This is a genomic window from Paenibacillus sp. Y916 (assembly GCF_056786435.1).
In genome coordinates this window covers 146,404-204,074 of sequence record NZ_JBXCJA010000003.1, presented here as the reverse complement: position 1 = coordinate 204,074, position 57,671 = coordinate 146,404, and the positions used below count along the sequence as shown (strand labels likewise).

The 57,671-nt window shown below is 42.1% G+C and carries 40 protein-coding genes, 2 pseudogenes and 1 riboswitch (1 of these 43 running past the window's edge); of the genes and pseudogenes, 17 read left to right on the top strand and 25 right to left on the bottom strand.

Annotation, left to right across the window (positions count from 1 at the left end; all coding sequences use genetic code 11):
- From AC1TO9_RS08990 to AC1TO9_RS08980, 3 genes are all read right to left on the bottom strand, one after another.
- Positions 1-3,762, bottom strand: the 5' portion of a protein-coding gene (locus AC1TO9_RS08990) for a MucBP domain-containing protein (RefSeq protein ID WP_482058944.1). Its footprint begins 1,299 nt before the window's first position; the window shows 3,762 of its 5,061 coding nt (coding positions 1-3,762); its start codon is at positions 3,760-3,762; its stop codon lies beyond the left edge, outside the window.
- 70 nt (positions 3,763-3,832) lie between these two features.
- Positions 3,833-3,926, bottom strand: a riboswitch (cyclic di-GMP riboswitch).
- 178 nt (positions 3,927-4,104) lie between these two features.
- Positions 4,105-5,865, bottom strand: coding sequence for a dihydroxyacetone kinase subunit DhaK (gene dhaK, locus AC1TO9_RS08985; RefSeq protein WP_482058943.1), 1,761 nt, complete (start codon positions 5,863-5,865; stop codon positions 4,105-4,107).
- 1 nt (position 5,866) lies between these two features.
- Positions 5,867-7,003 carry a glycerol dehydrogenase gene (locus AC1TO9_RS08980; protein ID WP_482055822.1) on the bottom strand — a complete coding sequence of 379 codons (1,137 nt, stop codon included), beginning with the start codon at positions 7,001-7,003 and terminating at the stop codon, positions 5,867-5,869.
- Between the two features lie 244 nt (positions 7,004-7,247).
- Between AC1TO9_RS08980 and AC1TO9_RS08975 the strand changes: the two genes are divergently transcribed.
- The 3 genes from AC1TO9_RS08975 (at position 7,248) to AC1TO9_RS08965 (ending at position 12,158) form a co-directional block, all read left to right on the top strand.
- The gene (locus tag AC1TO9_RS08975) at positions 7,248-8,285 is read left to right on the top strand and encodes a PocR ligand-binding domain-containing protein (RefSeq protein WP_482058942.1); all 1,038 of its coding nucleotides are present in this window, start codon (positions 7,248-7,250) and stop codon (positions 8,283-8,285) included.
- Between the two features lie 230 nt (positions 8,286-8,515).
- On the top strand, positions 8,516-10,306 hold the full coding sequence (locus AC1TO9_RS08970; protein WP_482055820.1) for a putative bifunctional diguanylate cyclase/phosphodiesterase: 1,791 nt from the start codon (positions 8,516-8,518) through the stop codon (positions 10,304-10,306).
- 187 nt (positions 10,307-10,493) lie between these two features.
- Complete coding sequence (locus AC1TO9_RS08965) at positions 10,494-12,158, top strand: histidine kinase N-terminal 7TM domain-containing diguanylate cyclase (RefSeq protein ID WP_482058941.1); 1,665 nt, start codon at positions 10,494-10,496, stop codon at positions 12,156-12,158.
- 198 nt (positions 12,159-12,356) lie between these two features.
- On the opposite strand, the gene AC1TO9_RS08960 is transcribed toward AC1TO9_RS08965, so the two are convergent.
- The 3 genes from AC1TO9_RS08960 to AC1TO9_RS08950 form a co-directional block, all read right to left on the bottom strand.
- On the bottom strand, positions 12,357-12,698 hold the full coding sequence (locus AC1TO9_RS08960; protein WP_482058940.1) for a zinc ribbon domain-containing protein YjdM: 342 nt from the start codon (positions 12,696-12,698) through the stop codon (positions 12,357-12,359).
- Between the two features lie 278 nt (positions 12,699-12,976).
- Positions 12,977-18,793 (bottom strand): NPCBM/NEW2 domain-containing protein, encoded by a 5,817-nt coding sequence (locus AC1TO9_RS08955; RefSeq protein ID WP_482058939.1) that lies wholly within the window; start codon positions 18,791-18,793, stop codon positions 12,977-12,979.
- A gap of 313 nt (positions 18,794-19,106) precedes the next feature.
- On the bottom strand, positions 19,107-19,991 hold the full coding sequence (locus AC1TO9_RS08950; protein WP_482055816.1) for a LysR family transcriptional regulator: 885 nt from the start codon (positions 19,989-19,991) through the stop codon (positions 19,107-19,109).
- A gap of 157 nt (positions 19,992-20,148) precedes the next feature.
- Between AC1TO9_RS08950 and AC1TO9_RS08945 the strand changes: the two genes are divergently transcribed.
- The gene (locus AC1TO9_RS08945) at positions 20,149-21,339 is read left to right on the top strand and encodes a coenzyme F420-0:L-glutamate ligase (RefSeq protein WP_482058938.1); all 1,191 of its coding nucleotides are present in this window, start codon (positions 20,149-20,151) and stop codon (positions 21,337-21,339) included.
- 96 nt (positions 21,340-21,435) lie between these two features.
- On the opposite strand, the gene AC1TO9_RS08940 is transcribed toward AC1TO9_RS08945, so the two are convergent.
- Positions 21,436-23,145 carry an ABC transporter ATP-binding protein gene (locus AC1TO9_RS08940; protein WP_482058937.1) on the bottom strand — a complete coding sequence of 570 codons (1,710 nt, stop codon included), beginning with the start codon at positions 23,143-23,145 and terminating at the stop codon, positions 21,436-21,438.
- A gap of 446 nt (positions 23,146-23,591) precedes the next feature.
- Here AC1TO9_RS08940 and AC1TO9_RS08935 point away from each other — a divergent pair.
- A pseudogene (locus AC1TO9_RS08935) lies at positions 23,592-23,804 on the top strand (FAD-dependent oxidoreductase); the annotation flags it as partial.
- Between the two features lie 190 nt (positions 23,805-23,994).
- Complete coding sequence (locus tag AC1TO9_RS08930; RefSeq protein ID WP_482058936.1) at positions 23,995-24,711, top strand: Dph6-related ATP pyrophosphatase; 717 nt, start codon at positions 23,995-23,997, stop codon at positions 24,709-24,711.
- Positions 24,712-24,809: 98 nt separating this feature from the next.
- Here the strand turns inward: AC1TO9_RS08930 and AC1TO9_RS08925 are convergent, their stop codons facing one another.
- Positions 24,810-25,871: an endonuclease/exonuclease/phosphatase family protein gene (locus AC1TO9_RS08925; RefSeq protein ID WP_482058935.1), complete on the bottom strand. Its 1,062-nt coding sequence runs from the start codon at positions 25,869-25,871 to the stop codon at positions 24,810-24,812.
- 434 nt (positions 25,872-26,305) lie between these two features.
- Here AC1TO9_RS08925 and AC1TO9_RS08920 point away from each other — a divergent pair, with 434 nt between their 5' ends.
- Positions 26,306-26,644: a DUF4234 domain-containing protein gene (locus AC1TO9_RS08920; RefSeq protein WP_482058934.1), complete on the top strand. Its 339-nt coding sequence runs from the start codon at positions 26,306-26,308 to the stop codon at positions 26,642-26,644.
- Between the two features lie 55 nt (positions 26,645-26,699).
- Positions 26,700-27,035 (top strand): DUF2752 domain-containing protein, encoded by a 336-nt coding sequence (locus AC1TO9_RS08915; RefSeq protein WP_482058933.1) that lies wholly within the window; start codon positions 26,700-26,702, stop codon positions 27,033-27,035.
- 101 nt (positions 27,036-27,136) lie between these two features.
- Here the strand turns inward: AC1TO9_RS08915 and AC1TO9_RS08910 are convergent, their stop codons facing one another.
- The 4 genes from AC1TO9_RS08910 to AC1TO9_RS08895 all read right to left on the bottom strand — a co-directional run bounded on the left by AC1TO9_RS08910 (position 27,137) and on the right by AC1TO9_RS08895 (position 28,983).
- A complete protein-coding gene (locus tag AC1TO9_RS08910; protein ID WP_482058932.1) occupies positions 27,137-27,370 on the bottom strand; it encodes a hypothetical protein in 234 nt (77 codons plus the stop codon).
- 329 nt (positions 27,371-27,699) lie between these two features.
- Positions 27,700-27,813 (bottom strand): hypothetical protein, encoded by a 114-nt coding sequence (locus AC1TO9_RS08905; protein ID WP_482059142.1) that lies wholly within the window; start codon positions 27,811-27,813, stop codon positions 27,700-27,702.
- Between the two features lie 58 nt (positions 27,814-27,871).
- Positions 27,872-28,267 (bottom strand): HAMP domain-containing protein, encoded by a 396-nt coding sequence (locus AC1TO9_RS08900; protein ID WP_482058931.1) that lies wholly within the window; start codon positions 28,265-28,267, stop codon positions 27,872-27,874.
- Positions 28,268-28,434: 167 nt separating this feature from the next.
- Complete coding sequence (locus AC1TO9_RS08895; protein ID WP_482058930.1) at positions 28,435-28,983, bottom strand: hypothetical protein; 549 nt, start codon at positions 28,981-28,983, stop codon at positions 28,435-28,437.
- A 97-nt stretch (positions 28,984-29,080) separates the two neighbouring features.
- On the opposite strand from AC1TO9_RS08895, the gene AC1TO9_RS08890 reads away from it, so the two are divergent.
- Positions 29,081-29,995, top strand: a complete 915-nt coding sequence (locus AC1TO9_RS08890) for a phosphatidate cytidylyltransferase (RefSeq protein WP_482058929.1) — start codon at positions 29,081-29,083, stop codon at positions 29,993-29,995.
- Positions 29,996-30,028: 33 nt separating this feature from the next.
- On the opposite strand, the pseudogene AC1TO9_RS08885 reads toward AC1TO9_RS08890, so the two are convergent.
- From AC1TO9_RS08885 to AC1TO9_RS08845, 9 genes and pseudogenes are all read right to left on the bottom strand, one after another.
- Positions 30,029-30,175 (bottom strand): annotated as a pseudogene (locus AC1TO9_RS08885) (CAP domain-containing protein); the annotation flags it as partial.
- A 111-nt stretch (positions 30,176-30,286) separates the two neighbouring features.
- The gene (locus AC1TO9_RS08880; protein WP_482055811.1) at positions 30,287-30,571 is read right to left on the bottom strand and encodes an alpha/beta-type small acid-soluble spore protein; all 285 of its coding nucleotides are present in this window, start codon (positions 30,569-30,571) and stop codon (positions 30,287-30,289) included.
- A 76-nt stretch (positions 30,572-30,647) separates the two neighbouring features.
- Complete coding sequence (locus AC1TO9_RS08875) at positions 30,648-32,237, bottom strand: ABC transporter permease (protein WP_482058928.1); 1,590 nt, start codon at positions 32,235-32,237, stop codon at positions 30,648-30,650.
- The gene (locus tag AC1TO9_RS08870; protein ID WP_482055809.1) at positions 32,230-32,943 is read right to left on the bottom strand and encodes an ABC transporter ATP-binding protein; all 714 of its coding nucleotides are present in this window, start codon (positions 32,941-32,943) and stop codon (positions 32,230-32,232) included. The genes AC1TO9_RS08875 and AC1TO9_RS08870 overlap by 8 nt, the downstream gene beginning before the upstream one ends.
- Before the next feature lie 215 nt (positions 32,944-33,158).
- A complete protein-coding gene (locus AC1TO9_RS08865) occupies positions 33,159-34,643 on the bottom strand; it encodes a protein adenylyltransferase SelO (protein WP_482058927.1) in 1,485 nt (494 codons plus the stop codon).
- A gap of 182 nt (positions 34,644-34,825) precedes the next feature.
- On the bottom strand, positions 34,826-36,109 hold the full coding sequence (locus tag AC1TO9_RS08860) for an MBL fold metallo-hydrolase (protein ID WP_482058926.1): 1,284 nt from the start codon (positions 36,107-36,109) through the stop codon (positions 34,826-34,828).
- Positions 36,110-36,112: 3 nt separating this feature from the next.
- Positions 36,113-37,783 carry an ABC transporter permease gene (locus tag AC1TO9_RS08855; protein ID WP_482058925.1) on the bottom strand — a complete coding sequence of 557 codons (1,671 nt, stop codon included), beginning with the start codon at positions 37,781-37,783 and terminating at the stop codon, positions 36,113-36,115.
- Between the two features lie 43 nt (positions 37,784-37,826).
- A complete protein-coding gene (locus AC1TO9_RS08850; RefSeq protein WP_482058924.1) occupies positions 37,827-38,897 on the bottom strand; it encodes an ABC transporter substrate-binding protein in 1,071 nt (356 codons plus the stop codon).
- Between the two features lie 72 nt (positions 38,898-38,969).
- Entirely contained in the window at positions 38,970-39,944 is a 975-nt protein-coding gene (locus AC1TO9_RS08845; RefSeq protein WP_482058923.1) for an ABC transporter ATP-binding protein, read from the bottom strand.
- Positions 39,945-40,127: 183 nt separating this feature from the next.
- On the opposite strand from AC1TO9_RS08845, the gene AC1TO9_RS08840 reads away from it, so the two are divergent.
- The 3 genes from AC1TO9_RS08840 (at position 40,128) to AC1TO9_RS08830 (ending at position 43,094) form a co-directional block, all read left to right on the top strand.
- Positions 40,128-41,048: a LysR substrate-binding domain-containing protein gene (locus tag AC1TO9_RS08840; protein ID WP_482058922.1), complete on the top strand. Its 921-nt coding sequence runs from the start codon at positions 40,128-40,130 to the stop codon at positions 41,046-41,048.
- 291 nt (positions 41,049-41,339) lie between these two features.
- Positions 41,340-42,470, top strand: a complete 1,131-nt coding sequence (locus AC1TO9_RS08835) for an iron-containing alcohol dehydrogenase (RefSeq protein WP_482058921.1) — start codon at positions 41,340-41,342, stop codon at positions 42,468-42,470.
- Positions 42,471-42,608: 138 nt separating this feature from the next.
- Positions 42,609-43,094, top strand: coding sequence for a hypothetical protein (locus AC1TO9_RS08830; RefSeq protein WP_482055801.1), 486 nt, complete (start codon positions 42,609-42,611; stop codon positions 43,092-43,094).
- Between the two features lie 100 nt (positions 43,095-43,194).
- Here the strand turns inward: AC1TO9_RS08830 and AC1TO9_RS08825 are convergent, their stop codons facing one another.
- The 3 genes from AC1TO9_RS08825 to AC1TO9_RS08815 form a co-directional block, all read right to left on the bottom strand.
- The gene (locus AC1TO9_RS08825; RefSeq protein WP_482055961.1) at positions 43,195-44,313 is read right to left on the bottom strand and encodes a response regulator; all 1,119 of its coding nucleotides are present in this window, start codon (positions 44,311-44,313) and stop codon (positions 43,195-43,197) included.
- Entirely contained in the window at positions 44,313-46,043 is a 1,731-nt protein-coding gene (locus AC1TO9_RS08820) for a sensor histidine kinase (RefSeq protein ID WP_482055800.1), read from the bottom strand. The genes AC1TO9_RS08825 and AC1TO9_RS08820 overlap by 1 nt, the downstream gene beginning before the upstream one ends.
- 193 nt (positions 46,044-46,236) lie before the next feature.
- A complete protein-coding gene (locus AC1TO9_RS08815) occupies positions 46,237-50,619 on the bottom strand; it encodes an S-layer homology domain-containing protein (RefSeq protein WP_482055799.1) in 4,383 nt (1,460 codons plus the stop codon).
- A gap of 248 nt (positions 50,620-50,867) precedes the next feature.
- Between AC1TO9_RS08815 and AC1TO9_RS08810 the strand changes: the two genes are divergently transcribed.
- The 4 genes from AC1TO9_RS08810 (at position 50,868) to AC1TO9_RS08795 (ending at position 54,661) form a co-directional block, all read left to right on the top strand.
- A complete protein-coding gene (locus tag AC1TO9_RS08810; protein ID WP_482055798.1) occupies positions 50,868-51,221 on the top strand; it encodes a PadR family transcriptional regulator in 354 nt (117 codons plus the stop codon).
- Positions 51,208-52,218: an HAAS signaling domain-containing protein gene (locus AC1TO9_RS08805; protein ID WP_482055797.1), complete on the top strand. Its 1,011-nt coding sequence runs from the start codon at positions 51,208-51,210 to the stop codon at positions 52,216-52,218. Before AC1TO9_RS08810 ends, AC1TO9_RS08805 begins: the two co-directional genes overlap by 14 nt.
- Positions 52,219-52,356: 138 nt before the next feature.
- Positions 52,357-53,073 carry an ABC transporter ATP-binding protein gene (locus tag AC1TO9_RS08800; RefSeq protein ID WP_482055796.1) on the top strand — a complete coding sequence of 239 codons (717 nt, stop codon included), beginning with the start codon at positions 52,357-52,359 and terminating at the stop codon, positions 53,071-53,073.
- Entirely contained in the window at positions 53,060-54,661 is a 1,602-nt protein-coding gene (locus tag AC1TO9_RS08795) for a hypothetical protein (protein ID WP_482055795.1), read from the top strand. Before AC1TO9_RS08800 ends, AC1TO9_RS08795 begins: the two co-directional genes overlap by 14 nt.
- A 121-nt stretch (positions 54,662-54,782) precedes the next feature.
- Here AC1TO9_RS08795 and AC1TO9_RS08790 read toward each other — a convergent pair whose 3' ends face one another.
- Positions 54,783-56,303 (bottom strand): malate:quinone oxidoreductase, encoded by a 1,521-nt coding sequence (locus AC1TO9_RS08790; protein ID WP_482055960.1) that lies wholly within the window; start codon positions 56,301-56,303, stop codon positions 54,783-54,785.
- Positions 56,304-56,616: 313 nt separating this feature from the next.
- On the opposite strand from AC1TO9_RS08790, the gene AC1TO9_RS08785 reads away from it, so the two are divergent.
- A complete protein-coding gene (locus tag AC1TO9_RS08785; protein ID WP_482058920.1) occupies positions 56,617-57,645 on the top strand; it encodes a CdaR family transcriptional regulator in 1,029 nt (342 codons plus the stop codon).
- The last annotated feature ends 26 nt before the right edge of the window (positions 57,646-57,671 follow it).

The following is a 57,671-nucleotide window of genomic DNA, read 5'->3' as shown; positions in this document are numbered from 1 at the left end:
TAGATAGTCAAAGTTAGGATTAACCGGTGTATATACACCATCAGACAATACAATCGGCCCTGCCTGTAGTGGTAGCATACGTCCAATCTCACCACTATGCATAGTAGGATCTTGCAGAACTATTTCAGTTCCTTCTGAATCCACATATACATAATTCACTGTAACATAGCCTTCATTAACAATTGGAGCATCCTTTGTGTAATAGAAGATATGCTCTTGATTCAGGTCTGCAGTGAAAGTGTAAGTGTGACTTGGCACCTCGGCTGTGTAGCCAGTCACTGGAGCTGCTGTAAGTGTAACAGTCCCACCCAATACACCCGTTTCAGTTGTTGCAACAGATAATTCTGTATCCGTTCCTTCTTCCAAGTACTTCACAGTAACCGATTGTTCGTTTGCTGTGTAGTAGAAGGTATACTCTTGGCCTGCTATTGCTGTGAAAGTATAGCTGTGGCTTGCCGCTTCCGCAGTATAGCCAGGAATTGTTACCGCTGTAAGTGTAACGGTTTCTCCGGTTACACCCGTTTTAGTTGTTGCAACAGATAATTCTGCATCCGTTCCTTTTTCCAAGTACTTCACAGTAACCGTTTGTTCGTTTGCTGTGTAGTAGAAGGTATACTCTTGGCTTGCATCAGCTGCGAAGGTATAGCTGTGGCTTGCCTCTTTAGCTGTGTAGCCAGTCACTGCTGCCGCTGTAAGTGTAATGGTTCCCCCGGTTACACCTGGCTTAGTGATTGGAGCCTCCAATACATTGTTCGTTCCTTCTTCTAAATACTTCACAGTTACCGTTTGTTCGTTTGCTGTGTAATAGAAGATATACTCTTGGATTGCGTCAGCTGTAAAAGTATAGCTTTCGCTTGCCTTTTCTGCTGTGTAGCCAGCAATTGTTGCCGCTGTAAGTTCAACGTTTCCTCCGGTTACACCCGTTTTAGTGATTGAAGCCTCCAATACATTGTTCGTGCCTTCTTCCAAATACTTCACAGTCACCGTTTGTGCGCCTGCTGTGTAGTAGAAGGTATGCTCTTGACCCGAAGTTGCCTTAAAGGTATAGCTGTGACTTGCTGCTTTGGGTGTGTAGCCAGGAATTTTTTCCGCTGTAAGTGTAACGGTCTTTCCTGTTTCACCTGCTGTAGTCGTAGCTTCCTTCAATACTTTGTTCGTGCCTTCTTCCAAATACTTCACAGTCACCGCTTGTGCGCCTGCTGTGTAGTAGAAAATATACTCTTGGCTTGCATCAGCTGTAAAAGTATAGCTTTCGCTTGCCTTTTCTGCTGTGTAGCCAGCAATTGTCGTCGCTGCAAGTGTAACGATTTCCCCTGTTACTCCCGCTGTCGTGGTTGCAGCAGATAGTTCCTTATTCGTACCTTTTTCCAAATACTTCACAGTCACCGATTGCTCGTCTGCTGTGTAGTAAAAGATATATTCTTGACCTGTGGCAGCTGTAAAAGTGTAACCGTCGCTTACCCTTTCTGCTGTGTAGCCAGCGATTGTTACCGCTGTAAGTGTAACGCTCTTTCCTGTTACACCCGCTGTCGTGGTTGCAGCAGACAGTTCGTTATTCGTGCCTTTCTCCAAATACTTCACAGTCACCGATTGCTCGTCTGCTGTGTAGTAGAAGATATGCTCTTGATCCAAAGTTCCCGTCAAGGTATAGCTGTGACTTAGTGCCTTCGCTGTGTAGCCAGGAATTGTTGCCGCTGTAAGCTCAACAGTTTCTCCTGTTACACCTGATTTAGTGATTGCAGCTTCCAATACCTTGTTCGTTCCTTCTTCCAAATACTTCACAGTGACCGTTTGTGCATCTGCTGTATAGTAGAAGATATGCTCTTGGCCCGGAGTTGCTTTAAAAGTATAGCTGTGGCTTGCAGCTTTCGCTGTGTAGCCAGTCACTGGCACTGCTGTAAGAGTAACATTCTCCCCCGTTACACCCGCTTTAGTCGTTGCAGCCTCTAATACCTTGTTCGTTCCTTCTTCCAAGTACTTCACAGTGACCGCTTGTGCGTCTGCTGTGTAGTTCACTGTGATCGTTACTTCCTTATTAGGCATCGTTCCCGTTACGTGTCCACCATTTACGGTTAACCCACTACCTGTACTAAGGGTTACGTTCTTGAAAGTATAGCCTGGAATTAATTTGCTGCTGTAATCGTAATTTACTGATTCACCTTGAAGTTTCTTAATGACTTCAGCTGGGCTTAGCTCGATATTTCCAGCCTTATACTCTACATTGAGATTATAAGGTGCTTTCACATACCCGAACCAGATGGTTGGATTAGGATCAGCAGTAGTCAATTTCTTACTTGTTGGATTATCACCCTTTTTGAGCAAATAACCATCAACATCTTTGGCTGATACCGAATAGGTCTTGTTGATATCAAGCGCTGACTTTCCAGATACAGTAAACGGTTCATCGTATAGCTGTTCTGCTTTATCTTCGCTATCTACAACAACTCCGGCTGTATTGATTGGATCGCCTTGCGCATTAACATAATACCCTCTAACGGTGATGGAACCTTTACCGAAGCTCACTTCTGGAACCTTAAAGTCCTTCGATGCCGGCTTGCCATTGGCATCAGTATAAGTCAATGTTGTTTTTTTGTTCGTTGGATGTAACACTTCCGGATCTGCGTTCGCATCCATCTTAACGGTATAGCTCATCGTTGCTGGAGAACCCTCGGCAATGTTACCGATATTCCAGTCGATCGTTTCTGACCCGCTGTTCCATTTTGTTGTTCCTTGAGAAACGGTGATATCACCGATCTTATCGAACTCGACTCCCATCGGGTCAATAACTTTTGCGTTCTCCGCTGCAAAGGAAATCTTGCTGGACAACTCTGTGAAGATTCTAGACAAATCAGAACTGCTAGAAGCAAAGTAGTTAGTGTCACCACTTGCACTTGTCTTCAATACATATTGCGCATTCTTATCATTTCCAACATCGAGCCCTATAGAATAAATACCAATTCCCTTATCCTTGATTAACTTGGCTTCTGATATGGTTGCAATACCATTGTCGGAAATATCATAGTTTTTGGGATTCCACCAGCTGCCTCCATATTGTATCTTGTATGAACTCCAACCTAAACTATAATCACTTCCATTTCCGAGAGTTGTCCCGTAACTAAAATCTGAAAGCGCAAAACTTGGACTTTTATCTCCTGGCCATGTATAGCCTGTCGCTTTACTTGCCTCATAGCTGTACGTCGGTGCTCCATCACTTAAAAGGACGATGACCTTATTCTGTGCTTGGCTTCCTGCCAACAACGTATCAGCATGATGAAGTCCCGCTTGAATGTTGGTACCTCCGCTAGCTGTAATTCCATTGATTTTACCTTTTAGAGCTTCTTTACCACTAAACCCCGTAAAGCCAGCTACTTCTGTGGCACTCTTCTCAAAGGATACAACCGCTATTCTTGTTGTCGAATTTTCAATTAACAAATCATTGACGAATTTCTTTGCGGCTTCCTTAGCTTTGTCCATCCGAGGTGATTTATCCTTAGTCATACTGCCTGACCGGTCGATGACCATTACAACGTCTGTGGTACTATTACTCTGGATATTCTTACCCTCAACGGTCAACGTTACCTTCCATTGACCCGGTGTCCCTGTAGGCACAGCCACCTTTGTTAGATTGACTGCACCCGGATTGGGCCATTCTGGCTGATTCGTTGCATCAGCAGAGCTTGTTAGCAAGGTCCCTGGTATAAGTCCTATGAACACCGAAAATACGAGCACCCACATCGCTATACGTCTTAAGCTCCGTTTCATTGTTTCCTCCTTGATATTTATGGATTTAGTTCCCCGGAACACAAAAAGGTCCAGCTGCATTAACGAGGTTAATTGCAGCTGGACGATCATAAGTCTATTAACATAGACTGGTAGATTCCGAGGCTTTGCGAGCTAATCTTTCGATTAGTGTGCCAAAATATACAATTGTCGTTAGCGCAGATGCACTTTCGTGACTTACATCATATTTTTTGCTCCGTAAATAGTATAAAGGAACTATTGTAGTCCAATATATTCCACGTATCGAAAATTGTCAATCATTAATATATTACTATTCGCCATCAATAGACAAATCAAAAGGCACCCCCTCGGGTGCCTTTATGTTCACTTTATTACTTTTGAAAGTTCTGTAAAAATAACCCCTAATGCATGTGCTCCTGCGTCGGGATAACCGATACTTCTTTCACCAACGGTACCAGCTCTTCCCATACGAGCAACGATCGCCTCCGTTTGTTTCGCTCCTTCGACAGCCGCATCAGCCGCTTTCGTTGAGGCAACTTTAATGTCATCGCCATCAAGTGCACTATTTCCCCAAGATTCAGCATAAGGAACAAGCGCGTCAATCAATGTTTTGTCCCCAACGACAGCGCCACGGCCAAAGGCTCTCTCGCCTGTATCCTGAATGCCTTTCACAACGGCGGCCATCATTTGAGCGAACTCATCAATGGATAGCTCTTGTTTGTTTCCAACATGTTTACTAGCTGCTCGAAATGCAGAACCCCAGATTGGACCCGAGGCCCCTCCACAATGCTCCATAATAATGAGAGAGCACGCATCTAGGAAACTTCCAATATCCATGGTGTGGTTCGTTACGAGATCATTCCACTCTGTCTTTAATTGCTTGAACCCCTTCGCAACACTCATGCCAAAATCACCATCACCCGCATGGGCATCTAGCTCACAGAATGGAATCTCATTCTCAATGATGATTTCACTCATTGTATCAAGAAGATAAATCATATTATTTAAAGAAAAAGTATCATTCTCAACCTTCGCAAAGTCTTCATTCGTCTCACATGTGTAGGATACAGATGTATTCTCATCTTCCTCCAATACGACCTCGGTATAGTTCACTTGTTCGAAAGGTTCATGAATGAATAGCGCTGGCGTATCACACGCTTCACTCAATAGCTCCTTCAACTGGTCGTCCAGTTTCATAATTGAAACTGACGCCCCAACCATATCTATACTCGTCATGTAATTTCCAACAAACACTTTGTAGACCTTCTTGTTGCGGGATACTAATTCACGGATAACGGAGTTATTCAACAGATATAATTCTTGGAGCGGCGTTCCACCGAATCCATTGATCAATACAGTAACTTCCTGCTCAGCATCCTGATCAATCTCCAGACTCTCCAATAACGCAGTCACCATTCTGTCTGCCAATTCATCCGCTGACACCATAGCTTCTCTTCTAATTCCTGGTTCGCCGTGAATGCCCACACCATACTCCATTTCATTGTCCGCAAGGGTAAAGGTCGGTGTTCCCTTAGCAGGAACAGTACATGAGGTATACGCGAATCCTATACTTTTCGTATGGTCGATCGCCTTCTGAGCCACTTCCTTCACTTGGCTCAAAGACATTCCTTGCTCAGCAGCTGCACCTGCTATTTTGTGAACAAAAACAGTTCCTGCAACGCCTCTTTTTCCAACGGTATAGAGACTATCTTCAACGGCAATATCATCATCCACTTTAACATAATCGACCTGTATTCCGTCTTCACTTGCAAGATGGGCCGCATTCTTGAAATTCATAATATCGCCGCTGTAATTTTTAATAATTAATAGCGTTCCTTTATTGGACGCAGACGAGCGAATCCCTTGGTATACTTGGATTTGAGAAGGGGAAGCAAACACATCGCCACAGACAGCTACGTCCAGCATCCCTTTTCCAACAAATCCAGCATGTGCGGGTTCATGCCCACTGCCGCCACCACTGATCAGCGTTACTTTATCTTTGTTTATTTCTTTTTTCTGAATGATCTTATATTTACTATTAAACGCTAAGTTAGGATGTGCTAGAACTAGACCATTACACATCTCTCTAACTAGTGTCTCTGGCTTATTCATTATTTTTTTCATACTATTCACCCTTACTTAATTTGTATTGTCGACCGAGTTGATCAGCTACCATAATGGCCGCTGCCACAGCATCCTCCGTAATTGGAAATGGCATCGAATGAATAGACTCTGCCGGAATACAAGCGATTCGAGCTACAGCCAACGCTTCCTCGTATGAAACACTATCTACGCCAATGTCTGCTAGACATACTGGAAGACCAACCGATACGCAAAATGCGAATACTTCATTCAACTCATCTTTATCCGCATTTTCCAGAACTAATTGGGCGATTGTACTGAAAGCTACCTTTTCCCCATGATAATAATGATGAGTCCCCTCAAGTGAAGTTAAGCCATTATGAATAGCATGAGCAGCGGCTAAACCACCACTTTCAAAACCAAGCCCTGACAAAAGGATATTCGCTTCAATAATATTCTCAAGTGCAGGAGTTACCCTATTACAATCAGAAGCTACCTTCGCTTGAACGCCATCTCTCAATATCGTTTCGTAACAATACTTAGCTAGTACCAAGGCTGTATTGGTTCCTATCGCCGGACCACAGACCCCTTCACGAACACCACATGGCATTCCCGCATTGACGTTAGAGTAAGATCTTGAGGTTGCCCTAGCTTCGAAATAAGTAGAGAGCGCATCTCCCATCCCTGACACAAGAAATCTTGTAGGTGCGTTGGCAATGACCGTCGTATCAATCATAACTACACTAGGGCTTTGTTTAAAATACGCATAATCATCAAACTCCCCTTCTGGGGTATACAGTACAGCTGAATGACTCGTTGGTGCATCGGTTGCTGCGATCGTTGGCACAATAATTAAAGCTTCACCTTCTGCTACGCACTTCGCTGTATCAATTGCCTTGCCTCCACCTAATCCAATCGTACAAGAGCAGGAATGTTCTTTAGCCAATTGTTGCAATCTCTGAACTTCTTCGCGTGAGCACTCCCCTTGGAAGTTACTTTCGATCAGTGTGATATTAAATTTATTTATAGTAGATTCTAGTTTGTCTTTCACTCGCTTTACATCATCTGCATGCGCAATGAGTAGTGCTGAATCTCCGAATGTTTTTACAAAGTACCCCAAATTTAGTAATTCATCTTCTCCCTGAACATACTTAGATGGGCTAATAAAGGCTTTTCTCATCTTAAATTCCTCCTTTGATTACTATGATTCTATTATAGTCCGACTATGGTTAGTAATCATCGAACTATACCTGCAATTTTAAGCGCTTCCAGATGGTGTTTTTATGTTATCTAGCTCCCAAATAGTATAATCTTGTCCACTTATCAGGTTAATACAGTATAATCAAAGTGTAATACTCATACTTTCATCTTTATATTCTATTCCCATTTCCATATTTCTATTCAACTATAGGGAGTGTACACTAATGAACCATTCTTTGTTTAGGTTAGACAAGATTATCGATTTAGAGAAATGGCATAAGTTACAAGACTCTCTTGCGCTGGTCACCAAAATGGCGATCATTACAGTTGATTACAAAGGTACTCCTGTTACAGAGCATAGTTACTGCCAACCCTTTTGCCAGGGTGTAAGACAAGATTCCACACTATCACCGTATTGTCAGACATGTGATGCCAGAGGCGGATTGGAAGCCGTACGGCTGAATAAACCCTATATCTATATGTGCCATTTCAATATTATTGATATTGCCATTCCTATTATTATTGATGATCAATATATTGGGGCTATCATGGCTGGACAAATTAAGCTACGCGATACAGATACGCCACTTGAACAGATTGTAACTCGTCCTGCTAGCCTAGAAACAAATGATAAGTTCAAAGCTTTAGAAAAAGACTATCTTTCTTTACCCGCCTTATCATACGAAGAAGTCTCTACCATCGCGGATATGTTATTTCACCTATGCAACTACATTGTGGAAGAAGCTATTCATAAGAATTCAACGATAGATATGTATAAAAAGGCTCTGTCCACGGATGAAGTCAACCCGTCTTTAGATTCAATTAGCACTTCTGATCGTAATTATCGAAATATACAAGCTATACAAACGGAGCTTTCCAGTACTCTTCTTGATAATAAAATAAAAAAGTTTACATCCAATGAAATCCGTTCATCTAACCCATTGCTTCAACCGGCTTTTGATTACATCCACCACCATAAGAACGATAGTATTTCATTGAGTGACATGGCGAAACGATGTCACATTAGCTCGAGTTATTTCAGCCGCATATTTATAAAAGAAACCGGCGAAAATTTCTCAGTCTTTATTCCACGCTTAAAAATAGAGTGGGCCAAGCAGCTTCTAGAGACAACGGATCAACCCATTCATCAAATAAGTGATGAATTGGGATTTTGCGATGCTGGATATTTCATCAAAACATTTAAAAAGTTCGCAACGCTAACCCCTGCCGTTTATCGAAATAGGTATCAGAACAAACCTTAAACCACTACTACCCAAATTTGCTGCTATACGCATCATGATTTACCCCTCATAGACTTCTAAACATGAATGGATTGTTCAATTTATTCATCATTTCATCAGCATCAGCCTTTATTTATGGGCATATATTGTAGATATTTGTGAAATAATGTTATCAAATAGAGGAATCCGAATAAATATGTTGAATTTTCTAAAAGCGAGATGATTGATCAGGTTTGAAATGGAGGGGCACTATGCTACAAAAAGATAAAGACAAAAGAACCCCCTATGCGGGAAAACCTTTACATAAGAAGACAACATTGAAGTCGACAACTAAACAAACCTTCAGTCCCCTACGAAGTTCTACTAGAATTTCCGGAATATATTTCGTCGTAGGTTGCCTATGGATTCTATTAACGGATAAGGCAATTTCCACTTTCGTATCGAATAGTGAATGGGTCACACTGATTCATATGATTAAAGGTTGGCTATTCATGAGTATGACGGCAGCATTTATCTTTTTTCTCATTCTGGGAACGGTCAATCGCATCAAAAGGATAGAGAATAAGCTCGGAGTCGCATACATTGACAAGGTCTACGCCCATGAAAGTCTCGAATCTGCATACGAGGAGATCATAGCAACTGAAGATGAACTTAGACAACAATACGATAAACTTATTGAGAATCAGCGCAAGCTTACGGAAAGTGAAGAGAAAATGTATTATCTTGCCTATCATGATGTATTGACTGGATTGCCCAACAAGATGGCCTTATACGAGAATGGAACTCAAAGCATCCTTGCGGATTCCGATAAGAATGCGGTACTGATGTTTGTGGACATTGATAACTTTAAATATATTAACGATACGATGGGTCATGGATTCGGGGACCGTCTGATTGCTAAGGTAAGCGAAAGGCTACTCTCCATTGTAGCGAATAAAGGAGACGTTTATCGGTTTGGTGGTGATGAATTTATCATTCTTCATCCCATCGAGAATACAGATGGCTCATCTAAGATTGCCGGTAGCATCCTCACCAGTTTCAAGGAGCCCATCGAGATGGACAATAGTCTTCTGCACATCAGCATCAGTATTGGAATAAGTATCTATCCAGAGCATGGCAATGATATTATGGAATTAATTAAACGTGCAGACATTGCCATGCACAGGGCTAAGGAGGCAGGGAAAGGCCAGTTTGTTACCTTTGATCATCCAATGAATGATACCTTCGCCGAAAGAATGAACATTGAGAAACAGTTATATTCGGCCATGGCACGAAATGAGTTTGAACTCTTTTATCAGCCTCAGGTAGATTTAACGCTGAACAAGGTAACCGGACTGGAGGCCCTTTTACGCTGGAATAGCCCAGATTTGGGCATTGTCTCTCCTCTTAAATTTATCAAAATAGCAGAGGACTCACATCTCATTATTCCATTGGGAGCATGGGTTTTACGCACAGCCTGCTCTTTCTTGAAAAGTCTTCATGAGCAGGGATTACAGCATTTAACGATATCCGTCAATATTTCAATGCTGCAGCTACTACAGACCGATTTTAATGAGCTTGTTCTAGATACACTGCGAAGTTGTGGGCTGGAACCGGAGTATCTGGAGCTCGAAATCACGGAGTCCATTCTGGTTGAATCTTACGATCATGTGAGTGGTAGGCTAAATGAACTACGAGAACACAATATCAGAATTGCCTTGGACGATTTCGGGACTGGCTATTCTTCTTTAAGTTACCTTACCCATTTGCCGATCTCCACTTTAAAAATAGACAAGTCCTTTATTGACTCGATCCATGCAGGGACACATCAAACTGCTCTGATCGAGCAAATCATAATCATTGGCAAAAAAATGAATATGTGCGTCGTTGCGGAGGGAGTAGAGCAGAATAACCAGCTGAAGTACTTACAAGAACAGAACTGTGATAAAATTCAGGGCTATTTGTTTAGCAAGCCGAAATCAGCGCAAGACGTGAAACAATTGCTCACCAGATGGGAGAATACTGGAATCGATATACCAGGCGATGTCCATTATAGCTCTTAAATTATAAATTCATAATAAGCCTGTTGAAGCTATCGTCTCAACTGACTTATTATCTTATAACATATTAAATCTACCTATTTGTATTGTATTATTTTCCCTATGCTTATATATTAGAGTTATAATATAAGACTTTCGACCTAAGTCAGTCTGCTGAATAACTACTATATAATAAGAGGGTGTAACCTATTTGGGGCTCGTAATGTGGCTTGATTTCATATTGTTTCTAGTTTTATTTGTTCTGTTCGTATATGTATTTGTTACTGTTACAATAACCACACTACATAAAGTATATTTAGTATTCCACATTACTATGATGTTGTGGCCTTTCTGCCAGTTTGCTATGAAAACAACAGAGAATTCCGAGTTTCAATTGTTATATGTGAAGCTCGCATTTGTTAACTCCATGCTACTCACAACGGGTTGGCTTTTTTTCACGATTTTCCTCACTGGCCAATCCCATTTTATACATAAAAAGACGTCTTGGATCCTATTAATTTCAACGCTGTTCATAACACTTGGTGTCATCGCCAACCCGAACGGTATGTTTGTCCAGCCTGCATATGGCGGCTACGTTCAAAGGATCTATGGTCCGATCTTTTGGATTATGATTACATTCATAATTATCTGTGTCATTATTTCACTATATATCATCTATTTAGGTCTAGCCTCAAATCATTCGCCCCGTATCAAAATGCAGGTTGCACATGTCCTCAGAGGGGTTGTAGTGCTAACTGTATGTGTATTATTCGACGTGTTCCTTAATGTTGTCTTAGCGCTATCTCCGGTCATTCCGGGAATAACATCTCTCGGAATATTACTATCTGCTATCTTTTTCGTTATTGCCATTCATCGTGATAAAGTATTAGATCTTGTAACTATTGCTCATCAAGATATTATTGACACCATAGATCATGGCATTCTGGTGCTTGATGATAATCAGCATGTTGTAGAAGTAAACCAGTCGTTGCTTCCCTACGTTAACTTCATACATATAGGAGATCGCTTCAATATCGAGACGATCCTGCCTCGAGAACAATCTACTAGCGAATTTGATTCGTTCCTTCTTACTTATCATGAACAACCTTTGGAACGGGCAGAGATTGAAGCTTTCTATCCACAATTCAATATGTATAGCAAGATTCATGTTGCGCCTATTCTAGTTGATGATATCATCATTGGAAGAATTGTCACATTTCAAGATATGACCGAAATTCACCAACTCATTGATGAGGCCCATCTTCAGAACGAGATCCTACAGGAGCGTAATCTAGCACTAATTAGAATACAGAATGAATTGTTTCAAACGAACCGTAAACTCAAACAGATGGCCCTAACCGACAGTTTAACAGGCTGTTATAACCGTCACTACTTGACGCAACAGTTAGAGCAAGAAGTAGCGAAAAATATGAAATATCAATCACCGTTTGCGATCCTTTTATTAGATATTGACCTTTTCAAATCAATCAATGATGATTATGGCCATTTGGTCGGCGATATCGTGCTATGTAAGACTGTCGAAGTCATCAAAAAAACACTACGGAAAGCTGACATATTGGCCCGCTATGGCGGAGAGGAGTTCATTATCTATTTACCAAATACGAATCAATTCCAAGCTACTATTCTGGCTGAACGTGTTCAATCAACCATTGAGATGAATAAAGTGGCTATCGATAATGGTGCTTCATCTGTATCCATCACGATAAGTATGGGGTTGCTATCCATTAATAATTCAATGAATCCACATACCAACAACCCCATAATGAATTTGAATGATTTATTTGAGTCCGTGGACAAAGCCTTATATCAAGCCAAAAATGAAGGACGCAACCGAATTGTTAGTGTCGCAAGATAAATCTACAACACTCTTATCATGCGTGTTCAAAAAGTTAGATTTTCAGCACCGAGAAGATTGAATGAAGATAGGGAGTGAGGAGCGGAGCGTAGGCAGTACCTACGTGAGCACCGGAAAGACCGGCTGAATTCAATCTTCGATGTCGAATACGCTCCTTGCTTACCTTCGTGATCAAAAGATGACTTTTTGAACTTCCTCTTAGATCTTTTTAACAAATTCGGATTTCAACTTCATAGCTCCAAATCCATCAATTTTACAATCAATATCATGATCTCCATCAACTAAGCGTATATTTTTTACTTTTGTACCTATTTTTACAACAGATGAACTTCCTTTGACCTTGAGATCTTTAATTACCGTGATAGAATCCCCATCGTTTAAGACGTTACCATTCGCATCTTTGACAACCTTTGTGTCTTCATTATTCTCGGTCTCTGATTCTAAAGTCCACTCATGGGCACATTCTGGACAAACTAACAGACTTCCATCCTCATAAGTGTATTCTGAATGACACTTTGGACAATTTGGTAAATTAGACATGATGTAATGCCCTCCATTCGTTATGGTTAATGCTTCTATATTGCCATAGTCCTCTCATATTGACAAACCCGACTGTTAATAGGATTGATCTTTGCGAGATGCGATGTGCCAAATTGTTATCCACATGTGCATAACATGGGCTCAATCAAGTGAAACTTATACTTTCTTAATATTTCCGCTGAAACGACACTAGACCAGATGAAGTCGAAGACTTCTCTGGTCTAGTATTGGCCCCTTTTAAGAACACCCTCAACTCATGCTCATCATCGTTCTACAAATTAGTTATTATCAATCAGATAAATGAGTTGCACAAGGTTACCTTCAACTTGATAAGTCATTACCAAGAAGTAGAGCCCCTTTTCTTCATTCGAAAGGTCTATTGTAAACGTATCAGCGTTCTCCGCCCACGCATTTACATCAAACACGATCTCGTTCATCGTTTTATTGTTTCTAACACCCGCTAAATTAGGCATCACTTTATATCCATCTAATCCTGTAACCAGGTTTTCCAATTCCACGATAGGTCCTTGTAGAGTTCCTACTTCAACCACCTGAGGATCAGCCAACAAGTTGTCCAGTTTCGTTAAACCTTGTAATGGAGAGAAATCGGTGATTTCGTTCCCCGTGATATCTAGCGTCACTAAGTTCTTCGCATATTGTAACCCATCAAGGGATCTAGCTCTTCTTGTTTCACTTGTTAACGTCGTAAGTTGATACATATCCCCAAGCGTGAGATCCCCCGTTACTCCTAAGGTTTGCTTAATCGAGGCACTTAAATACTGATCTTCTACAGTAATCACTTGAGTGAAATCTATTTCTACTAAACCGTCAGTTGCTACTTGCAATGCTGCTAACGCCTCATCCACTTCACCTTGAGTAGCGTCCTGATTAGCTAGAACTTCTTCTGCCCTTGCTATGCTAGCTGTTAATGCTGCAATGCTCTCTGAAGTGTATCCCTCTAGGTTCATTGCATTAACATCAGCAATCGCTTGTTCCAGTTCACCCGTAAATAGTTGATCCGCATTGGCAAAATGTAATTTAGTATCTCCCCATGTGGCATGATCAGATCCATTACCATTTCCACCATCAATCACTACTAATCTCAATTCTTTCGCTCCGTTGATATCGACTTCAATGAACTTCTGTGGGTCTCTTGAAATCATGACTCCACTATCAAATCTCTTCTCTCCATCAACAATAACCTCGAAGCTCACTGAACCAATTGTACCGTACATTTGACGATCTACACCAACAAATGATGTGAAGTAATCATAGTTCTTGTCGCTCAGATCATATACAATCGTGGAGTTAGAATGCGCTCCGATTCCTCTTTCATAGACCACTTCTTGATTGTTAGCATCCGTTAATCTCAACGCTTTAGCACTTATCGAGATATCTTTCACCGGAGCCGTATAACTATTCTGTGTAGAATTCCAGTCATAATCCGTCAAATACTTGAAATCTTCCATGTTCACAACGGCTATCGTTCTAGTCTTCGTGGTCGTATTCCCATCACTATCGGTTACAGTGTACGTCATTGGATATTCTCCAGCTCTGTTGAAGTTTACTCGATCTTCCCCAGTAACGGTTACTTGAGAAGTTAAGTCCCCATCTTCCGAATCCATCGCTGAATAGTCTTCTCTCAACAATATTTCCTGACCGACTTTGGTGGATACGGATTTAGGTATCGTAAGCTCAGGCGTATTGTTAAGGATGATGAACTTCGCATCTCCGAAATCACCATGATCTGAAGCATTTCCGTTACTTGCATTATCTACAACCAGTTGTAATTCATTTACACCTTTAACAGGTATTCGAACATATTTGGCTTCAGTACCAAATTTCATAAGTCCGCTGTTATACACTTCATTACCATCAGCTAGTATTTTAAATATTATGCTTGAGCTGTTCTGCTCTGCTATATTGCGGTCAACCCCAACAAACGTTTCGAAATATTCGTAGTTCGTATTAGCAAGGTTATACACGATTTCCGAGTTTGCGTGCGTTCCTAACCCTTTGGCGAACTCTTTTGTTTCACCGTTTACGAGTAGCTTAATCGTATTGTTGGAACTGGATTTGTCCTTTCTAACGACACTATAATCTGTTCTTGCCGATTCCCAGTTCACATCACTCAAATATATACTAGCACTATATACAACGATTTCTCTCGTCTTCGTCGTTGTATTGCCATCACGGTCGCTCACCGTAAGTTCTACTTGGTACGTACCGGTCTTGTTTGTAGTGAAACCGTTCGTATTCACTTGAACTTGGTCGATTAAGTTTCCATCTTCTGTATCAAATACAGTAACGTCTTTTAAAACATCAAACTCACTGTTTAGCATAACGAATGCCGTTTGTTCAGGAACAATGATGGTTGGGTTGCTTGAATTGTTCGTAAACTTCGCATCTGCCCATACGGTATGATCTGCCGTATTCCCATTACTGATAGCATCGGTTGTAACAAGCTTAATTTCCCGTGCACCTGTAACAGGTATCTTTACAAATTCATGTTCCGTACCCGATCCGAACACATCGCTATCCAACAACTTCTCCCCGTCTACATACACTTCAAAGGTAGCTGAGGATGCCTGTCCTTTGACAGCTTGATCGATCCCGATATAACTTTCAAAGAAGTCATACCCTTTACCTTCAATATGATATACAACCTCAGAATTGGCATGTACGCCGATCCCTTTCGCATAGGTTGCAGCAAGACCTTGTCTTACGAGTGTTATCGTTCCACCCGCAGGTGCTTTATCTTTCTTTAGTCCCGCCCAGCCAACATTGACTAATATAGCCTCCATATCCGACACATACGCGTAATCACTTGTTACCGTTACACTTGTCGTTTTGGACTCTGTTACTCCTGCATTCTTTATCTCATAGCTAATCTCATAATTTCCTTTTTGCGTGATATCCACGTTATTCGATGTAATAACGACTTCACTTGTTATATCAATCCCTTGATAGTCCGTCGCTGTTACATAATTCATAGGATCGAACGTTTGATTGAGCTTTAATGTGACATGGTCTTCAACCGATAACGTCGGCTTGAATGCCTGAACCTCAACTGGCTTCAATGTATTCAATTTCTTATCGTAACCCACGATCTTATACGTATAATTCTGAGTTGTGTCTACAGCTAAATCCACAAACCGATCTGTTGCTGTAAACCCTATCAGCATATCGTTCCGATAAATTTCATAACCTAAGAGATCCTTCTTATAGGCTTTATCCATATTGATGTTTAACGTATTCGATTTAGCAGTCGTATTCGAAATAATACCCACGTTGATCGCAGTCGTCTTGTCTTCAATTCCATTTTCCTCATAGTTAACTAACGTATTGTTCAGATACCACAGTTTGTCGGAAGCCGGATATTTCGCCAATTTCTCTCTTGTCTCAGGATTAACTGTGAAGCCGTGTCTAGCAAAGAAGCTACTTAAATCCAGACCTAGCACTTCAGAAGAGAACTCAACCAGATACTGCTGCTTCGAATTATCTCCATTGGCTAGGATTACCTTCCGCTCTCGATACATCCTAGTCAATTCTGTCCAGTACCCCGGATGAGCCAACTCCAACTGCCAATAGGCTCCCAGTTGTGCAAATAGTCCCTGTTGGTTCATAACGACTTTATTTTCTTCTAAGGTATATTTATAAATTTCTTCGTAGGGGATGCGAGTATCCATCGAATTAGAAGCGACAGACATCAACATAGACACCATGTTATTGGTTACTTCGCCATATTCCCGTTCCCCCATGGCCAAGCGATGTCCGATTTCGTGATTCAATCCCCAGCCTGGATAAGCCACATTGAAATCACTTAACATCAAACCAACGGTTCCACCTTGAATTCCTGTATGGTCACCTGCTGCGTACATCGCACCATAGGGCTGCATCAATCTAATATTTTCACGGATTAGTTGAGGGTCATGGAGCTCACTGCTGCCATCCAAACCATAGAAATCAAAGATTGTCTTCATCCAAGAATCATAACCCGTTACGGTATCCATTGGGTTGTTTCCTTGAGTAATAAATTTGTTGTATGCTTCAGTAGCCGTTCCTGTAAAAATAACGTGATCGCTAGCCATTTCTACGACGTCGATTAATTGTCGATCTAACACATTAGGATGTAGCGCTTTATCTTCATCTAATCTTTGTTTATATGTGGTTAGGAAAGCCTTAAATTGCTCCGGATCTGTTGTCTTCGTCATAAAAGGAATTTTCTCTAACCCTTCAAAACGGATAGTAGGAGCTTTGCCTTGCTCTTCAGAAGTATATGGATTGACAATATATACCGTGCCACCTTTAGTTACTTCACGTGCGTAGTAGCTATTGGTTGCAAATTCAGGCACGGTTATTGTGTTTTTACCTGGACGCAGTTGCACGCTTCTACCCCAAACGTTCCAAGCAGCCTCTTGCTGAGACAATACTATTGACGGTAATTTATCGCCCGACTCTACATCCACATACACGTTGATGGTATCACCAGGCATTGCAACGAGTCCGGTAGGTTGGTTATTCGTGCCGAAGTTAATTCTTAAGTTTTGCTGAGCATGCTTTCTCATATCTCCACGTTGCTCTGCTGTGATGATCGTACCTTCAATTTGCACTTTGCCATTCACAATTCTCTTAGCTAAGTCCAATTGATCTTTGAGGATCGGATATAGCGGATGTACTCTCGCTAATTCCTCTAAAGAATGGATTGCAGCTACACTATTGTACTCTGGTACTACTGCACTCATCGTTCCATCCGTAAATATGCCATTCACTTTATCACTGACTGGATCTTCTTTATAGAATCTAAATTCTGCAACAAAAGGTCTGTTGATATTCGCTTGGGTGAACTTGAACTTCACTCTTTTAAACGTCGTTGGTTTGAATTTGAATTCTAGAAAGTCGTTCGTACTACTTGCAGTTCCACTAGAAACGAGTTGGAATGTATCTCCCTTACTTGTTTCAGATGCATAGATTTCGAAAGCTTCCGGGAATCCCTTTCTATTATCTCTAGCCAGAAAAGCCACTCGATCAAGCACCTCTGCTGTATCTAATTCAAATACGACTTCATTCGTAAAATTAGCATCATTGTTTCTATTCGTTTCCCAATGCGTATTAGGTTGATCATCCAGCATATATTCCGGTTTCGTACCTGGGTAGCTTCCCCCATTTGTCGTTACTTTTAACACATTCGAATTTGGCATTCTATATGCTTCGCTATAAGCAGCTTCATATTCTGTACCATAACCTTTTAATTTAGAGACCTTTGCAGTTGTTGCTTCTATTTGATGGTTTTCTAGCAGTATTTGTGCATTCTCAATATCTGCTTTGAATTGAGCGTATAGTGGGTGTGACTTCACTTCATTCTCTAAAGCTGTTAATTGATTTGCGGCAGCAAATTCTGCACTAACTTGACTATATGTATCATCCGTAAATAAACGTTTCATCTTAAGTGACACAGCATCTTCTTTATAAAATGAAAATTCTGCTGCACTTGCCCAATCTTGATTCGCTTTTTTGTATACAAATTTAATTCGCTTAAATACTATTGATGGAAATTGAATTTCAACGACATCCCCTGTTGAGCCTGTATATTCTCCAGAAGAGACTAACATAAAGTTATCTCCCTCATCGGTAGTTGAGCTATAGATGTCAAACTCTTGGGCAAATCCTTTTCCTTTAGCACCGGATTGTCTAGCTGCGTACACGATTCTATTTAATTCAATGGACTCATTTAATGAAACTACGATCTCATTCGTGAATGCTGAAGTATTGGGTTTACCTGTTTCCCAATGTGTACCCATGTTTCCGTCTATAGCTTTATCTATAGAAGAACCTGAATAGTTCCCACCATTATTCGTTATTGATTTAATATTTGCAGTATTCATTTTGAAAACTTCATTATAAGCATTCAAAATATCCTTCCCGTATAAATCAAACGGAGCAACTGATGCTTTACTAATTGTACTCATGCGGCTTTCCAATACCGTCTTAACTGTATTTGTCTGTTGTAATTCACTTGCTAGAACGTAGCCTGTCTCACCTGCAAAACTAACTAACATCGCTGCCGATGTCGCAATTGCAATCATTTTTTTCATGCTTTCTACCTCCTGATGAATGATAATGATGACCAATGACTGAAAATGACGCAAAAAAAACTAACCCATAAGAGTAGTCTGATTGCGTATAAAGTTCGTATACAAATGTAGACGCCATTTCTATAGGTTTGCCTATGAAGTTTTAAATACTTCCAAAGAATAACATGACTATACATTTATTTACATGGTCATATGGTACTATTCATCAAATAGGTCATTAGATATTTGCTTTTGTAAAATGATTGATCCATTGTATTACCTAACTCCTATACGGATTATAGAGGATACTCTGCAAAAACTGTTCGACATATACCTATTTATTCCCTATAATCTCAACAAACTTGGTGGATGCAGGTGATAACGGTACACTTTTCAAGAAACATACACCTATACTTCTCTTCGGTATTTCTTCATTAAGTTGCACTTCATATAATAATCCTTTATTTAGATACTCTTGGGAGAACTCCTTTGTCACACAGGCAATTCCTAAATTGATTTTGGCGAACTCTAGCAACAAATCATGTGAACCTAATTCAAATTCTGGTGAAATCCTTACACCCTTAGAGCTCATATAATCCTCGACATATTTTCTTGAATTGGATTTCGGTTCAAGTAATATTAACGGCAGTTTCACTATTTCATCCAAGCTTAATGCTTTAGATAATATCGACTTATATTTCTCCCCACACACAAATATATCGTGAATATCAATACATGATCGTAATTCTAATGTAGGATCATCCAGCGGAAAATTACAAATCCCAATATCAACTTCACCCGATTTCAATATAGAACAGATCTCTAATGTTGTGCCATTAACGATCTTAAACTTGATGTTGGGATATCTATTATGAAAGGCTTCTAAGTAGGGGAGTAAATAATACCTTGAAATCGTATCACCCACACCGATCTTTAATTCACCTGTCGTTAAATTTTTAAACTCCAAAATCTTTTCTTCTCCAACATCAATTAAATTAATAGCCGAGTTAGCATATTCGAATAAAAGACTGCCTTCATTTGTTAAAGATACCCCTTTAGGTGTTCTATTAAAAAGACGTGTATCTAATTCTCTTTCTAATTGCATAATCGCTTGACTAACGGCAGGTTGTGTCATGTAAAGATCTCTTGCTGCCTGAGAGAAACTTTCGCTTTTTCCTACCTTGCAGAATACTTTATACAAATCTAATTTGCTAACCACATAAGCACCCCTTATACCTATCATTCAATATATTCATTTTACTTATACCATTGAATTCATGTATATTACAAGTAAGGTACATACTCAAGTAGAAACGGTTAAATCGTCCTTTTTCAAAGACGCATCCGTTTCAGCGGAAATATAAGGAGCGATTATATTGGAAAGAGTCGTTGGAACAGTTGTTAGAGGTCTCCGTTGCCCCATCATAAATCGAGGAGACAATATCGAAGAAATCGTTGTAGCTAGTGTGTTACACGCTTCGGAAGTTGAAGGATTCACAATTCAAGATAAAGATATCGTGACTATAACAGAATCCATCGTTGCTCGCGCTCAAGGTAACTATGCTACGATTGATCATATCGCGAAAGATGTTAGTTCAAAGTTTGGTGAAGATACGATTGGAGTCATTTTCCCAATTCTAAGTCGTAATCGTTTCGCCATCTGTCTGCGTGGTATTGCCAAAGGCGCTAAGAAGATTGTCTTGATGCTCAGCTATCCATCCGATGAAGTGGGCAATCACTTAGTCGATTTAGATATGCTCGATGAAAAAGGAGTTAATCCTTGGACAGATGTTCTAACAGAGAAGAAATTCCGCGATTATTTCGGATACGGTAAACATACGTTTACAGGTGTTGATTATATTGATTATTATAAATCTTTAGTTGAAGAATATGGTGTTGAATGTGAAGTGATATTCTCCAATAATCCAAGAACCATTCTAGATTACACTAAGAATGTTCTTACTTGTGATATACACACGAGATTCAGAACGAAGAAAATATTGCTAGCTAATGGCGCTGAGAAAGTGTACAGCCTCGATAACATATTGTCAGAATCTATTGACGGCAGTGGATATAATGAGAATTATGGTCTGCTAGGTTCCAATAAATCAACAGAAGACGAAGTTAAATTGTTCCCACGGAATTGCCAACCTGTAGTTGATACAATACAACAAATGCTCAAAGAAAAAACGGGCAAAGATGTTGAAGTGATGATCTATGGGGACGGAGCCTTCAAAGATCCGGTAGGCAAAATATGGGAATTAGCTGATCCCGTTGTATCTCCAGCTTACACAGCTGGGCTTGATGGCACTCCTAATGAAGTAAAGTTGAAATACCTTGCTGATAATAACTTCGCTGATTTACGAGGCGAAGAGCTTAAACAGGCGATCTCGCAATTCATTAACAATAAAGATGCTGATCTTGTCGGATCGATGGAAACACAAGGTACGACACCTAGAAAACTTACTGACCTCATCGGTTCCCTATCCGATCTAACTTCAGGTAGCGGAGATAAAGGTACACCTATTGTCTTCATCCAAGGTTATTTCGATAACTATACGAACTAAAAGTATATAGATCTTTATCTGTTAAAAAAGGGCAATACTAGTCTTTACTAGTATTGCCCTTTTTTTTAGTTCTACATATTCAAAATACATCTACCCTCAATACGGGGTGCTAACTTTTTTGTTATTCCATAACTCTTTGAAAGAATCGCAATGTTCTATTAAATCATCAAATTTACCTTCACCCACAACCGCCCCCTTCTCCACCACAAGTATTTTGTCGACATCTTTTACGAAATTTAACCTGTGAGCAATAATGAGGATGGTTTTGTTTCTAAATTCATTCAAAATGGTCTCCATGATGCTTTTCTCAGTGATATTATCAAGTGCTGACACCGGCTCATCCAGTATCAGGATATTTCTCCTCTGTACAATGATTCTGGCAAACGCTAGACGTTGTCTTTCTCCTCCCGATAATTTAACACCCTTCTCACCAACCAACGTATCTAATTGTTCTGGTAAAGCTAATACTTTTTCCTTCAAATGAACTTTGGCCAGAATATCATATATTTCTTCGTCTGAAATAGGATGATCAAAGACGATATTGCCCCTGATTGAAGTATCAAAAATCGGAGTTTCTTGTGATAGATATGAGATATGATCATAATAACTATTCAAATCAATCTCATCTAAATCCGTACCATCCAATAGGATATTAACTTCGTTCTTTTTTAATAATCCTACTATTAACTTAATGATGATTGATTTTCCTCCCCCACTTAATCCGACAAAGGCAACTGACATTCCCCGCTCGATAGTAAATGATAGCTGCTTCAATATGTTAACGTTTCCATATTCAAAGGATACATTTCTAAATTCAATATCCCCTTGAATATCCGTAATCACTTTTCCCGATTCTAAATTTTTATCTTCTGGAGCGTTAATGAAATCCTCAAATCTTTGATAGGTTACTTTATTCAACTTATAATCCACAAAGAGAATATTAAAGATGGCGATCGGCGTGTAAATTTTATCAATAAACATAAATATTGCAACCACAACCCCAAGCGATATCTCGCCTTTAACTATGCTATTGATACCGTAGATTAATAAAGTGACCTTAATGATCGTAATAAATAATTCAAATATTGCAAAAAAGGACTCATGTATCATTTTAAGGTGAACGCTTTTTCTAATTATATTTTGTGTTGTATCGCTTAATTTATTTATCTCTTTCTCATATCTTTTGTTTGTTCGAAAAACGACCAATTCCATGAATCCACGTATAGAGTACCTCGACATATTTTCTTGTTCTTTGAGTATGGTCGTCTTTATTTTATACAGATATTTCAATAGAACATTCGTTACAAGAAAGATAACTACATATCCACACGCGATAACTAACATAATTCTTATGTCATGGAAACTTATAAAGAATAAGCTAAATATGATGGTTGGCAATAACTCATGTAATGTGCGGAGTAGAAAGGAAAAGATGATGTTATTCCCCGCTGAAGCACCATTCTCAATAACTTTTATCATTTGGCCTGTGCCCATGTCTTGATACGCTTGATAATCCATTCTAGATATTTTCGACAAGGCCATGATTTTCAATCTTTCTGTGATGCTATTCGATAAATGTACGCTAGGGTATTCGTCAACATAATTGAGGATAACCGCTCCGCCTAGCAATATTCCATAGATTATGATTAGATTTGATATCTCGCCTAAACTGCTTATTACCACAGCTCTATCTAATATCTTTTGGAAGATTACAATCCCTAAACTACTCAACAATTGAATTGAGAAGCCCAACACAATATACAGCAAAACCCACCACTTTAGATGCGTAAGACACTTTTTTAACATTATAGCTAATCCCCTATCTTTCAAATGAGTATACAAAAAAGCCAGGGATCCCTCGCCACTTAAATAAAGAACCCACCATCATTAAAGAAATGCATGGTCCTTTAAGTTAAATAGCTTAGTGCCCTGGCTCTATAAAATGACTGCCCGACACCGTTCAAAGTTCTAGTTTCACTACGATCAAAAGGATACACGACCCCCTTGATAGCTGGTACGCGTTTTACCCAGCCCGGGAACTAGTTACTTCGAACAGTACGGTAAGCCATCCACTTCACCTCAATTAAAAGATTATTATTCTATTATATATCTCGAACAGTTACCATTCAACATTTATCCCAAGGGCAAAATTTAACCGTACGGAAATTTTAACTTACGGAATCAAATGATGTACATTACAGATTAGCCGAAAATGATTATATTGTAGTGGTAAAACAGAACAGCTTGCAGCAGATATCGTCGTTGTTGGTGCCGGTGCATCCGGTGTGTCATCAGCTGTGTCAGCGGCAGACACAGGAGCAACGGTCATTATTATAGAGAAAACGGCAACGATTGGTGGAGCAAGCAATCTGTCATGGGCTGGGAAGTTCTATAACTCATCAGCCGCTGTCAATAATGGATTAAAGGTCAGTGTGGAAACCGAACGACTGGTTATCACAGCTTGATTCGTTGACATCACAAGGCATGAATGGCGAAAAGACGCCTAAGCTTCCAAGTATTCCACCTGAATTCTATGCCGCATTCCAAGATCAATTCTCACTATCTGTGCTGGGATTCACCATCGGCACTCATTGTGATCACCTTTATGTTAATACATAATGAATGAGAAAGACTTTGGAAGTACATTAGAGTTTGATGAGAGGTACAGAAAGGGGAAAGATCGTAATCGTTGAATATGTGAACTGGAAAAATGGTGCTCACGGGCATAAATTTATAGCGTCTTTTAGTGGAGGAAAGGATAGTACTCTAGCTCTATACAAGGCTATGAAAATGGGAACGGCAGTTGGACTGATCATAATGCTGGAGGAAGAAGGGAAACGTTCCAGATCCCATGGAATGCCTCCAGAGCTCATACGTGCCCAAGCTGAATCTATAGGTCTACCAGTATATACTGGGGCCGCTAGTTGGACTGATTATGAAGAAGTGTATATGCAACTCTTAGCGCATGCTAAGAATCAAGGAGCAGAAGTGTTAGTTACCGGAGACTTGGACATGCCTGCTCATGGTTGTTGGCATGACAAGGTTACGAAGAATGCAGGATTAAAGCTTGGGATGCCTCTATGGGAAATGGATCATAAAGAAGCAGTTGAGGAGTTTATCCACCTTGGATTTATTACGATCATTGTGACTGTGAATCTATCCCTAGGCATGCGAGAAGACGATTTAGGGCGAATACTAACCCTTGAATATGTAAAGGAGCTCGAAGCTCGTGGCATTGACCCTTGCGGCGAAGGTGGAGAGTTCCATACTACGGTTATAGATGGTCCGCTGTTCAAACATCCTATTCCTGTTCGTAAATGTAAGATTGTTAGGGACGGAGACTATGCATTTCTGCCATTGGAACTAGATTAGGTAGAGAATATGGGCAACTTACCGTATCATCTATAGAACGAAAATTAGGGGCTGTCTCAAAAGTCATGAACATGGCTAGAGACAGCCCCTCCTCATACTTATTTCAAAATAAAACGGCCTGTTACCGGGTTATGATCACTGTTCTCGAAGCCCAGATCATGCCCGTTCACACTCAGAATATCAATGTTCGGAGATACGAGAAAGCCATCGATGACAGCAAGGAAATTCACACCCTGCTGATAGGGTATATCTAATGTCCGCACGCTCGGAATAGTTGGATCATTCGCCCATTGGAAACCTTCTGCGCTGAAGGTTTCCGGGAAATTCTGTAGCCATTCCGGCCACTCTTGCTGTGAGGCGAAATTGTTCGGTTCTGTTCCAGGTAAAGAATGATTCCAGTCACCACCAAGCAGGAGATAACTCCCCTTCTCTGTCTCTTGTCTGATGTAATCAACTAGGAAGTCCAGTTGTTGCTTGCGAATTTCACCACCCTTGTCAAACGCTGACAAGTGCAGATTAATCAGAACGAGTTCCTTACCGTTGTCTACAGGAAATCTACTTGCAATAAAGGCACGGTCTAACTCCATCTGCTGCACAGGCCAACTTTCTTTGCCAGGTAGATCAAATCGAGTATGTGATGTACTTTGAAACGTCGACAATGTTAGCAATCCACTCTGTACCGAACCCATCGGATGTAACACAGGAACCGGTACCCAGGGCACCTTATAATTCAGAGCAAATATGCGACTGTATTCTGGCAGGATGTGACCTAGTTCATCGACTTCATTGATGTGATTGCTGCGTGAAGCATTTATATCGACTTCTTGCAATAAATAAAGATTCGAGCGGGTCTCTTTTAAAATATCACCGATAGCAGATAGGTTTGCCTCTGTCTGTTTCTTGCTGCTTGAACGTGACATGGTTCCGCCATCCATGAAGAAGTCCTGCCCCTGATCGAGCCCAGCATAACCAATATTGAAAGTAGTCATTGTGAATGGCTCACCTTGTTTAAGCGTATGGGTCTTGTCATTGTCGGCATGGAGTTCCATCTGTACGGGTGGCTTATAATCGGTCGCCGTAATATAGATTAGAAATATTGTAATGATAGCAACTGGAATGAGCACGATCCAGCCCAATAGCTTCAAAGATTTCTTGACCATGATTGTTTCATAACCTCCTCGTTAATGTAACTCTTCAGTATAATAGCACTGATGCTACAGAGAAGGTACTATCGTGAACACATTATTGATAAATTTGCACTCACACAAGTTATGTTATATCGAAACCGATATGACGCCCACATAATCTTCTGTATCTATTTTAGCAGCCAGTATATTCGCATCTGGAGTCAGATTAGAGTGTTCAACTCAATTTACAAGATGGCAGTGATGAATAATTGTTAAATATTGTATTGTAAATATATTTATATTTTATTATGATAATATTGTCGATTCTTTTCATTTCCTGTCACATACTCATCGGATAATATTTTAGCCGAACGAATTCGATCGGTAATCTATTATTATGTCCGTGAGATTGATTTCAGGTGTGCTTTACGTTCTATAAATACATAACTTAATAGGATGGTGTAATCGTGGTTAATCAAAGAAGTATCGCATCAGCAATTATTTTAACATTGATCACTTGTGGCATTTACGGTATCTACTGGTTTATCGTTCTAACCAATGATGTCGGCACGGTGAGTGGGGACCGTTCATTCACAGGAGGTAAGCATTTCCTTCTAACATTGGTTACATGCGGTATATGGAGCTACATTTGGTCCTATCAAACAGGTAAGCATATCGCAGAAGCACAAAGACAACGTGGGATGATGGTATCAGATAATTCGGCTATTTATCTTATCCTGACCATCTTCGGTCTCGGTCTCGTAACCTATGCTTTGGTACAATCGGATGTCAATAATCTTGCATAAGTTTAAAATCAACTCAAAGGGGCACCTCAGACTATTTTGGGGTGTCTCACTTGCTGTGGGAGGACTATTATATCTAAAAGTATGGCTACCCATGACCAACATCGGCATTCCTTGTGTATTCCGCGAGTTAACTGGCTTTTATTGTCCAGGATGCGGCATAACGCGAGCTGCCCTTTCCTTACTACATTTAGACTTTTCTCAGGCATTCAGATTTAATTCGCTGGTGTTTATCCTACTTCCTCTGTATGCGATCTACTTCATTACACACAAGAAGCAAATGCGGCTTGTAAGCAACGGAATGATGGCAGTCATGTTAATCATAACCCTCGCGTTCGGACTACTACGGAATTTTCCACTTTTTGATTTCTTGGCCCCCATGGCAGTTCGTTAATAATCCTGAATCCTACGTTTGCTTACAACATAAGAATAGGCTCAAAACATTGGGAAGTTACATGTTTTGAGCCTATCCTGTGTTCTATTATATTCCTTCGTTTACTTTGGATTTCCTCCTTCGGATCTGGTTCTTCCTCCACCGCCCCCACCTGGACCTTGATTAGTTTGGCTAGTCGTTACTCCTGAATCATTCAACCAAGTTATACTACTTGTCACCTCGAACTGAGTTACCTTCGTACCTCTGCTATATTCACCAGCTGATGGTGAGCTGATAATTGGATGACGCGCTGAACTGGTCACTACCGAAGCCTCCACCTTCGGTCGCTTCATCATTGCCAACCGCAACATTCACACCATCATCAGAAGCAACTACACGTGGTGTATTTGCGAAATAACATGTTCGATACCATCTTCATAGTTTTTGTCTGGATAGGTCCCAGCTTGAAAAGGATTAACTTGAGTGGATGCGATAATAACTTCATTCAGTGTAATCACATTTCGGATCACTCAGGATGATAACACGATGGTAGTCCCGATGCAGGTAAATAACAGAAGACGGAGAGTGAGCCGCGTTTCTCTTTTCCAGAAATAATAAAAAGCATAGATCGGAAACATAATGATCAGAAACTCAGGACGTGTGAGTACCTGGATGTAGCGGATTGCTATCCAAGTCCTATACCATCAGTTTCCTTCGATCTTGATTGCTCGACTCGGTAGAACCGATCAAACATATAAGGCAGATCCCTTTCCGGAATTGGATTTCCGTAGTTGCTGATTCGAACGACAACCTGTCCATCGTCTTCTTTAAGTATATGAATATCTATATACTTACCCTTATTTCCATCTTAATGATTTAGCATAGGCAATGTTTATATAGTAGCGAAGCTCCACCTCGTTGATATAACGGTCCTTATCAATCAGCTCCAGAAATCCTAGAATAGAAGTTAGTGGCGTCTTCAAATCATGGGATACTCCGGTTATCAGGTCGTTCTTGGTTTTCTCAGCCTGCCTTTCTTCTTGAAGGGAATCGTATAGCTGTGCACTCATTAGATTAATATTTTCAGCTACTGCTCCTAATTCATTATCCGGTCTGATGCTAATATGGATAGTGAAATTCCCTTGAGCAATCTCATTCAGTCCCTCTTTAGTTTGCTGCAAATAGCTATTTACTTCTTCCGTAACATGGTTGATGTTCAATGCAATGGTTCCAAGTTCATCTGCTGATTTCACAGGTATAGTAGTGCTTAACTTTCCTGTTGTCATTCCGAAGAGGGGGTCGCACGCGAATAGAGGAAGATAGAGTCAACCAACTGTTGAGTCTAACAATGAAGGGAAAGAGACCTCTCACAAGTTCAATATGAACTCATAAGATGCCTCTTTTCTATATACAGTGTGAACTAGCTTGGTTTCAGTTGCTCATACTCGCTTAATTTCCCTTCATAGATCAAATGCAGCCGGTCACTTTTCCGAAAGTCATCTGGAGTCACGAGCGCGGGTAGCTTATTCCATATTTTAATGCCAGACCGCTCCAGAATTTCCGCGACGAATTGCGAACAAAAATAGGAGTTACTGAACTCGACGGGTTCCTTCAATGCGATGCCAATGACACCTAGAATGTTATAGAGATACTTTTGGTGCTTTTGGATAAAGACTTGCAATACCCGTTTCATCTTCTCAATCTCACGCTCGGTAACTTGAAGCTCATAGATCACGCACGTCGTATTCGGATACCTGCTGTACGTGCCCGTCTGAATATCTTCCTTCACGAATCCTCCATTCAGGGGATTATTCGGGTGCTTCCTTCCAAAGCTGTACAACTCCGAAAGTTCACGGTTGAAGGAGATCGAAGCGTGATTGTATGGCGCCTTCGTGTAGGTTTGAATGACTCTTGTAAAAAGAGTGCCGGTATTCGTAAGCAAAATAAAGACTGATCGATCAGCTTCCATTTACAAAATTTCCCCTTATCATTTGTATACGTTTCCTTCATAATAACATATGATCCCTTTTAAGGGTTCATATCTCGTGATAAGTTGGTGATTGACAGTGGACAGTTCGCTATTTACGTTAGCTCTTATTTTTACAGCTTTACTTGTCTTCCATTTGATTTATGTGGTAATAAAGAGAATGCAGCCTGACAAAGATTATGCGGCCATTGGCGTCCGCTTCAAAACCTGGTGGGGTATGTTCTTCATCTTTTGCCTAGCCACCCTGTTTAATCCGATCGTTTCACTGCTCTCCCTTATGGCACTTACCTTCTTCGCACTGAAAGAATACTTCTCTATGATCAAAACGAGAAAAGCCGACCGCAGACTCTTTCTGTGGGCGTACCTAGCGATTCCCGTACAGTTCTATTGGATTTATATCGAGTGGTACGGCATGTTTATCGTCTTTATTCCGCTCTATGTATTCTTGTTCCTGCCGCTCCCACGAATAATAAATAAAGGAACGGTCGGCTTCCTCCGCAGCGTCAGTTCGACGCAATGGGGACTTATGCTAATGGTTTTCGGACTTAGCCACTTGGCCTATTTCCAATTTGCGACACCGCAGTATGGAGCAGGGCTCGTGCTGTTTCTAGTCGTATTGACGCAGCTTAATGATGTAATACATCATCTAGCATCAGTTTATTTCGGCAAGCGAAAAGTCGTCCCGACGGCCAATCCACACTTAACCTGGGAAGGGTTTGCATGCGCTTTTGTCGTAACGACAGTCGTGTCGTACCTGATATACCCCTATCTGACTCCGCTTACCCCCACCTTTGGGCTCGTATCCGGCATGCTGATCAGCTTGAGCGGATTCTTCGGTAGCTTAACCGTTTCCGTGCTAAAACGGGATTTGTTAATCGCCGATGACGATAAGTTTGATGCTCTGAAGAAAAGCTACTTAAGCCGGATCGATAGCTTAGCCTACACCTCGCCGGTCTTTTTCCACTTGATTCGTTATTATTTCGATTTTATGTAGCGAAAGGACACCTAATTTAGGTGTCCTTGTTTGTTAAGGTCTTTGAATAAACAGTTGTGTCCAATAATGTTGATATCGACTCGTTGCTGTTCCTGCCACATAACCAACACCAATGTCTGTAAAGTTGGGATTCAATATATTGGCTCGATGGCCTGGACTATTCATCCAACCTCTCATAACCCCTGCTCGATGAAATTCTTTTTCTCATATTGCTGGCCTCCTACAATATATTTACTGACTATATATATTGTTGGGAGAGTCATAACGCTTGTATGCTAGTCTATGATTCTACTATTCACTACTCTTCGCTAGTTGCTCTTGAGCAAGACGAACCATTTCCCGAACCATGGCACCACCAATTTTGCCTCCAACATGGCCTACCGATTCTGAAGTCAGACCGCCATTGTCACCTGGCTGCAAGGGTACACCAAGCTCCTTAGCCACTTCGTATTTCACGTCGTCCGGTCGATTCGGATCAACAGCATATCCCTCTTGCTTCATTACATTTGCTTTGAAAGTCTGCATCCCCTGTTCAACCCCTGGTACCACATATCTTCTTTTTCCTCTGGCCATCATGATGCACTCCTTCGATCTCGTTTCCTCTAACATACCCAGAGGCATATGGTTTGATCCCGATTGGAGTGTGGAGCATCTAAAACAACTGCTCCCCATGGATCCGAATATATCTATACATAACACCACATAGCACTAGCATCGCTATCCCTATACCTAACAAAATGAGATTTCCATTTACAGGAGATAGAAGAAGGAATATACCTAGTGGAATCACTAGACTAATGAACCCAAGAAGCATAGATACAAGGACTGCCGCACTCTGCTTAATGACCGTAACTTCACTTGTCCACTCTAGCTTTGGAAGCTTCAAGTTAACAATCACGCCCATCAATGCGGAATACAAGGCATATATCAGTGGAATTATAAGTAGCAGTAAACTTTCCATCCATCCCGTGCCAAGCGATACCATTAACATCACAGAACTAATAACTAGGGCGGGTATGGTAACGGTAAGATTCACAGCAACTTTGCTAAGCAGGATAGTATGTTTGGGTACAGGTGAGCTTGTTACAATCCACAGATGATTACCTTCAAGAGAAATGGAACTCGACGTTGTACAACTCAGAACGACAAAAAAAGAAACAACCAGTGGAGCCAATGTACTCAAATAATTAGACAATTGTGGGATATCTATAAGTTCTCCCAACTTTTCCGGACTAGTAAATAATAATGAAATTGACATTACAAGTAATAGAATCATGCCCATCGCTGTATTCAACACATATACGGAAGAACTAATATAGCGGCGCAGCTCCTTCTTATACAATGCACGAAATGGCGAGGATACCCCCAAAGGCTGCATCGTATATTTACTACTTGCATGCGAGGTCGTTAAGCCAGTATGAATAGCTTTATATCTTGTGCTGAGCACAGTAGAGAATAACATAAAGGCAAGTAGTGATATTACAATAAATTGAAAAAGTGAACCGAGTTGATATGAACATACGGCATCTACATACATGCCCGCAAGAGGATAGAGCATAAATATCATATCTGCCAGCTCTCTGCCCATATCAGCAAGCATTTGCTCGTCACCATTCATCCGAAATGAACCAAGCATAAATACAATAATTACTGCGAAGGTCAACACGAGACTAATCATTCGACTAGCTCTGAAACGGGATGCTATCCAGCTAATGAGTGAGCCAATAACTGTTGCAGCAATGATGGGTAGTAACGGAATAAAGAAAAGTGTCATGAGAAAAAATAGATAGTATAATGCCCCAGGATTTACTTTTATAGCATAAACTGCTCCTGCTGGTAACATCACTATCAGAACAAAAAATAGATTCAGTACATAAAGCTGAAGAACACGGCTGGCTATAACATCACTTGTCCGGATGGGCAGTGACATAAGTAGGTCGTAGTCCTTATAGCTAAACAATACACTGCTAGCCTTATAGATCGTTGTGAAGAACCCAATCACAGAAGTAACAGCCATCATAATAGCAAGCAACAGATCCATCCTACCCGATTGTTCAAAGGTTAATGCCATTGCATAGCTATATCCAAAAGAAACTACTCCCACCATCACTATACCTATCAAAATGCCGATGGTTAATACAATCAATTTGCGTTTTTCCTTAACATCACTCGTATGCAACGCTTTATTCACACCGAATGAAGACAGCAATTGTATCTTCGTTAATCTCCATATATTAATCATTGGCTATCAGCTCCAAGAATACATCTTCAAGACTATGATCACCTTTAACGTCCCCCGTCTTGCCATGGGTAACCAACTGACCCGCTTTGATAATCGCAATCTTATTGCAGATCTTCTCCGCCACATCCAACACATGCGTTGAGAAGAAAATGGCACTCCCACTGTTGCACAGATCAGCCATGATTGTCTTTAATGTGTGGGCAGCCTTCGGATCAAGTCCAACAAAGGGCTCATCTAGTACTAACAGCTTCGGTTTATGAATAAGTGCAGAGATGATGGCAAGCTTCTGCTTCATACCATGAGAATAAGATGAGATCATATCACCCAAATTCGCTGTAATCTGAAAGGCATCACCGTACTGTTGAATAAGTGACTCCCGATCTGCTAAGGATACTTTGAAAAGATCGCCAATAAAGTTCAAGTACTGTATGCCCGTAAGATGATCATACAGATCTGGGTTATCAGGAATGTAAGCGATATTCGCTTTGCAAGCTACAGGGTCCTTCTTAATTGAGATGCCATCAATTTCAATATCCCCCTCTTCGAAATCAAGGACACCAACCACTGCTCGGATAGTCGTTGTCTTCCCTGCACCATTATGTCCGATAAAGCCATAAATATCACCGCGCTCGACTACTAGATTCAAATCATTTACTGCCTTTTTACCACCCTTATAACTTTTGGAAAAATGTCTAATTGTAAGCATTCTCCTCCACCTCTCCATTCGTCTATGTATAACTTTTAAATAACGTTAACTATAATACGTATATCCTACGCAGATCGTTCACTTACCATGTCCATCATTTAAAAAGACAAAGCGACCTCACTCCGTTAGAACACCGAGTAATGGTCGCTTCTTCATCATACTTTTTGATAATTATTTAACTTAATTTCAGTTAGTGGCTATTACCTATTTCACTATCATGTCCCACAATAGGTTCGGTAAGGACGAGTTGACTCCCCAGGTAGAGTAGCGTACACCGCCTGTTCTGGTGAGTGTGCATAGGGATTAGAAAGAGCATCTAGTAATTGCTCCATGACACTGTAATCTCCATCTTCCACTGCTGCTTCTAGCGCTTCTTCTACTCGATGGTTTCGAGGAATGATGGCAGGGTTGCTGTTTCGCATCAACTCATATGCTGCGTCTTTCGATTCCGGCTGTCTGTTCAGTCTCTCCTGCCACATTGCATGCCACCCCGTAAATTCAGCCGCGCTAGACAGATCTATATCCTTTACCGTATTAAATGTTAAGGCAAGGAAAGTATTCGTATAGTCCGCATGATACTTATCCATCATACTGAGGAGATCTTTGATGAGCGCTTCATCCTCTAACTCTTCATTAAATATGCCTAGCTTCGCTCTCATTCCTGCAATCCAAGTATCATAATATAGCGTAGTATATTCTGATAGCGCACCCTGAGCCAGTTCGACTGCTTCAGATTGATTGTCATGAAGTAATGGCAATATAGCTTCGGCAAAGCGTGCAAGATTCCAACTACCTATATTCGGCTGATTCCCATAAGCATAGCGTCCTTGCCTATCAATGGAACTAAACACCGTCGCAGGATCGTACGTATCCATAAATGCACAAGGACCATAATCAATCGTTTCTCCACTAAGTGCCATATTATCAGTATTCATTACCCCATGAATAAAGCCAACTAATTGCCACTTCGCAATCAGCATCGCCTGACGCTTGATGATCTCCTGAAATAAACGAAGATAACGGCTCTCAGCCTCTTCAATCCTGCCGACATCTGGAAAATGCCGTTGTAATGTATACTCCGCAAGAACCCGAAGATCTTCAACATTTCCCCACTGTGAAGCATATTCAAACGTACCTACGCGCAAATGACTGGCAGCTACGCGAGTCATAATGGCGCCTGGCAAATCATTCTCGCGGATGACCGCTTCACCCGTCGTTACCACAGCTAAGCTACGAGTAGTAGGAATTCCAAGACCATGCATCGCTTCACTAATGATATATTCGCGCAGCATCGGCCCAAGTGAGGCTCGACCATCCCCACCGCGGGAGTATGGTGTTCGACCTGAACCCTTTAGTTGAATATCCAACCGTTCACCTTGGGAAGTCATATGCTCACCAAGTAACACAGCCCGGCCATCCCCTAACATCGTGAAATTCCCAAATTGGTGACCTGCATAAGCTTGAGCAAGGGGATCAGCACCTTCAGGGATTCTGTTGCCAGCAAGTACTGCTACGCCTTCTTCACTTTGTAGTGCCTCAATGCTTAACCCTAAAGATGTTGCCAACTTCTCATTGAGAATAACAAGCTGCGGCGAACTTACAGGCGTTAGGTTAATACGGCTACTGAATAATTGTGGCAGACGAGCATAACTATGTTCAAAGTTCCAACCCGCTTCTGATCTTTCATTCCACTTTGTCATTGCCATCACCTTCTTTTCGCTTTTTTGAATGCTATGTATTTATCTAATCTCATATTTACATATAGAAGCCCTTTTAGGGTCTACTTCTTCCCATTTATTATACCCTACTATACAAAAGATGAACTAAAACAGTGCGCACCGATTGAGAATCGACACGCACTCGCTATAGCCTTATTCTATTTTTAAAAAGTCAGCATCTCCCCAGGACAGAGCGAATGAAGCGTATGATGACCTTCATGCCGTAGCACATGGAGCAAACGATCCGTGCGCGTCTTGGAGGCATGTGCAAGAACTGTGGCTTTGCTCGGAACCCACTCCAGCATGTTGCGGACATCCGGCAAGCCTTGATGGACCTTATACCGGACATGATGTACCTGCGCGCCGGTGCTAATAGTCCTCAATAGCAACTCACCATGCGAGCCAGCAGCCAGATGACCTGTCAGAATAACAGCATTATTCGTCGAGCAGGATAGCCGCTTATAGTACCATTGCGCGGTTTCAGATTGCATCATACCGTCATCGGTAAAGATAATCGCCCCTTTCGTTCGGGAAAGCGCCTGCTTGCGTGCCTCTTTATCACCTACAATGTTCAGTCTGTCGCAGGCAAGCAGCGTCTCAATACGTGCAAGCGCATTGTCATGTAGCCAATCTGGCATCTCAGCAAGTTGGAAAAGCTTCTCCATAAGCACTCGCTCCACAATAAGATCCGCTTCAGGAAAGGTCTCGCTCGCCCACACGAGTAATTCCTGACCCCTACCATAGGTCGGCACAGGATAGAGCACAGTGCCGTTCTGCTGCAATTTCTCTTGGGTTACTCTTTCAAGCTCCTCTAGCCCGATCGCCTGAGAATCTGGGTCAGCACCATAAGCTGCATCTATAATTGCCAAATCTGCATGGGCTTGCTGTCCTGGCAAAAGCACAGGTCGATCAGCAGCAAGTAGGCCGGACTCTTCCGTGTAATCCCCCGAAAAGTAAACCAGCTTGCCAGCCCAATCCAGTACAAACCACACCGATCCAGGAAGATGCCCGCTACGGCCCCATTTCATCCGTAATCCAGGGAATACCTTGACCCAATGACCCGAAACACATTGATCCTCTAGGAACACATAATCAATAGCTGCAATATGTCGATCATTATAAGGCAGATCGATAGACTGAGATCGGGCGTAACGCCCCCATGCTTCAAAATACACTGGGAGCTGTTGTGCAGTCGTACGCGTTGTCCATACCTGCCCCTTAAATCCATGCTTATATAATAACGGGATAGCCATCGAATGATCCTCATGAGCATGGGATAGAAACACTGCCTTAAGGCGAGGTAGAACTTCTTCACCTATGAGTGGATACTGGCCGCCACGTTCTTTTTTTCCGCCGCAATCCAGTAGTATGACTTGGTCTTCATGCTGTAATAAATAACAGGAGCGACCGTGTTCTCCGGCCCCTCCCCAAACGGTTAAATGAGTCATAGGCTATTCCACTTTCTGTTTTGAACTAAAATAAGTTATGACAAGCAATAGCGCAGTCGTTATGCCCACCGAAATAACCGCCATCGCCATTCCCATCGATACCGCCCCCTGCTCGAACTGGGCGAAGATATATGTCGCTGAAGTCTTCATTCCGGGCGGCAATATCAGCAAGGACGCAACCAACTCACGATTGGATATCGTAAAGGTCATCATCCACCCGGCTAACATTCCAGGCAACAGAAGTGGAATCAGAATTCTTCGCAGGACATACAACTTGCGTCCGCCAAATACATGGCCTGCCTGCATTAGCATAGGATCGATCTGTCCATAACTGGACTTCACGTATTGAACGGTGTAGGGAAGGAATAGAATGACATAGGTTAGCACCACCATGCCGTACGTATTATACAGCGGAATCGGCATCCATTTGGCATTCCACAACAGAATCAATCCTACAACAATGACGATGCCCGGCACTGTATTAGGTAGTAAGCTGAACAGGTCAACCAGCTTCTGTCCCGGTGTGCGGGAGCGCTTTACAGTTAACGCGAACCAAGTGCCTAGCACGACCGCAATCGTCGATGCAACGATCGACAATCCAAAACTGTTCAACAGCGCATTCAGACTTTCCGACCCAGGAGTTAATAAATCAGCGTAATGTTGCCATGTTAGATTGCCCCAAGAAAGTCTTTCGCCACGCAGCTTGAGTAGCGATGCTGTAATAATTGAAAAGTATGGAACCCCAATCGAAGCCAATAATAGTAGACCTATATAGAGCCAGCACAGAAAACCTCTCCAACTCTTAACGGAAGCATATTTGTTAACAGTCCCCTTGCCACCAACCAATCGATAAGAATAACGGCTACTAATAACACTTTGGATGTACCACATGACCAAACAAGAAGCCAGAAGGACAGAAGCAAGTGACGTTGCCTTCCCGAAGTCAATCGGCCAACTCGAAATATATTTATGAATTTCCGATGTCATGACATAGAAGCCAATCTTACGGCCAAAGGTCGCGGGCGTGCCAAATTCCGCTATAGTTTTGACGAAGATTAACAAGGCACCCATGACATAACTCGATAGGAGCAAGGGAAGAATGATCCGTCTAATACGGTAGAAGAGTCCACCCCCATGCACAGCTGCTGCTTCCTCCATATTCCCACTGATTTGGAGAAGCGAATTGCGAAGCAACAAATACAAGAACGGAAACAGATGCAAGCCCATAATGGTAACCATCCCCCCGAAGCTAAAGAACGCAGGGGTCACAGCTGAAGCCGCTGGGATGAATTGTTCCATATAACCGTTGGTCTGCATAAATAACATCCAGCCCATCGAACCAATGTAGGGAGGCGTCATGAACGGAATGAGTAGTACAATATCAAGCCATTTATGACGACGCAGTTCCGTCTTCGCCATAATCCACGCCAGCGGAAATGCTAGCACCGTTGTTAAGGCAATGACACATAACCCCAACCAGATGGAATTGAACAGTACCTCGCTTAGATCGCTCTGCATGATATTACGTAGCGGTGCCTGTAAATCAAAAGTCTGGTTAGGATACAGACTCGTCCAAAAGATCATCATCAGCGGTGCTAGCACCAACATACCAAGTAACAGCAGTGCCAGCACTATCCCGATCCATCTATATGATTTGAAAGTATTGGTTTGCATTGTCGTACCACCCATCTAAGCCCGAACCACCGAGCTGCTCATCCTACTTAAACAATTGTGTGAATCTCGTTGCAACACTATCACTGTTGTCATTCATCCATTGCCAGTTCACATTGAAAGTGGATATCTCACTAGCATTCGTGCGATCTTTCGCCTCAACATCCGAGCGACCTGGTAGTAAGTATGCGTTGGCTACCATCTTTTGTGCCTCATCTGAAATCAGATAATCAATAAATGCTTTGGCATTGTCGGTGTTTGTGCTCGTCTTCATAATAGCTGCTGGCCGCGGGCTGATGACACTTCCCTCCTTAGGATAAACAATATCAATAGGCTCTCCTGCAGCTTTCGCTTTATAAGCCATATAGTCAACACCAGCTGCAACAACAGATTTAGCACCTGTAATCACCGGGTCAAGCGCTTCCTGATTCGCTCCCGCCATCGCTACACCGTTCTGCTTATAGCTGTCAAAGAGTGTCCAGCCGTTCTCCCCTGCATCACTCAAATAACCTGAGATGAAATCCAACGCAGAGCCAGATAAGGATGGATCGGGGATGTTCACTTTTCCCTTCCATTCTGGTTGGCCCAAATCCGCCCATGAAACAGGAGGTGTCTGAACAAGCTTCGTATTATAGACGATGCCAAGTGCTGATGCGCTATAGCTGAAATAATGTCCATCTTTATCAGACCAATCCGCAATTAGCTTGTCTGCGTTGGCAGCCTCTGGGTATCCCAAGAGCATGTCATCCTGATTAAGCCCTTGCATCGCCGGTAGTGAAGCAAGTACAACGACATCTACTGCTGGATTTGATTTCTCAGCCTCCATACGAGCGAGTATTTTCCCCGTTGTCCCTTGAAACATCTCTACCTTGACACCTGTTTGAGCTTCAAAACCTTCCTTGATCTTGTTAGCCAAGCCTTCCGGACCTGCGCTGTAGACAGTTAGAGTGCCGCTCAACTTCTTTTCTACGTCTTGCTGCTCAACCGGTGCTGATACTGACTTTGCCGGTGCTGTTTCCGCAGGTTTTGCATTGTTGTCCGCTGCTCCACAACCCACTAAATTTATTCCCATACATACTGTTAAAGCAAGCATCATACCCTGTTTGGCTATTTTCATTTGTATTGCCTCCTATTCATAATGGAAAAACCTATAATGCGTGTTCAAAAAGTCGACTTTTTGAACTACCTCTTATTGTGCGACATCATGTACATGTTCTGGAGATACATACACTTGCATCGTCTCACCGATTGACAACCGGGAAGGAGAGTACGCTGTCCATATTCCAAGATCCTGATGCATATCCAACTCAACTTCGTAGCGGTCTCCCATGTAGCTAGCATGACGTAACGTACCCTCAAAGCGATGATCAGCAGAGTTCTCCTCCCTCCAGCGGATATGCTCGGGTCGAACCATTTGTTTATCCTTCATCAGCCAATTTGACTTGCCTATAAACTGGGCGACAAAGGGATGTGCTGGGGCGCTATAAATACGTTCAGGCGTCCCTCGTTGTAATATTTCTCCCTCTTTCATCACCACAACCTCATCCGACATACTCATCGCTTCTGTCTGGTCATGTGTGACATAGAGTGCTGTAACACCAGTCTCCTTGACTAAATGTAATAACTCAGCCCGCATCTCATCGCGCAGCATAGCATCAAGGGCGCTGAGCGGCTCATCGAACAGCACGAGCTGTGGCTTCATGATGATCGCCCTAGCAAATGCGACCCGCTGTTGCTGACCACCAGAGAGTTGATGCGGGAAGCGCATCTCTTTACCTTCCAGTCGTACGGTTTTCAGCGCATGAAGTACGGACTCCTTTAAACCCTTTTTCCTTTTGGCTGCGCGTAGACCAAAGGCGACATTTTCAAAAACAGTCATATGCGGCCAAAGTGCAAAATCTTGAAATACCATCCCGAAATTACGCTGGTGAGCTGGCTTATTAATTCGTTGATTCCTCGAATAATAGCACTCTCCATTCACAACAATCTCACCTGCATCGGGAGTTTCAAGTCCAGCCAGCATCCGTAGCAATGTTGTCTTGCCGCAGCCCGAAGGACCAAGTAGCGTAGTGAAGCTGCCTTTGGCAATAGTCAGGTTTGAAGGCCGTAGCGCCTGAACTGAACCAAAGGACTTCTCTAAAAGCCGGATAGTGATATCTCCCATTTTTGTTAACCTGCCTATTCTTTTAACTTATATCAGTCTTGTTATCAGTATAATGGTGGATTATTCTCCCTTTGTCTTAGCTATGTAAAGGAAAGATTAACTTTTTAGTGGATTTGTTTTAACATTCATCGAATTTTTCTATGCTACAGTGAGGGGATAAAGCGGAATTGGAGGCGTTAGCACATGAACTTGCTGAAATATCAAATTGTTGAGCTTCTGGAAAAGCATAAGAAAATCACAACAGTTGCCAACGCACTAGAGCTAAAGCAGCCGACCATCACCTATCATATGAAAAAATTGGAGCAGCATATGGGTGTCAAACTGTTTGAGTCGCGTTCGGACAAGATCCTGTTGACTGCACCAGGGAGAGCTCTACTCCATTATGCCTCCCGCATCAATAAGTTGACGCGGGAAGCAGAGCGTGTCGTGATGGAATATGGCAGTCTCGTAAGAGGAAACCTCACCATTGGTGCTAGCTATGTTCCCGCTACCTACGTGTTACCGGAGATATTGAGCAATTTCTCCAAGGCGAATCCCGGCATTGAATTATCGGTACTGGTTAAGCCAGCACCTATTATTAAAGAGAAGCTTTGGAATCATGAGATCGATTTGGGGATTATCTCCTCTGAGCCTTTTGAGATGTCTTTCTTATCTACTCAGAGCCTCTGCGAGGATGAGCTAGTTGTCATTTTTTCACCTGATCATCATTTGGCTTCCTATGAAGTGCTCAATCCAGGCTTGATAGCGACGGCTAACTTTGTTCTTCACGGTAAAGACTCGAGTACGAGGGAAATGACAACGAGGTGGCTGAACGATCACCGGGTTGGCCTCATTGGTCCGATCGAGCTAGATTCGATCGAAGCCATCAAGCAGACCGTGCAACGGGGCCGACATATTGCCTTTATTTCAGGTCTAGCTGTACAAGACGAGCTTAAGCGAGGACACTTGCTCATGCGACAAATACCTAATGCTCATTTCCAGCGTTCCATCTATTGCTGCTATAACAAGGATCGCTATGAATCCCGATTAACCGAGAAGTTTATTGATGAACTCCATCTAGGTTTTAAAAATTCTTATCTCCCATCTATTAATTACCAGCATTAACCGTACAGCACTCATTAACAGCTTAAATGATAAGGGCTGGCTCATTCCGGCAGACGGGCTAAAAACCCAATTGATGCTGAGTCGTTACTAGACCCAGTTCCATCCTCTACCGACCTATAGACAGGCGGATTAAGTTCCTTAGTTGAATATGTCATTTTATAGATCAAATAGCATGGTTTCGACACACCTTTACCCTTCGAGTCCTGAATAATAAAAACGGAGTGATGGGATAATAATAATCACTTTAATTTTAGGAGGAAGCATGTGTTAAATATAAAAAGCGAATTCAATATGCCTACTGTCAATTTATTTGGACAAGGAGCCATCAATGAAGTTGGTGAACAATTAAAAAATTTAGGTTATAAAAAGCCTTTGATCGTTACAGATGATGGTCTGCATAAATTAGGGCTTTCAGAACAAATAGCGGGAATCATTCGTAAGGCTGGCTTAGAGGTCTCAATTTATCCTAAAGCAGAACCAAACCCGACAGATAAAAACGTAGAACACGGCTTAGAAGCATATCAAACTGAAAACTGCGATTCCATTATTTCTTTAGGTGGTGGAAGCGCACATGACGCTGCAAAGGGGATTGGTCTTGTCGCTTCTAACGGCGGGAGAATACATGACTATGAAGGTGTAAATAAATCTAAAAAGCCATTAGTCCCCTTAATTTCAATTAACACAACTGCAGGTACGGCTAGTGAGATGACTAAGTTCACCATTATTACGGATACGAGCAGAAAAGTAAAAATGGCTATAATCGACACACATGTTACACCACTTGTTTCTATTAATGACCCTGAATTAATGGTTGGTATGCCGCCTAGTTTAACAGCAGCTACTGGTTTAGATGCATTAACACATGCGATCGAAGCTTATGTTTCTACAAATGCGACACCGATCACTGATGCTTGTGCAGTGAAAACAATGGAACTCATCCCTAAATATTTGCCACGTGCCGTTGCTAATGGACAAGATATGGAAGCTCGTGAACAAATGATCTATGCGCAATTTCTAGCAGGTATGGCCTTCAATAACGCATCACTCGGTTATGTGCACGCAATTGCCCACCAGTTCGGTGGTTTCTACAACCTTCCACACGGTGTGTGTAATGCCATTCTACTCCCGCATGTCTGCCGCTTTAACTTAATTGCCCGCATAGAACGCTTCGCTGAGATTGCTAAGTATCTAGGTGAGAACATAGAAGGTTTAAGTACACGTGATGCAGCTGAATTAGCAATTACGGCAATTGTACAACTTGCTCATGATCTTGGTATTCCAACAGGATTTACACAATTAGGTGCAAAAGAAGAAGACATCGAAACATTAGCTACAAATGCAATGAAAGACGTTACTGCAGCAACGAATCCGCGCAAACCAACATTAGAAGAAGTAATGGAAATTATCCGTAGCGCAATGTAAAGTTCCCTTAATACAGGGAGATAGTAAAGAACAGGGACCCCTTCGCGGTTACTCCTGTTCTTTGATTGTCCAGCCCGCCCCCCTCTGCTATTCTTAGTATTACAAACAAGTACCAAGACCAGAGGAGACAAGGCGGCCATGAAATCCAAACGAGCAATGATTGAACGAAGAAACACCGAGCGCCGCGTACGCCGGGAACAGAAAAAGAACCCACCTGGGCTACTATCCAAACTGTTCGACCGGATATTGAAGCCGGTACAGGTGTTGTTTATTGTCTCCCTTTTCGTCGCTGCTATCTACCCTTGGTTCATGGATCTCGTCCCCGGTCTAGAAGGCACAGAGTTAATCGCTTACGCAGCTGAACGGGTTGCTACCTTTCTACTTTTTGGTATCCTGGGCACCGGCTCCGTAGTAGGAACATGGATCCTATTTAAGCGACCGGACGGCTTACCCAGCAAAGTTCGCAAGAAACCAGACAGCAAACGGACGCAAATCATGAAAGCCGTTGTGCTTTTATTCTTTGCTCTAGTATTTGTTGTATCCTCCATGATCTGCTGGGCCCAGTTAAAGGCTATGGCGAGAATATGGCAGTTCCTGTTTGACTATGATAGCTTTGCTAGATAAGTATGGCCTTTAATGCAATACTAGTGTCATTAACCAAATAAAAAAGGTTGCTCCGCAAATGATAATTTCAAAAAACACCCCTCAATATATGAGGAGGTGATCACTGATATTGTTCATACAGTTGGTGGAAATTCGATGAAGGCCGCAGGCCAAGTTCTTGAAACATCAATTGCGTATAGTGCTCATAATAGTTATGTAAGGACTGCCGATCTCCCATCGCTCCGAATATATTCAGCAGCAGTAAATTTGACTCTTCTTCATATTCATTACGGGCTACTATTCTTCTCGCAATTTGCTCCGCTTCTCTAAACCGCTTCTGAACTAATAGCCAATTTGCAAGACGTTTAGCAAAAGCTTGATAAACCATCACTAACCGCTCATGTTCTACAATGGCCCACACATAAAGTTTATCCTCGAACAACTCGCCAAAAAACTGTCTCTCCAACTCTATGGCCTTCGTTTCATTGGCTGCATTGATTTCGGATAACCCCTTCACCATTTGCTCGAATTGAATAAAGTCGACATCCGTTTGATCCAAGTCTACACGGTACTGTTCTTGCGATGAAATGACCATTTCCTTAAATCCATGCATCGATAACACTTTCCTAAGCTGATAGACGACGGTATTGAGATACGCTTCCGCATTCTTAAGGGGCATCCCCGGAAAGATATCTTCCACAATTCGCATTTTGGCCACACTTCGGCCTCGGTAAACGAGCAGATAGCCGAATAGCTCCATGCTTTTCTTAGACATCCATTTCACTGCACCCGCTTGCTTACTACTAGCCTCGAAGCAACCCATTCCCCGAACAATCAGCCTATTAAGTGTAAGGTTGGTAGCCGTATCGGATGAAGAGACACTCCGTCTATTAGCTGCTCTAGTTATCGTCTCCGTCAGACGCCTTCTCGAAATCGGCTTAACCATATAGTCCAATGGATACACATCGTAGGCTTCAATAGCAAAATCCGTATGGGAGGTTGTAAACACAATGTCGAGATCACTTCGAAGCGAACGCAAGCTACGTGCCAACTCCAATCCATCGTCCGCAGCAATCTGAATGTCCAAGAATGCGAGATCCACATCGCTGTCTCGTACGAAGGCTAGAACATCTGCCGCATTTTGGAAGCTTCCGACAAGTTCCACGTCTTCGATATTCGACAACAATCGTTTCATAGCCAACAACATGGCAGGCTCATCATCAACGATGAGAACTTTCATCACTCTGTCCCGCCTCTCATAGTGAAGTGAAATACGCTTCCTTGCCCTGGTCTGCTCTCCGCCCATAGACTTCCACCGCTTAGCTGCACGAACTGCCGAGTGACGATCAGTCCAAGTCCCGCTCCTTTTTCTCCCATAGTGCCGGCCAGTGAGTTGAGCTGCTTCTCAGCAAATAGCTGGCGAACCTGCTCCTCTTCCATTCCCACTCCGTTATCGCTGATGGAAATAGTAATCATATCCCCTGATACCCGGGTATACACATGAACTGAACCACCCAATCCGGTAAATTTGATGGCATTGGATAATAAATTACGGATAATTAAGCCAAGTGCTTCACGGTCAGCATATACTCGAGTGCCTGAGGCAATCGTGTGATTCACGCTTATCTGTTTAGCCTCACTTTTAATATGTAGCATATGACAACAATCCTCCACAACCTCAGACAACTCCAATAACTGTGGACGAAGTGCCATGTCTTCTCTCTGACTGCGGAACCATTCTAACAAATTATTAGCCATTCCAAGTGTATTGCGAATCTGGTCACCTAACGTCTCAATGATTTCCCGATGTTCAGAATCGAAACGCTCTCTATCTTCTTCCAACAACTCCACGAGTTGAAATTGCAAAGCCAATGGACTGCGAATATCATGTGACACAATCGTAAACAACTGATCCTTCAACTGGTTGAGCTGTGCAACCTGCTCTAGATGCCGCTCTTTCTCCGTAATATCAACCATAAGGGAAATACTACCCTGCCCCTGCTTACCTAATATACGTAGCGGATATACGTTCACGCTGTAAACCTTTCTTTCTCCATCCACCCAGGTAGCGATCTCTACACGCCCCTGTTGCATGGACTTGCATAGCTTATACCATTCCGGCCAAGGCGCCAATAGCTCCACCATATTCCGACCGTAAATAGTATCACACCCCATCTCTGAGAACCATTGGGAAGCCTGTTTATTACTATCGATAATCTTACCCGAAGCATTCGCTATCACAATACTTTCCTGCAGCGTATCAAGCACAATATTTCTAGCAATCGGAACGGTAGAGAAGAACTTAATCCGCAATGTAATGACCAGCATAATCGTTCCGATAATTCCACAGTAAACCGACAGCGAAAGTAACCAGGATGACCACGCAGGATTCGTGAATTTGAGTATCTCAAGCACAAGTGGAAATGAACTTAGAAACAGAATCAACATCCCTGGTCTACGAAAGTCGCTACGGATATTCCGTACATACTGTAATAGAATATAAAGACATATAGCCAGAACACAGTAACAAGTGACTGAGAAAGCGACTGAATAGATCGTCCTCGTCGTGGCTAAATGACCGTTATACATTTCAATCGTACGATAGATCACATGAAGCGCGGGATCAAACCACGACAGTAACGACCAGAGTGCGAATACCGAGAACAGTATGATCTTCCATCGAGGCTTTAATATTTTGTCGCGACCAATCAAGTGATACACGAATAGGATAAAGAAAGGTACGATAAAATTAAGTGCTGTATTCTGAATATTGCGAAAAAGAAGCTTTTCCATTAATTCATAGCTGCTTTTCTCCATAATGATACCAATGGAGTATATAATTCGGCATACGATCAAGCCCATGAGGTAAGTTACTCCGCGTTCTCTTCTAAACCTATACATAAAGAATAAAATGATGCCCATCATGATCAACGAAGCAATCATCAAAACAAGCTCTATAGTAGGATCCATGGGGTAGTTCCCCTTAATTTTGACATAAGAAGACGAATAAATTCATCCGCGATTCTCTCAATATAGTATACGAAACTATCACGTGCAATGTAAGACCCTTCAAATTTCAAATAAAATAAAACCGAAACAAGCACCATCACAGCGCTCATTTCGGCTTTATTTAGTTCGATCTCTTTTACAGCGGATAGCTCTACTACCGATCGATATCAGTCAACCATCTGTAGAAGATCGCAGCCATTTCCGCACGGGTCATCCAGGCATCAGGAGATAACTTAGCTTTACCGCGCCCCTCTATGATACCAAGCGCAAGTGCCATATTAATATCCGCCTTCGCCCATTCAGATACCACATCTGCATCCTCGTACTCTTGAAGGTGATCTATCGATGCTTCTGTTCGCAACTCCATCATCTTCGTGATCCGAGTCAGCATAGCAATCGCCTGCTCCCGTGTGATCAAATCCTCACCTCGGAATGTACGATCCCCATAGCCTTGGATGATTCCGTATTGTACAGCTGTTTCAACAGCATCTGCATACCAATCCGTTGATGCAACATCATCGAATCGACGATCATAAGACATCACTCCAAAGCCAAACGTCCGTACAGCAAACGCGGCAAACTGGGCTCTGGTCACCCAAGTGTTCGGCTGATAGCTACCGTCCTCAAAGCCGCTGGCAATGACACGAGAAGCCATATCTTCCAAAATCCGTTGCGACCAATTTCCTCCTACATCATGAAAAGAGTCCTTGTACTGTACAAGTGTGAATATACCATTGGTTGTGTTGCTAATCTCAGCAAACCATTGATTTCCTTGTTGCACTTTTCTCGTTGGAATATGTGCTAAGCCATTGGGTCTCCATTCCACAGCGGTCGTAAAGTTAGCATCCTTCACCGGAAGCCGAAGCTTCGCGAACTTAGCGAGTCGTTCAATCGAAGCAGACCGATTCTCATACTTCACTTGGAGAGCTAAGGATATCGGGGTATTCACCACTTCCATCCCATCCAAAGGTACGATTTCCCCAAGCTTATCCTTCTCCCATTTCATCGAGAGTACAAACAATAGATTCGATTGCTCCGTTGCCTGAAGCTGCTTCAATACCGAATCAGTAGTGATTTCTGTAATCGGAAAGCGATAGACAACCTCTTGATGCTCCACCTGGACGAATCCTTGGGGAACAAACAATTGATCCCATGCTCGCTTCTCAATCTCAACGACAATGCTTTCCTCAGTAGCTGTTGAAGCGATGATCCATTCGTCACTGACTAATGTGGCTTTATGACCGACACCATTCACTCGAATGTCATATTCCTGCTTTACCGATTGCTGTGCATTGACTGAAGTATTTGTTGGCCCGCCTGACGGTCCAATCGGTGGGACCACATTAGGTCGCGCTGGCTCTCTAGTGACGTTGATCGTATAAATCTGAGGTGTTCCATCCAGCAACATTTCAGCCCGGAATGTATTCAAGCCTACTTGAAGCGGTATATTATCTTCCCACATAAGCTCGGTCTGATTCATATACAATCTCGCATCCGTGATATTTAACGTTTGGTCGTATGTTGCTTGGGTACTCGATATCTCATACGGTATAGTCGCATGATATACATTCTCTACAACAGTCAGAGAGAAAGAAATCCCTGCTAATGAAACAGGATGAACGAAAGGAAGTGTTGTGAAGCTTATGTTGCCGCTGTAGCGCGTGTCCCATTCGGTTACTGCATACGAGCGAGCATAGTATGTTGTATCTGGTTGCAGCCCCGTTAGTTCGATACGCTGCTGCCCCGGACTCTGCAATGCGGTGGAATAGACTGCATCTGTAACCGATGGATTCGGTGACGTACTGACCGCAATTCCGCTTTCAATAAATTGATCCAAATCACTGGATAACACTTCATACGTTCCATATGCTGATGTCGCTTCCTCATCATCTATGGCTAGAGAGACGGACCAGTTCTCTATACTGAAGGCTCCATTCGCTGAATAGTCAAAGACTACATCGCCCGTCTTCGCAGCTACTACCTTCCAGTAATAAGGAATCCCAGCATATAAATGACTCGTATCCATCGTAAATGACGTTTCATTTGTTAATTCCTTTGTTTCCACTACATTTTTAAATTTCGGATCCGTTGCCACTAATACGATCGTTCGGTCATAATCCGCATCCGCATTTGGGTTATCCCAGGTGAAGGTAACCTCTGGCGTGTCCTCAGGAAATACCGTACCGAAGGCTGGTGTCTGTAAATCCGGTGCCAAAGGTCTTCCCAGAGTGGATTCTAGGACAACAGGTACGTATTCTCCTCCAGTGAGTATAATAAACTCCGCTCGCTTCGGTATGAAGCGCATCGTCTCTCCTGATCTTAGATGTATTGGCCAAGTCCTGGTTTCACTCCAATCAATCGTTTCTCTTAAATTGATTTCTTCCCCATCACTTGGCTGATGCTTCTCAAACTGAGCTTGAATCTCGCCTGTTTCTTCGAAGAAGATAAATTGAACAGTACCTTCTTTCCAATCATTATTTATATTGTTAAATTGGAGAATAGCTTGGCGTTTACCCACTTGCCCACCGACCACAGCATGATAGATCTGACCGGGAGACTTTGCGAAATTGATTCCAATAAGCGGGTATTCCTCGAAGTATATATCTGTTTTGGAGGATCGATCTATTTTTAACCTTCGCACTATTTCTCCATTCATTGGAAAGTCGATGCCCAAGTCCAGCGTATTCCCTACAACTGATGTTCCTGTTATGACCTGACGCTCATCCTGCACATTGGAGAACACAGGGACATCTTCCAGATTAGGAGCAACGATCCGCAGACCAACTAGCTCTGTCCGTATTTCCTGTTTGACTTCATCATAATAGGTTTTCGGAAACATCATTTGCCGATCGCCAATATATAGTGGACTATCCCCGTAACTAACTTCTGAAGCCTTATAAAGTACCCCAGAGTCTGGATGGGTAATTTGCCAACCACCATTATAGTCTTTCTGAGCCATCAGCCCTGAGGAGTCCAGCCAAATCATTGAATAGGTATAATCCTTCTTCAACTGGCTCGATTGATACGTTTTATAATTAATAATATGAATCCAGCCGCTGTGTGCATCAGCAATCGTCACATGCTCACCGTCCGTATGCATAGAAAGACTGTAGCCTATGAATGGATAGGTATGTATCAGAGTCAGCTCATTATTAGAAGGATTGACCGAATATTGCTGAATCTCATTCTCCAGTGCGACTAATAACTGCCCATCAGGGGTAAATATAATATCATAAACCTCTTCCCACATCGTATCAATGATGCTTAAATCATTCGTAGAGATAACGACAACAGCCCCATTCTGATTCAAATCAACGGCATACAAATGCCCATTATAATAGGCTAAATTGTATAGCTGATGACCCAAGTTGCGAGGCATACTCCGAACATATAAACCTGATGCATCGTATTCATCCAGCCTTCCTTCATAATAATCCAAAATAAAAACATGACCGTTCTCAGCTAGGGCGATTTTCAAATCAGCATCTGTATAGCTAGTCTCTCGCTCACTCCCAATGGATCCGGTTAGTTTATACGTATTGCTGGACGAATCATACTCATAGACTAAGATATCACTACCATATGTCGTATTAACATATAGGGTACCTTGATTATCGACTTCAATAATAGCACTTTCAGCGGAATACTCATGCAAGTCGATACCATATTGCTGCGTCCCATTCAAATACACATTAGCCTGATTATTATGTACGGCTACCCCCATCACATGCGAGCCGTCCGCTGAAACGGACAATGATGAAAAGTCCCATCCGTCGAGCTGGATGCAGCCTACATCGCAAGAAAATGCTGGATTGTAATTGCCCATTACATAAGCATTTTGCTTAACCACAAAGCTTCCCGCGGGCTCCTTCACAATGCTGTTAATAGATTTACCCCAGGTCGTCGTATTTGTCGTGATGCTAGGATTCGCGTCTGTAGGGTCAATGGTATAATACTTATCCATTTGATTTGCTGCTGCGTACATCAATCCATCGTATACTTTCTGAATGGATGTGATCTCTTCAGAGAATATAACGACTTCATCATCCACGATCGTCTTTGCGTCCAAATCATACTTCAACATCGGACGGACCGTATCGCTTTGTTTGTGAATGATATATAAATAATTTCCGTCTGCTTCCTCTGAGAATACAATCTGCTCAGGATAGAAGTCCAATGCGCCACCGGCCAGCCAAGAAGCCCCAGCCACCTCCCTAGCAAGTTGATCTCGATCGACTAGTAAGCCATGATACGTGCCATCCGTTCCGAAATGGAAGATGTCTCTTTTGTTCCCCATAGGTAGCTGGGCAATGACGAATAGATCATCCGTCGAGCTCGACTCCATCTGCTGAACTTTCTCCATGCCTCCCCGATTAGGAAAGGTGAACGCATCCTCGGCCCACCCCATATCAATCTCCTCGAACTTCACTGACGTATCTGCTGCTGCTGCATTCGCAACAGGCGAAGCCGCCAAATTCCCTCCTAAAGTTGACAGCACTAGCGCTGTAACAAGAAAAAACTTCATAAATCGTCTCATTTCATTCCCCCATCATTTCAATATTGATATTCTCTTGTTATGAATGGTAACAGAGTGCAATGAAAGAATAATGAAAGAAACTAGGGATTTGCTGGATGGGGCCAACATGATGACATTCATACTTTTCACTTATGGCGATTCATACACCGCCTATTTCAAGACTACATATATAGTCCAAATTTATTCTTAATGTATTATTTACAATAGTGTGTGGCATACAGTATACTAATAACAGGAGCTGATGTTTCATGGATATTAAAGAGACAATCAATGGATTGACACAGGAGATGCGGCGCGGAACGATCATTATCGGCGTGCTCAGTCAATTATCCGAACCGCAATACGGTTACTCTCTCGTCTCTATTTTAGAGGAAAAGGGGATTACCATCGATCCAGGCACCATGTACCCTCTATTACGCAGGTTGGAGAAGCAAGAATTGCTTGAAAGCAAGTGGGATACCAATGAATCTAGACCTCGAAAGTACTACTTGTTAAGTCCTACTGGTAAGGAGGTTTACCGTCAGTTATGCCAGGAATGGGAAGTCATGACGGTCAGCCTTGAAAGCTTAATTCGAGGAGGAAGCGACGATGGAAGTAGTTAAAAGGTATATTCATGCCGTAACGCAAAAATTACCTGAACAGCAGAGAGCAGACATAGAGAAAGAACTACAAGGATTAATTGAGGATATGGTTGAAGAGCGGATTCAAGGTGGAGAAGCTACCCAGGTAGACGTCGAAGAAGTGCTTCTGGAGCTTGGAGACCCAAGCGACTTGGCGGATAAATATAGGGAAAGTAAGAGGTATCTGGTCAGTCCGGAACTCTTCCCGACTTATCTATTCGTTCTCAAGATAACGCTCGCAGCGATCGCAATTGCTATAACAGTTGCCTTTGTGATTGAGACTGTTCTAAATCCCGCTCAGATACCAGATCAGTTCACAAGCTATCTAAGTTCAATCATATCGGGTTGCTTCCAAGGATTTGCCTGGGTGACGATCATCTTCTTCTTAGTAGAATATAAGGGCGCTAACAAAATAAAACTCAGTAGAAATACATGGACACCATCCGATTTACCTCCCCTACCCGATCAGCGGGTCAGAATTAAATTGTCCGATCCCATTGTAAGTATCGCCTTTACCATTATTTTTCTAGTTCTGTTGACCTTCTCGATCAATCTTTTTGGTGTATGGTTTTCTCGAGATGCTAGTATTCGAACGATTATACCCATTTTTGATGAACAAGTATTCCTAGAGTTTCTTCCGTTCATTTGGATCGTATTTGCTATAAGCATACTCAGTGATATCATGAAGATCATTTGGGGAAAATGGACTATCAAACTCATTGCATTTGATATTGTGGTGATCTTACTCCATTTCGTACTGGCAGTGTTCATGTTTTCGGATATATCCATATGGAATCCTCATTTCCTGCAACAAATAGCACAAACCGATCTGACACTGAATAATAGCGATGCATTGCAAACAGTCCAAACGGTTTGGCCACATGCTACAAAAGGAATGCTCTCTATTATAGGAATAGTTCTGGGCATCCAACTCATCACTACCGTTGTTAAATACTTTAAGATTAAAGACTTCACTTAGAAGCAAAGGCTGCCGATGATCGGTAGCCTTTGCTTCTATAATGCTCTTACATTAGTAAACTGCGACCATTCGACCATTCCTAACGTATTAAAAAATAGTGTTACATCGTTATGAATCTAATTAGGGGGGGGAACACACTTGCAGCTGAGTCTAAACAACATCAATAAACAATTTGATGACAAAAAGGTGCTTCAGGGCATCGAATACACCTTTCAAAAAGGTAAGATTTATGGATTGCTTGGTCGAAATGGCGCGGGGAAAACGACGCTGTTTCATTGTTTGAGTGGGGAAACAAAGATCGACGACGGACACGCCATGATTGAGGATAATGGGGTCTTTAGAAAACTGCGTGAAGAAGATGTCGGGTTTGTCTACTCGCTACCGATACTGCCTGAATTTCTGACCGGTTATGAATTTGTTAAATTCTTCATGGATATCAATCGCGACAAACTGCACCCTGGTCAAAGCATAGATAACTACTTTGATATGATGAGCATTTCAGAAGAAGATCGACATCGATTAATCAAAAACTATTCCCATGGGATGAAGAACAAAACTCAGATGCTGCTATTTCTAATCACGAAACCGCCGATCATTTTGCTTGATGAGCCGCTCACGTCCTTCGACGTCATCGTGGCGCTGGAAATGAAAAACTTGCTACGTGAAATGAAGCATGATCACATCCTTATTTTTTCAACCCATATATTGCAGCTTGCTTCCGATTTATGCGATGAGCTTGTCGTGCTGAACAACGGACGTTTGTCCTCTGTACCTTCTGACCTGCTACACAGTCCGGAATTTGAACAAAGCATAATCCATTTGCTAAAGGATGAAGATCAATATGAGAACACTTAATACGCTTCTGGCGCTCCGGACGTTCTCCACTGCCAATCGCTTCATCTATTTCGCTCAGAGGTTACCGCTGATCGGCAAGCATATAAAGGACAGTGCCTATGCTAACCTAGGCGGCAAAAAGATCGTTAACATCATAGCAATATTACTAGGTGTATTATGGGGACTTATTTCCAAACTAGCTTACATTGGGCTTCTCGTTTATCTTCCAGCTGTAGCTCTAAGTGGTGTAACGAATCAGGAAGAACAACTCCAGCTTTTTTTGCATCTATTTATGATAGTAATCTTTATCGTGGCGAGTGTATCCAGTGCCTCCATATTGGAACCGAAAAGGGAAAAGTATATTGCCGTAAAATTAATGCGAATGCAGCCGACTACCTATATGCGCGTTTCTCTTAGCTACAAATACTGCACTTATTTGATCTATTACATACCTGCGTTGCTGATCTTCACTTCATTGCTGGGAGCAACCATCCTTCAAGCGCTGTCGCTTGCCGTGTCTATCACAATGTGGCGAGTACTCAGCGAATATTTACATCTAAAATGGTTTGAGAAGACCGGTAAGGTGCTGATCAAGAATAATTTGATTGTTTGGTTAACGATTGGAATTGGTTACTCGGTCGCCTATGCTCCACTTTTTCTGGATTGGATTCCCGTGAGCGGAACGCTGTTACTTTCTGTACCGGTTATGCTCGTCATAGCAGCATTGGGTATTTACGCAGCCATACAGCTGTACCGATATCAGGATTACCGAACGGTGGTTGACGCCGCAACGAAACGGGATGATCCACTACTTGATCTTGGACGCATGATTTCAGAAGCCCAGCAGACCGCTGCGCGATCCAAAGACAGCGACTTTACATCCGTAGCTCAACAATCTGATAAATTCAAGAACAAGGAAGGTTATGTCTATCTGAATGCACTTTTTTTCGCAAGACATCGCAGTCTAATTGTACAACCGGTGTACAAAAGATTGATGATCATCGGTGCTCTGGGTGTTATTGGCATACTTCTTGCACTTACGGGCAATCCGTTGATTGCTATTATGACTTCGAACCTAGACAGAGTTCTACCCTTCTTAGTATTTACTCTAAGCTTAATTTCTGTAGGAGAGGCAATGTGCCGCGTCATCTTCTTCAATTGCGATCTCAGCCTGTTACGTTATAGCTTTTATCGAAACGCAGTGAATAGTCACTTTCGCATCCGGCTATACCGCATCACAGGGCTTAACCTAACAATCTCCGCTGCGCTTGGAACAGCGTTGACGCTCATTGTGCTAGTGGGAGGCGGAGCACCTGTCCTTGAGTTACTTCTGATTTGGGTATGCGTACTGACACTAGCCGTCTTTTTCTCAGTCCATCACCTGTTGATGTACTATATATTTCAGCCTTATTCAACCGAATTGAATATGAAAAATCCTTTCTTCTTCATTGTTACTATGGTGGTGTCGGCCGCCACCGGATTATGTATTATCGTACAGGCACCTGCTCTTACTTTTACGTTAATCGTATTGATTCTAACCCTTGTGTACTTACCGACTGCACTGATTCTCGTTCAGAAGTTCGGTCAGCGTACATTTAGAGTAAAGTAATTGGACATCAGCGCACATTAGGAAATGAATAGCTTCAGTCAGCCAATAAAGGTACTTGAAGAAACGAAAGGAAGCATACATTTGCCACAACGGCAATTTATGCTTCCTTATAATATACAGGCTATTCAGATGTGCTTGTTTCTTTACCCGCTAAGCCAAGCATCTGCGCTGTTGAAGTATGAATTTCGCGGATAAGCTCTGGGTTGTCCAATAGTGACTCACCATAAGATGGAATCATTTCTTTTATTTTTGGCTCCCACGCTTTGATATGTTGCGGAAAGCATTTTTTTATAATCTCAAGCATGACAGAAACGGCGGTAGAAGCACCCGGAGAAGCGCCAAGTAATGCAGCGATCGAGCCATCAGCCGCACTAATCACTTCTGTACCAAATTGAAGCGTTCCTTTGCCGGCAGCAGTATCTTTAATAATTTGCACACGCTGACCTGCTAGCACTAGCTCCCAATCCTCGCTTTTCGCGTTCGGGACGAATTCCCGTAAAGCTTCCATGCGCTTTTCCTTCGATAACATCACTTCCTTGATCAGGTATGTTGTCAATGGAATGTTCTTCACACCTGCCGCCAGCATCGTTACGAGATTATGCGATTTCACGGAAGTTAACAAATCAAGCATTGAACCGTATTTTAGAAACTTGGGTGAAAAACCGGCAAACGGTCCAAAGAACAACAACTCTTTGTTGTCGATAACTCTTGTATCAAGATGCGGAACAGACATCGGAGGTGCACCAATGGCAGCCTGACCATATACTTTGGCACGATGCTTCGCTACAATATCCGGGTTCTTACATACCATAAATAATCCGCTAACCGGAAAGCCTCCAACCCCTTTGCCTTCAGGGATACCGGATTTCTGCAGCAAATGTAGGCTTCCTCCCCCGCCGCCGATAAAGACAAATTTTGCCGTATGGCGCTCAATGGTACCGCTATCAACATTCCGCACTTTCAATTCCCACGAGCCATCGCTAGCACGTTTAATATCGTCAACATTCTGTTTGAATTTGATATCGACGTTATTACTCTTTAAGTGATCAAACATTATACGCGTTAAGGCACCAAAGTTGACATCCGTACCAGATTCGATTCTAGTTGCTGCTATAGGTTTATTCAATGTCCGGTCTTTCATCATAAGCGGAATCCATTCCATCAATTTACCCGGATCATCGGAAAATTCCATCCCTTGAAACAGTGGATTATCAGACAGTGCTTCAAAACGACTTTGTAGAAATGTTACATCTCGTTCCCCTTGCACAAAACTCATATGAGGCACTGGCACGATAAAGTCTCGCGGATTACGGATCAGATTACTGCTTACAAGATAAGACCAAAACTGCTTTGAAACCTGATACTCTTCATTCACTTTTATAGCTTTGCTAATATTGATGGATCCATCTGGTTGTTCGACGGTGTAGTTAAGCTCGCACAGTGAAGAATGCCCCGTTCCCGCATTATTCCATTCGTTAGAGCTTTCCTCGCCTGCGCTTCCACGTCTCTCTAGTACTGTAATGTCCCAGTCCGGTGCTAATTCTTTCAGCAATGACCCCAAAGTAGCACTCATAATTCCGGCACCAATTAAGATAACGTCTGTTTTCATTTGTCTGTTACTCATGTTTACCGTCCTTTGCAGAAAGAATGTAAGCGCCTCATTAAGCCAACACGCGGCATAGTCATATATCTTTTCTGGATCAATTATAACCTGATCATAGTCTATCACTATTATTTAAAGATTAAAATATCAATTTACTATTATATAGACCCCAAAAATAGTTATTGATATAATTTTACAAGGAGCTATTCTATTGTGTTATCCATTTATAATAAAGCTTGTAAGTGCTACAAGCGAATAATTCTTTGTTCCTTTGCACAAAATTATTAAACCAGAACCGCTGTGTCGATTGATGCTTACACTTTAGAGAATCGATTATGAAGGAGAACCAACTATGTATGAGTTGACGCATAATCAAGCCCAAAACATTGTTGATAGAATGATGAAGGATATCCCCTATAATATTAATATTATGGATCACACAGGATTGATCATCGGGAGTGGAAATAAAGGAAGGATTGGTACGCTGCATCATGGTGCAGTGAAAGCCATAAAACAAAGAAGAGTCGTGGAAATTAACAAAGATGAGGAATTCGTAAAGAAGGGTATCAACTTACCGATCGAATGGAATGGTAGTATTGTTGGAGTGGTAGGAATCAGCGGTGAAGTAAAGGAAACGAGGCCCTTCGGAAACCTTGTAAAGTCTGCTGTTATTTTGTTAATCGATCATAGTATCGCAATGGAAAAGGAGAATCTGAAAAATAACCTAAAGCAAGAATTTTTCGGCTTAATTATCAACCCGGACACCACCTATACGAAAGAATTAATGCATCAGGCATTGACCTATGGCATTCAGTTAACTAAGCCCTCGCAAATCATTTATGTGGAATCTTCGAATGAGATTGCTGAGAATATAACTGAAAGCTTATCCTTCTTTAAAATATCCAAATATTCGCTGTGCTTAGTCATTCAGGAAGCGGATAAGATTGAAGCTTTGCACCAAGCCATTGGAAGTCAGTATCCGGATGCTTTCATTTCCACCAGTAATATGAACGACACTATTTCTGACGGACTTTCGCAGGCCAAAGCGGCTATGCATGTTTTGAAGGGGGTCTATCCCAATGAAAAATCCATCTCCTATGGGAAATGTGAGTTCATCGTCGATATGTCGAAACTACTAAAAAATGATACCAGATTGGAACTACTAGCGCATTCACTTGAAAAAAATGATGAATTGATAAAAACACTCCAGATTTACCTGAACTGTAACCTTAACGCCAATGAAACTGCCAGCAGACTTATGATCCACAGGAATACATTAAACTATAGGATAAACAAGATTTATACCCTTACAGGCAAAGATCCCAAAAATATTTTGGAGCTCATGGAACTCACCTTTATGCTGATTCATCGGATAAAATAACGAGGGTGTCCACAACTGTAGGCCAC

Bases quoted from the DNA above. Each gene is read 5' to 3' on its own strand.
- AC1TO9_RS08820 (WP_482055800.1), bottom strand. From the start codon at position 46,043: ATGGATCCTACTATAGAGCTTGTTTTGATGATTGCTTCGTTGATCATG.
- AC1TO9_RS08855 (WP_482058925.1), bottom strand. From the start codon at position 37,783: ATGCAAACCAATACTTTCAAATCATATAGATGGATCGGGATAGTGCTG.
- AC1TO9_RS08795 (WP_482055795.1), top strand. From the start codon at position 53,060: ATGAGAACACTTAATACGCTTCTGGCGCTCCGGACGTTCTCCACTGCC.
- AC1TO9_RS08910 (WP_482058932.1), bottom strand. From the start codon at position 27,370: ATGATGAAGCGACCGAAGGTGGAGGCTTCGGTAGTGACCAGTTCAGCG.
- AC1TO9_RS08845 (WP_482058923.1), bottom strand. From the start codon at position 39,944: ATGGGAGATATCACTATCCGGCTTTTAGAGAAGTCCTTTGGTTCAGTT.
- AC1TO9_RS08850 (WP_482058924.1), bottom strand. From the start codon at position 38,897: ATGAAAATAGCCAAACAGGGTATGATGCTTGCTTTAACAGTATGTATG.
- AC1TO9_RS08970 (WP_482055820.1), top strand. From the start codon at position 8,516: ATGCTACAAAAAGATAAAGACAAAAGAACCCCCTATGCGGGAAAACCT.
- AC1TO9_RS08825 (WP_482055961.1), bottom strand. From the start codon at position 44,313: ATGAAAGTTCTCATCGTTGATGATGAGCCTGCCATGTTGTTGGCTATG.
- AC1TO9_RS08860 (WP_482058926.1), bottom strand. From the start codon at position 36,109: ATGACTCATTTAACCGTTTGGGGAGGGGCCGGAGAACACGGTCGCTCC.
- AC1TO9_RS08815 (WP_482055799.1), bottom strand. From the start codon at position 50,619: ATGAGACGATTTATGAAGTTTTTTCTTGTTACAGCGCTAGTGCTGTCA.
- AC1TO9_RS08895 (WP_482058930.1), bottom strand. From the start codon at position 28,983: ATGGAAGCTGATCGATCAGTCTTTATTTTGCTTACGAATACCGGCACT.
- AC1TO9_RS08840 (WP_482058922.1), top strand. From the start codon at position 40,128: ATGAACTTGCTGAAATATCAAATTGTTGAGCTTCTGGAAAAGCATAAG.
- AC1TO9_RS08875 (WP_482058928.1), bottom strand. From the start codon at position 32,237: ATGATTAATATATGGAGATTAACGAAGATACAATTGCTGTCTTCATTC.
- AC1TO9_RS08865 (WP_482058927.1), bottom strand. From the start codon at position 34,643: ATGACAAAGTGGAATGAAAGATCAGAAGCGGGTTGGAACTTTGAACAT.
- AC1TO9_RS08980 (WP_482055822.1), bottom strand. From the start codon at position 7,003: ATGAGAAAAGCCTTTATTAGCCCATCTAAGTATGTTCAGGGAGAAGAT.
- AC1TO9_RS08830 (WP_482055801.1), top strand. From the start codon at position 42,609: ATGAAATCCAAACGAGCAATGATTGAACGAAGAAACACCGAGCGCCGC.
- AC1TO9_RS08925 (WP_482058935.1), bottom strand. From the start codon at position 25,871: ATGGTCAAGAAATCTTTGAAGCTATTGGGCTGGATCGTGCTCATTCCA.
- AC1TO9_RS08835 (WP_482058921.1), top strand. From the start codon at position 41,340: ATGCCTACTGTCAATTTATTTGGACAAGGAGCCATCAATGAAGTTGGT.
- AC1TO9_RS08940 (WP_482058937.1), bottom strand. From the start codon at position 23,145: ATGTTAAAAAAGTGTCTTACGCATCTAAAGTGGTGGGTTTTGCTGTAT.
- AC1TO9_RS08810 (WP_482055798.1), top strand. From the start codon at position 50,868: ATGGATATTAAAGAGACAATCAATGGATTGACACAGGAGATGCGGCGC.
- AC1TO9_RS08930 (WP_482058936.1), top strand. From the start codon at position 23,995: ATGAGAGGTACAGAAAGGGGAAAGATCGTAATCGTTGAATATGTGAAC.
- dhaK (WP_482058943.1), bottom strand. From the start codon at position 5,865: ATGAAAAAAATAATGAATAAGCCAGAGACACTAGTTAGAGAGATGTGT.
- AC1TO9_RS08960 (WP_482058940.1), bottom strand. From the start codon at position 12,698: ATGTCTAATTTACCAAATTGTCCAAAGTGTCATTCAGAATACACTTAT.
- AC1TO9_RS08785 (WP_482058920.1), top strand. From the start codon at position 56,617: ATGTATGAGTTGACGCATAATCAAGCCCAAAACATTGTTGATAGAATG.
- AC1TO9_RS08955 (WP_482058939.1), bottom strand. From the start codon at position 18,793: ATGAAAAAAATGATTGCAATTGCGACATCGGCAGCGATGTTAGTTAGT.
- AC1TO9_RS08805 (WP_482055797.1), top strand. From the start codon at position 51,208: ATGGAAGTAGTTAAAAGGTATATTCATGCCGTAACGCAAAAATTACCT.
- AC1TO9_RS08870 (WP_482055809.1), bottom strand. From the start codon at position 32,943: ATGCTTACAATTAGACATTTTTCCAAAAGTTATAAGGGTGGTAAAAAG.
- AC1TO9_RS08880 (WP_482055811.1), bottom strand. From the start codon at position 30,571: ATGATGGCCAGAGGAAAAAGAAGATATGTGGTACCAGGGGTTGAACAG.
- AC1TO9_RS08975 (WP_482058942.1), top strand. From the start codon at position 7,248: ATGAACCATTCTTTGTTTAGGTTAGACAAGATTATCGATTTAGAGAAA.